General features: G+C 74.4%; 48 protein-coding genes and 1 pseudogene (1 of these 49 only partly in view). 31 read left to right on the top strand and 18 right to left on the bottom strand.

The features are described 5' to 3' along the window. On the bottom strand, positions 1-445 hold the 5' portion of the coding sequence (locus BUB17_RS16650) for a hypothetical protein (protein WP_072919807.1). 191 nt of this gene lie to the left of the window's left edge; the window shows 445 of its 636 coding nt (coding positions 1-445); the start codon lies at positions 443-445; the stop codon falls past the left edge of the window. Between the two features lie 99 nt (positions 446-544). On the opposite strand from BUB17_RS16650, the gene BUB17_RS16645 reads away from it, so the two are divergent. The 4 genes from BUB17_RS16645 to BUB17_RS16630 all read left to right on the top strand — a co-directional run bounded on the left by BUB17_RS16645 (position 545) and on the right by BUB17_RS16630 (position 4,155). Beyond that, positions 545-1,414 (top strand): bifunctional methylenetetrahydrofolate dehydrogenase/methenyltetrahydrofolate cyclohydrolase, encoded by an 870-nt coding sequence (locus BUB17_RS16645; protein WP_072919806.1) that lies wholly within the window; start codon positions 545-547, stop codon positions 1,412-1,414. Positions 1,415-1,416: 2 nt separating this feature from the next. Beyond that, a complete protein-coding gene (locus BUB17_RS16640) occupies positions 1,417-1,716 on the top strand; it encodes a DUF3017 domain-containing protein (protein WP_012950394.1) in 300 nt (99 codons plus the stop codon). Between the two features lie 156 nt (positions 1,717-1,872). After that, entirely contained in the window at positions 1,873-2,826 is a 954-nt protein-coding gene (gene mdh / locus BUB17_RS16635; protein ID WP_072919805.1) for a malate dehydrogenase, read from the top strand. A gap of 114 nt (positions 2,827-2,940) precedes the next feature. After that, positions 2,941-4,155, top strand: coding sequence for an NADP-dependent isocitrate dehydrogenase (locus BUB17_RS16630; RefSeq protein ID WP_072919804.1), 1,215 nt, complete (start codon positions 2,941-2,943; stop codon positions 4,153-4,155). Positions 4,156-4,665: 510 nt separating this feature from the next. On the opposite strand, the gene BUB17_RS27870 is transcribed toward BUB17_RS16630, so the two are convergent. Beyond that, positions 4,666-5,475: a CAP domain-containing protein gene (locus BUB17_RS27870; RefSeq protein ID WP_244277294.1), complete on the bottom strand. Its 810-nt coding sequence runs from the start codon at positions 5,473-5,475 to the stop codon at positions 4,666-4,668. A 287-nt stretch (positions 5,476-5,762) separates the two neighbouring features. Between BUB17_RS27870 and BUB17_RS16620 the strand changes: the two genes are divergently transcribed. Continuing rightward, entirely contained in the window at positions 5,763-7,097 is a 1,335-nt protein-coding gene (locus BUB17_RS16620; protein WP_072919803.1) for a hemolysin family protein, read from the top strand. A gap of 108 nt (positions 7,098-7,205) precedes the next feature. On the opposite strand, the gene galE is transcribed toward BUB17_RS16620, so the two are convergent. After that, positions 7,206-8,162, bottom strand: coding sequence for a UDP-glucose 4-epimerase GalE (gene galE, locus BUB17_RS16615; RefSeq protein WP_072919802.1), 957 nt, complete (start codon positions 8,160-8,162; stop codon positions 7,206-7,208). Between the two features lie 70 nt (positions 8,163-8,232). On the opposite strand from galE, the gene hisC reads away from it, so the two are divergent. From hisC to BUB17_RS16595, 4 genes are all read left to right on the top strand, one after another. Further along, complete coding sequence (hisC, locus tag BUB17_RS16610; protein ID WP_072919801.1) at positions 8,233-9,345, top strand: histidinol-phosphate transaminase; 1,113 nt, start codon at positions 8,233-8,235, stop codon at positions 9,343-9,345. Positions 9,346-9,408: 63 nt separating this feature from the next. Beyond that, the gene (gene trpS, locus BUB17_RS16605; protein ID WP_072919800.1) at positions 9,409-10,428 is read left to right on the top strand and encodes a tryptophan--tRNA ligase; all 1,020 of its coding nucleotides are present in this window, start codon (positions 9,409-9,411) and stop codon (positions 10,426-10,428) included. Beyond that, on the top strand, positions 10,425-10,991 hold the full coding sequence (locus BUB17_RS16600) for a 2'-5' RNA ligase family protein (protein WP_072919799.1): 567 nt from the start codon (positions 10,425-10,427) through the stop codon (positions 10,989-10,991). Before trpS ends, BUB17_RS16600 begins: the two co-directional genes overlap by 4 nt. 203 nt (positions 10,992-11,194) lie before the next feature. Then, a complete protein-coding gene (locus BUB17_RS16595) occupies positions 11,195-12,226 on the top strand; it encodes a YihY/virulence factor BrkB family protein (protein WP_083606383.1) in 1,032 nt (343 codons plus the stop codon). Here BUB17_RS16595 and BUB17_RS16590 read toward each other — a convergent pair. Continuing rightward, positions 12,108-13,427 carry a D-alanyl-D-alanine carboxypeptidase family protein gene (locus BUB17_RS16590; protein WP_244277292.1) on the bottom strand — a complete coding sequence of 440 codons (1,320 nt, stop codon included), beginning with the start codon at positions 13,425-13,427 and terminating at the stop codon, positions 12,108-12,110. The two genes, BUB17_RS16595 and BUB17_RS16590, sit on opposite strands and share 119 nt — an antisense overlap. 254 nt (positions 13,428-13,681) lie before the next feature. Here BUB17_RS16590 and BUB17_RS16585 point away from each other — a divergent pair, with 254 nt between their 5' ends. The 10 genes from BUB17_RS16585 (at position 13,682) to BUB17_RS16540 (ending at position 25,507) form a co-directional block, all read left to right on the top strand. Next, positions 13,682-14,746, top strand: coding sequence for a BMP family lipoprotein (locus tag BUB17_RS16585; protein WP_244277290.1), 1,065 nt, complete (start codon positions 13,682-13,684; stop codon positions 14,744-14,746). 236 nt (positions 14,747-14,982) lie between these two features. Next, positions 14,983-16,557 (top strand): ABC transporter ATP-binding protein, encoded by a 1,575-nt coding sequence (locus tag BUB17_RS16580; RefSeq protein WP_072919797.1) that lies wholly within the window; start codon positions 14,983-14,985, stop codon positions 16,555-16,557. After that, positions 16,554-17,765, top strand: a complete 1,212-nt coding sequence (locus BUB17_RS16575; RefSeq protein ID WP_072919796.1) for an ABC transporter permease — start codon at positions 16,554-16,556, stop codon at positions 17,763-17,765. Before BUB17_RS16580 ends, BUB17_RS16575 begins: the two co-directional genes overlap by 4 nt. Then, positions 17,762-19,039: an ABC transporter permease gene (locus BUB17_RS16570; protein ID WP_072919795.1), complete on the top strand. Its 1,278-nt coding sequence runs from the start codon at positions 17,762-17,764 to the stop codon at positions 19,037-19,039. Before BUB17_RS16575 ends, BUB17_RS16570 begins: the two co-directional genes overlap by 4 nt. Continuing rightward, positions 19,039-19,452 carry a cytidine deaminase gene (locus BUB17_RS16565; RefSeq protein ID WP_072919794.1) on the top strand — a complete coding sequence of 138 codons (414 nt, stop codon included), beginning with the start codon at positions 19,039-19,041 and terminating at the stop codon, positions 19,450-19,452. The genes BUB17_RS16570 and BUB17_RS16565 overlap by 1 nt, the downstream gene beginning before the upstream one ends. Beyond that, entirely contained in the window at positions 19,452-20,726 is a 1,275-nt protein-coding gene (locus BUB17_RS16560) for a thymidine phosphorylase (RefSeq protein ID WP_072919793.1), read from the top strand. Before BUB17_RS16565 ends, BUB17_RS16560 begins: the two co-directional genes overlap by 1 nt. Positions 20,727-20,838: 112 nt before the next feature. After that, on the top strand, positions 20,839-21,822 hold the full coding sequence (locus BUB17_RS16555; protein ID WP_072919792.1) for an ABC transporter ATP-binding protein: 984 nt from the start codon (positions 20,839-20,841) through the stop codon (positions 21,820-21,822). Further along, positions 21,819-22,637, top strand: coding sequence for an ABC transporter permease (locus BUB17_RS16550; protein ID WP_072919791.1), 819 nt, complete (start codon positions 21,819-21,821; stop codon positions 22,635-22,637). The genes BUB17_RS16555 and BUB17_RS16550 overlap by 4 nt, the downstream gene beginning before the upstream one ends. A 44-nt stretch (positions 22,638-22,681) precedes the next feature. Then, positions 22,682-23,758 (top strand): adenosine deaminase, encoded by a 1,077-nt coding sequence (locus BUB17_RS16545; protein ID WP_072919790.1) that lies wholly within the window; start codon positions 22,682-22,684, stop codon positions 23,756-23,758. 213 nt (positions 23,759-23,971) lie between these two features. Further along, positions 23,972-25,507, top strand: coding sequence for a DEAD/DEAH box helicase (locus BUB17_RS16540; RefSeq protein WP_072919789.1), 1,536 nt, complete (start codon positions 23,972-23,974; stop codon positions 25,505-25,507). 203 nt (positions 25,508-25,710) lie between these two features. Here BUB17_RS16540 and BUB17_RS16535 read toward each other — a convergent pair whose 3' ends face one another. The 6 genes from BUB17_RS16535 to BUB17_RS16510 are packed head-to-tail and all read right to left on the bottom strand — an operon-like array spanning position 25,711 to position 31,735. Next, positions 25,711-27,165 (bottom strand): hypothetical protein, encoded by a 1,455-nt coding sequence (locus BUB17_RS16535; RefSeq protein WP_244277288.1) that lies wholly within the window; start codon positions 27,163-27,165, stop codon positions 25,711-25,713. A gap of 35 nt (positions 27,166-27,200) precedes the next feature. Next, positions 27,201-28,067 (bottom strand): aldehyde dehydrogenase family protein, encoded by an 867-nt coding sequence (locus tag BUB17_RS16530; protein WP_072919787.1) that lies wholly within the window; start codon positions 28,065-28,067, stop codon positions 27,201-27,203. Beyond that, complete coding sequence (locus tag BUB17_RS16525; protein ID WP_072919786.1) at positions 28,064-29,533, bottom strand: aldehyde dehydrogenase family protein; 1,470 nt, start codon at positions 29,531-29,533, stop codon at positions 28,064-28,066. The genes BUB17_RS16530 and BUB17_RS16525 overlap by 4 nt, the downstream gene beginning before the upstream one ends. Further along, entirely contained in the window at positions 29,533-30,528 is a 996-nt protein-coding gene (gene deoC / locus BUB17_RS16520) for a deoxyribose-phosphate aldolase (protein WP_175561389.1), read from the bottom strand. The genes BUB17_RS16525 and deoC overlap by 1 nt, the downstream gene beginning before the upstream one ends. Continuing rightward, complete coding sequence (locus BUB17_RS16515; protein ID WP_141243049.1) at positions 30,525-31,280, bottom strand: class I SAM-dependent methyltransferase; 756 nt, start codon at positions 31,278-31,280, stop codon at positions 30,525-30,527. Before BUB17_RS16515 ends, deoC begins: the two co-directional genes overlap by 4 nt. Beyond that, a complete protein-coding gene (locus BUB17_RS16510; protein ID WP_141243048.1) occupies positions 31,277-31,735 on the bottom strand; it encodes a GNAT family N-acetyltransferase in 459 nt (152 codons plus the stop codon). The genes BUB17_RS16515 and BUB17_RS16510 overlap by 4 nt, the downstream gene beginning before the upstream one ends. 168 nt (positions 31,736-31,903) lie before the next feature. Here BUB17_RS16510 and upp point away from each other — a divergent pair, with 168 nt between their 5' ends. After that, positions 31,904-32,527, top strand: a complete 624-nt coding sequence (gene upp, locus BUB17_RS16505) for a uracil phosphoribosyltransferase (RefSeq protein ID WP_072919825.1) — start codon at positions 31,904-31,906, stop codon at positions 32,525-32,527. Between the two features lie 2 nt (positions 32,528-32,529). Next, positions 32,530-33,426, top strand: coding sequence for a Gfo/Idh/MocA family protein (locus BUB17_RS16500; RefSeq protein ID WP_072919785.1), 897 nt, complete (start codon positions 32,530-32,532; stop codon positions 33,424-33,426). A 147-nt stretch (positions 33,427-33,573) separates the two neighbouring features. Here BUB17_RS16500 and BUB17_RS26910 read toward each other — a convergent pair whose 3' ends face one another. From BUB17_RS26910 to BUB17_RS16465, 7 genes are all read right to left on the bottom strand, one after another. Beyond that, positions 33,574-34,062 carry a hypothetical protein gene (locus BUB17_RS26910; protein ID WP_175561388.1) on the bottom strand — a complete coding sequence of 163 codons (489 nt, stop codon included), beginning with the start codon at positions 34,060-34,062 and terminating at the stop codon, positions 33,574-33,576. Positions 34,063-34,496: 434 nt separating this feature from the next. Next, the gene (locus tag BUB17_RS16490) at positions 34,497-35,087 is read right to left on the bottom strand and encodes a DUF6318 family protein (RefSeq protein ID WP_141243047.1); all 591 of its coding nucleotides are present in this window, start codon (positions 35,085-35,087) and stop codon (positions 34,497-34,499) included. A gap of 163 nt (positions 35,088-35,250) precedes the next feature. Then, entirely contained in the window at positions 35,251-35,952 is a 702-nt protein-coding gene (locus tag BUB17_RS16485; RefSeq protein ID WP_083606382.1) for a haloacid dehalogenase type II, read from the bottom strand. After that, positions 35,949-38,012, bottom strand: coding sequence for an acyltransferase family protein (locus tag BUB17_RS16480; protein WP_072919782.1), 2,064 nt, complete (start codon positions 38,010-38,012; stop codon positions 35,949-35,951). The genes BUB17_RS16485 and BUB17_RS16480 overlap by 4 nt, the downstream gene beginning before the upstream one ends. Positions 38,013-38,020: 8 nt before the next feature. Continuing rightward, positions 38,021-39,646, bottom strand: coding sequence for a phospho-sugar mutase (locus BUB17_RS16475; protein ID WP_072919781.1), 1,626 nt, complete (start codon positions 39,644-39,646; stop codon positions 38,021-38,023). A 73-nt stretch (positions 39,647-39,719) separates the two neighbouring features. Further along, entirely contained in the window at positions 39,720-40,556 is an 837-nt protein-coding gene (locus BUB17_RS16470; RefSeq protein ID WP_244277286.1) for an NAD-dependent epimerase/dehydratase family protein, read from the bottom strand. 25 nt (positions 40,557-40,581) lie between these two features. Continuing rightward, positions 40,582-41,403, bottom strand: a complete 822-nt coding sequence (locus BUB17_RS16465) for a purine-nucleoside phosphorylase (protein WP_208983420.1) — start codon at positions 41,401-41,403, stop codon at positions 40,582-40,584. A 111-nt stretch (positions 41,404-41,514) separates the two neighbouring features. On the opposite strand from BUB17_RS16465, the gene BUB17_RS16460 reads away from it, so the two are divergent. From BUB17_RS16460 to BUB17_RS26175, 7 genes are all read left to right on the top strand, one after another. Beyond that, complete coding sequence (locus BUB17_RS16460) at positions 41,515-43,035, top strand: peptidase M16 family protein (RefSeq protein WP_072919780.1); 1,521 nt, start codon at positions 41,515-41,517, stop codon at positions 43,033-43,035. 105 nt (positions 43,036-43,140) lie between these two features. Beyond that, positions 43,141-44,346, top strand: a complete 1,206-nt coding sequence (locus BUB17_RS16455) for a glutamate--cysteine ligase (RefSeq protein ID WP_072919779.1) — start codon at positions 43,141-43,143, stop codon at positions 44,344-44,346. A gap of 115 nt (positions 44,347-44,461) precedes the next feature. Further along, complete coding sequence (locus tag BUB17_RS16450; RefSeq protein ID WP_072919778.1) at positions 44,462-45,709, top strand: amidohydrolase; 1,248 nt, start codon at positions 44,462-44,464, stop codon at positions 45,707-45,709. Between the two features lie 40 nt (positions 45,710-45,749). After that, on the top strand, positions 45,750-47,639 hold the full coding sequence (locus BUB17_RS16445; protein ID WP_072919777.1) for a methylmalonyl-CoA mutase family protein: 1,890 nt from the start codon (positions 45,750-45,752) through the stop codon (positions 47,637-47,639). After that, a complete protein-coding gene (gene scpA, locus BUB17_RS16440) occupies positions 47,636-49,843 on the top strand; it encodes a methylmalonyl-CoA mutase (RefSeq protein ID WP_072919776.1) in 2,208 nt (735 codons plus the stop codon). Before BUB17_RS16445 ends, scpA begins: the two co-directional genes overlap by 4 nt. Next, the gene (gene meaB, locus BUB17_RS16435) at positions 49,843-50,847 is read left to right on the top strand and encodes a methylmalonyl Co-A mutase-associated GTPase MeaB (RefSeq protein ID WP_072919775.1); all 1,005 of its coding nucleotides are present in this window, start codon (positions 49,843-49,845) and stop codon (positions 50,845-50,847) included. Before scpA ends, meaB begins: the two co-directional genes overlap by 1 nt. Positions 50,848-51,154: 307 nt before the next feature. Continuing rightward, positions 51,155-51,943, top strand: coding sequence for a hypothetical protein (locus tag BUB17_RS26175; protein ID WP_072919774.1), 789 nt, complete (start codon positions 51,155-51,157; stop codon positions 51,941-51,943). A 58-nt stretch (positions 51,944-52,001) separates the two neighbouring features. Here the strand turns inward: BUB17_RS26175 and BUB17_RS16425 are convergent, their stop codons facing one another. Continuing rightward, the gene (locus tag BUB17_RS16425; protein ID WP_072919773.1) at positions 52,002-52,475 is read right to left on the bottom strand and encodes a gamma-glutamylcyclotransferase; all 474 of its coding nucleotides are present in this window, start codon (positions 52,473-52,475) and stop codon (positions 52,002-52,004) included. Positions 52,476-52,592: 117 nt separating this feature from the next. Between BUB17_RS16425 and BUB17_RS16420 the strand changes: the two genes are divergently transcribed. The 3 genes and pseudogenes from BUB17_RS16420 to BUB17_RS16410 all read left to right on the top strand — a co-directional run. Further along, entirely contained in the window at positions 52,593-53,996 is a 1,404-nt protein-coding gene (locus BUB17_RS16420) for an NAD(P)H-quinone dehydrogenase (protein ID WP_072919772.1), read from the top strand. Between the two features lie 247 nt (positions 53,997-54,243). Further along, on the top strand, positions 54,244-55,974 hold the full coding sequence (locus BUB17_RS16415) for a zinc metalloprotease (RefSeq protein ID WP_072919771.1): 1,731 nt from the start codon (positions 54,244-54,246) through the stop codon (positions 55,972-55,974). Positions 55,975-56,043: 69 nt separating this feature from the next. Further along, positions 56,044-57,671: pseudogene (locus BUB17_RS16410) on the top strand (hypothetical protein); the annotation flags it as partial.

Here is a 57,671-nt window from a genome sequence, read left to right as displayed (position 1 = left end):
AGCGCGCCGGCAGGACGACGAGCAGGCCCAGCAGGAACAGCACCGCGCCGCCCAGCACGACCGCCATCGGCTGCCAGAACCCGTTGTCGAAGACCGCCGCCACACCACCGTCGGCGGCGTCGTCGAGGCCGCGGCGGACCAGGTCCCACCCGGTGAGGTCGCTGCCGGGCAGCCAGCGCAGCAGCAGGCTGACGCCCGCCGCGATGCCGGCCAGGAGGAGCAGGAGGCTGGCCAGGCTGTCCGGGCGCCGCACGCGCACCGGCCGGGTCGAGTACGCCGGGGCGGGAGGCCCGCCGAGGCCGGGGGGTGGAGGCGGACCGGGCGCGTGGCCGGGACCGCCGGCCGACACCGGGGCGGCCACCGGCTGGATGCCGGGGATGGTCTGTTCCCGCCAGTCGTCGGCGCCCCGCACTCCGCCGGCCGGGGTCTGCTCGCGCTCGCTCATGTGCACTCCTCGCGCAACCGCGGGCGGGGGAGACGCCCGCACCAGGGAGCCTAGGGCGGGGTGGCTCCTCCCGGACCCCCCTCCGGCAGACTGTCGGCCGTGCAGGCGACCACTCTCGACGGCAAGGCCACGGCAGCAGCCATCCGCGCGGAGCTGACCGAGCGGGTCGCCGCCCTCACCACTGCCGGCCACCGTCCCGGCCTGGGCACGCTGCTCGTCGGTGACGACCCGGGCAGCCGTTGGTACGTGAACGCCAAGCACAAGGACTGCGCGCAGGTCGGCATCGCGAGCATCCAGCGCGAACTGCCCGCGACCGCGACGCAGGACGACGTCCTCGCCGTCGTCGACGAGCTCAACGCCGACCCGGCCTGCACCGGCTACATCGTCCAGCTGCCGCTGCCCGCGGGCATCGAGGAGAGCGCCGTCCTCGAGCGGATGGACCCGGCCAAGGACGCCGACGGCCTGCACCCGGTCAACCTCGGCCGGCTCGTCCTCAACGTCCCGGGGCCGCTGCCGTGCACGCCGCTGGGCATCGTCGAGCTGCTGCGCCGCTACGACGTGCCGATCGCCGGCGCCGAGGTCGTCGTCGTCGGCCGCGGCATCACCGTGGGCCGGCCGCTGGGCCTGCTGCTCACCCGGCGCAGCGAGAACGCCACGGTGACCCTGTGCCACACCGGCACCCGCGACCTCGCCGCGCACCTGCGCGGCGCCGACATCGTGGTCGCCGCGGCCGGGGTGCCCGGTCTGGTCACCCGGGACGTCGTCAAGCCCGGCGCCGCCGTCCTCGACGTCGGCGTCAGCCGGGTCGACGGCAGGATCGCCGGGGACGTGGCCCCGGACGTCGTCGAGGTCGCCGGCCACGTCGCCCCGAACCCGGGCGGGGTGGGCCCGATGACCCGGGCGATGCTGCTGCAGAACGTCGTCCTGGCCGCCGAGCAGGCCGCCGCCACGGACGTCCTGTCCGCCTGACCATGACCCGCCCGCCGCTCTACACCCGCCGGCCGTTCCTGGCCGGGCTGCTGCGGCAGCTGCCGCTGCTGGTCGTGCTGCTCACGGTGGGCACCGGGCTGCTCATGGTCACCTTCGAGCACTGGCGGCGCGGACTGGTCGTCGTCGGGCTGGCCCTGGTCGGTGGGGGCCTGCTGCGGCTGCTGCTCCCGCTGCGCCGGGTCGGTTTCCTCGCCGTCCGCAGCCGGCCGGTGGACGTCGTCCTGCTGGTCGGCGTCGGCGTCCTCCTCACCGCCTTCGCGCTGGCGATCCCGGGCGCCTGACAGAGGACCACCCTTCCCCCACCCCTCGCGAGCTCGGGGTGGGCCCCTGAAGGGCGGCCGCCCTCGCCCCCGCCACTCGCAGGCTCGCGGCGGGACCCTGCACGGGGGCCGCACCCGACCGGGCGCGGAGCCCCGGCCAGCGATAGGTTGGCCGCCATGGCAGAGCAGCCCAGGAACGGCAAGGTGACCGTCGTCGGTGCCGGGTTCTACGGCTCGACCACCGCCCTCCGACTCGCGGAGTACGACGTCTTCGAGACGGTCGTGCTGACCGACATCGTGGAGGGCAAACCCGAGGGCCTGGCCCTCGACATGAACCAGTCCCGGCCCATCGAGGGCTTCGAGACCAGGGTCGTCGGCGTCGGCGGCGGGTCCTACGAGGGCACCGAGGGCTCCGACGTCGTCGTCATCACCGCGGGCCTGCCGCGGAAACCCGGCATGAGCCGGATGGACCTCATCGAGACCAACGCGAAGATCGTCCGGCAGGTCGCCGAGAACATCGCGCAGACCTCGCCGGACGCCGTGGTCATCGTGGTCTCCAACCCGCTGGACGAGATGACCGCGCTCGCCCAGCTGGCCACCGGTTTCCCCAAGAACCGGGTGATGGGCCAGGCCGGCATGCTCGACACCGCCCGGTTCACCAACAACGTCGCCGAGGAGCTCGGCGTCCCGGTGGGCTCGGTGCGCACCCTGACCCTCGGCTCGCACGGCGACACGATGGTGCCGGTGCCCTCGCGCTGCACCGTCGACGGCAAGCCGCTGGCCGACGTGCTGCCGGCCGACCGCATCGAGCACCTCGTCGACCGGACCCGCAACGGCGGCGCCGAGGTCGTGGCGCTGCTCAAGACCGGCTCGGCGTACTACGCCCCCTCCGCGGCCGCCGCCCGCATGGCGCGCGCGGTCATGCAGGACTCCGGTGCGGTCATGCCGGTGTGTGCCTGGGTCGACGGCGAGTACGGCATCTCGGGGGTCTACCTGGGGGTCGAGGCCGAGATCGGCCGCGACGGCGTGCGCCGGGTGGTCGAGGGCGACCTCACCGAGAGCGAGCTCACCGGGCTGCGCGAGGCGGCCGAGGCCGTGCGCGCCAAGCAGTCCGACGTGGCCGACCTCTGACCGCTCCGGTCAGCGGTGCAGGGAGGGAATCGCAGAGTGCGTGAGCCTGCGAGCGCACCAGTGGACAGAGCAGCGGCCGCGGACGCGGCCGACGAGCGCTAGCGAGGAGAACGCGTGAGCAAGATCAAGGTCGAGGGCACCGTCGTCGAGCTCGACGGCGACGAGATGACCCGGATCATCTGGCAGTTCATCAAGGACCAGCTGATCCTCCCGTACCTCGACGTGAACCTGGAGTACTACGACCTGGGCATCGAGTCGCGTGACGCGACCGACGACCAGATCACCGTCGATTCCGCCAACGCCATCAAGAAGCACGGCGTCGGGGTCAAGTGCGCGACGATCACCCCCGACGAGGCGCGGGTCGAGGAGTTCGGCCTCAAGAAGATGTGGCGGTCCCCGAACGGGACGATCCGCAACATCCTCGGCGGCGTCATCTTCCGCGAGCCGATCATCATGCAGAACGTGCCGCGGCTGGTCCCGGGCTGGACCAAGCCGATCGTCGTCGGCCGCCACGCGTTCGGTGACCAGTACCGCGCCACGGACTTCCGCTTCCCGGGCGAGGGCACGCTGACGATCACCTTCACGCCGAAGGACGGCTCCGCCCCCATCGAGCACGAGGTCTTCCAGTCGCCCGGCGGCGGCGTCGCGATGGCGATGTACAACCTCGACGAGTCGATCCGCGACTTCGCCCGCGCCTCGATGAACTACGGGCTCAACCGCCAGTACCCGGTGTACCTGTCGACCAAGAACACGATCCTCAAGGCCTATGACGGCCGGTTCAAGGACCTGTTCGCCGAGGTCTTCGAGGCCGAGTTCAAGTCGAAGTTCGACGAGGCCGGCATCACCTACGAGCACCGGCTCATCGACGACATGGTCGCCGCGTCCCTCAAGTGGGAGGGCGGCTACGTCTGGGCCTGCAAGAACTACGACGGCGACGTCCAGTCCGACACCGTGGCGCAGGGCTTCGGGTCGCTGGGCCTGATGACCTCGGTGCTGATGAGCCCCGACGGCCGCACCGTCGAGGCCGAGGCCGCCCACGGCACGGTGACCCGCCACTTCCGGCAGCACCAGCAGGGCAAGGAGACCTCGACCAACCCGATCGCGTCGATCTTCGCCTGGACCCGGGGCCTGGCCCACCGGGGCAAGCTGGACGACACCCCCGAGGTGACCCGCTTCGCGGAGACCCTGGAGAAGGTCTGCGTCGACACCGTCGAGGCCGGCCAGATGACCAAGGACCTCGCGCTGCTGATCTCCAAGGACCAGCCGTGGCTGACCACCCAGGACTTCCTGGCGGCCATCGACGGCAACCTGCAGAAGGCCATGGCCTGACGTAGACGCACGGAGGTCACCGAGCGGTGACCGCACGCCAGTGGCCCTCTCGGCACGCCCGAGGGGGCCACTGACGTGTTCTCGTCCTGTGGACGGCGCTGGTCGAGGTCTCGGGAGACGGCAGGGTCCCAGGGTGTCGATCACCCCTGCGCGCCCACACGAGCTGCCGGGCCGCGTCGTCCGTGGGAGTGCTGTCGTCCGGCAGGGGCTGCTGACGCGCGAGCAGTTTCGCAGTTCGGCGTGGATTCGCCTCCGGCATGACGACGTCGCGCAGGCGTCGCAGGTGGCAGGATCGCCGCCGGCTGAACCGGCTCAACGCCGCCGGATGGCTCGTCGTCCGCGTGACGGGGGAGGACCTCCGGCGGCCGGACCTGCTCATCGCTCGGGTGCGGGCTCTCCGAGCCCAGCGGCCGGCCGGGGCGACCTCACGCTGAGCGCCCTCTCCGAGCCCGGCCCTCCTGCAGGGTCCCGCCGCGAGCCTGCGAGTGGAGGGGGCAGGAGGGTCCTCTCTCAGGCGCCGAAGAGCTGGGTCCACCACGGGCCACCGGGGCCCTCGGCGACGCCCACGCCGAGCTTCGTGAGCTCGCAGTCGAGGATGTTCCGGCGGTGGCCCGGGCTCTCCAGCCAGGCCTCCATCACCGCGGCGGCGTCGGCCTGACCGAAGGCGATGTTCTCCGCCCGCGAGTGGTCGACGCCGGCCTGCTCGGCGCGGTCGAACGGGGACAGCCCCTCGGGGCTGGTGTGCGAGAAGTAGCCGCGGTCGCGCATGTCCGCGCTGTGCGCCCGCGCCACCGCGGCCAGCGCCGGATCGGCGGTGAGGGCGCCGCAGCCGGCGTCGGCGCGGGCTTCGTTGACCAGCGCCAGCACCGCCGCCTCCGCGGTGGGGGCGGCTGCCGCGGCGGTCGCCCGCGCCACGGGCGCCGGCTCGGTCCCCGCCTCGACGGCGGGCAGCTCGACCGCGGGCGCGGGCTCCTCGGCAACGGGGACCTCGGCGGACGCCGACGGTCGCTCCGGCGCCCCGGTCGCCGGGACGGACGGGACCGCGGGGGTCGACGTCCCGGCCGGCGGGGTCGCGGGTGCCGCCGCGGAGGTCTGCGGCGCCGGGTCCCCGTCGACGCCCATCCGCACGAGCGGGGCGTCCGCCGACGCACGGGAGGACGACGAGGACCCGCCGGTGCCGGCCGTGGCGGAGGGGGTGCCGGCCGAGGTCGCGGTCGACTCGAGCGCCACCGGGTCGGTGAAGCTGGTCACCGCCCCGGACACCATCGGCGCTCCGACCGTCACGACGGCGACCGCGCCGACCACGAGCAGCAGGGGCACCAGGCGCGGGAGGCGGAGGAGACGAGCCCACCGGGAGAACGAGGCGGCGATGCGGGAAGAGAGCGGCGGACCCGCCGGCATGTGGTGCACGAGGGCTGATCCTCACCAGGTGCTAGATCACGAATCGTTACTCTGGCAAGAGTAGCCGTACGCACAGCGTGATCGGCAGTGGGCTGTGGCCGAGGTCACTGCGGGGCGACCGACGTCGCCCGGATGGTGCCCCCGCGAGGCCGAGCGGGCAGCATGGACGTCGTCCCCCAGCCCCACTCGACAGGAGCGCGCCGCCGGTGAGCGACGTCTGGCTCAACATCCTGATGGTCGTCGTCTTCGTCCTGATCGGCGGCGCCTTCTCGGGGGCGGAGATCGCCCTGGTGTCCCTGCGCGAGTCGCAGGTGCGCGCGCTGGCCGAGTCGGGGGGACGCCGCGGCCAGGCGGTGCAGCGGCTGCTCAGCGACCCCAACCGCTTCCTCGCCGCCGTCCAGGTCGGCGTCACCCTGGCCGGCTTCTTCTCCGCCGCGTTCGGTGCCAGCACGCTGTCCCAGCCGCTCGGCGAGTGGTTCGTCACCCTCGGCATGCGCGCCGGGCTGGCCGACCCGCTGGCGTTCGTGCTGGTCACCATCGGGATCAGCTACCTGTCCCTGGTGGTCGGCGAGCTGACCCCCAAGCGCCTGGCGCTGCAGCGCTCCGAGGGCTTCTCCCTGCTCGTCGCCGCGCCGCTCAACGCGATCGCCAAGCTGTCGCGCCCGGTCATCTGGCTGCTGTCGAAGTCGACGAACCTGCTCGTCCGGCTGGTGGGCGGGGACCCGAGCGCCAGCGGCGAGTCGATCAGCCAGGAGGAGCTGCGCGACCTGGTCACGGCGCACGAGTCGCTGAGCTCCGACGAGCGCCGGCTCATCGGCGAGGTCTTCCGGGCCGGTGACCGCGAGGTGCGCGAGGTCATGACCCCGCGCACGGAGGTGGACTTCCTCGACGCGTCGATGACCGCCAGCCGGGCGGCCAAGCAGGTGTACGACTCCAGCCACTCCCGCTACCCGGTCGTCGGCCGCGACGAGGACGACGTCCTGGGCTTCGTGCACGTCCGCGACCTGTTCCTGCCCAACCACCCGGCCGGGCGCGCGGCGACCGTCGGCGACCTGGTCCGCGAGGTCAAGCGGCTGCCGGGCACCGCCGGCGTCCTCACCGCGCTGTCGGAGATGCGGCGGGAGAACCAGCACCTGGCGATCGTCGTCGACGAGTACGGCGGCACCGACGGCATCGTCACCCTCGAGGACCTCATCGAGGAGGTCATCGGCGAGATCTACGACGAGTACGACGAGGACGTCGCCGACGGCGGGGACGAGCGGCCGGACGGCCCGCAGGAGCTCGACGGGCTGCTCAACCTCGACGACTTCCGCGAGGCGACCGGCCTGCAGCTGCCCGAGGGGCCCTACGAGACCGTCGCCGGCTACGTGCTCGCCGAGCTCGGCCGGTTGCCCGTCGTCGGCGACAGCGTCGAGGTCGAGAGGCGCACGCTCACCGTCCTGGAGCTCGACGGACGGCGGATCGCGCGGATCTCGGTCGGCCGCGCCCCGCAGCCCGAGGTCGACCCGGCCCAGGTGCCGACCCCGACGATCGGCACCTGAAAGAGGACCACCCTTCCCCCCACGCCTCGCAGGCTCGGCGCGGGACCCTGAAGGGTGGCCGTTCCAGCACGTCACCAGGCTCGCGGCGGGCCCTGCGGGGGGCCGGCCTCACGCCCTTTTCTGGGCGGTCTCCCAGGCGTCGCGCACGATGCCGGCCAGGTCGGTGTGCCGCGGCGTCCAACCCAGGTCGGCACGGATCCGGTCGCTGGAGGCCACCAGCTGCGCGGGGTCCCCGGCCCGCCGCTGGCCGACCTCGACCGGCACCGGGTGCCCGGTGACCTCGCGGACGGCGTCGATCACCTGCTGCACCGAGAAGCCGGTGCCGTTGCCCAGGTTGTAGATGCGGTGCTCGCCCGGGGACGGCGCGGTCAGCGCGAGCAGGTGGGCGTCGCTGAGGTCCTCGACGTGGATGTAGTCGCGGATGCAGGTGCCGTCCTCGGTCGGGTAGTCCTCGCCGTAGATCGTCAGGTGCTCCCGCTGGCCGGCCACCACCTGCAGCGCGATCGGGATGAGGTGGGTCTCGGTGGTGTGCCGCTCGCCGAGGCCGTACGCAGCGCCGGCAACGTTGAAGTAGCGCAGGCTCACCGCGGCGAAGTCGTACGCGGCCGCGTACGAGGTCAGCATCGCGTCGACGGCGAGCTTGGTGGCGCCGTAGGTGTTGGTGGGCCGGGTCGGGGCGTCCTCGCGGATCGGCACCTGCTCGGGCTCGCCGTAGGTGGCCGCGGTGGACGAGAAGACGATCCGCCGGCAGTCGGCCGCGCGCATCGCCTCGAGCAGCGCGAGCGTCCCGGACACGTTGGTGTCCCAGTAGATCTCCGGCTCGACCTGCGACTCGCCGACCAGGCTCTTGGCCGCGAAGTGCAGGACCGCCTCGGGGCGGACGTCGGCGAGGACCGGCGCGGAGTCGTGCAGCGACGCCTGCACGAAGCGGGCACCCGAGGGGACGGCGTCGGCGTGCCCGGTCGAGAGGTCGTCCAGGACGGTCACCTCGTGACCTCCCTCGAGGAGAGCAGCCGTGACTACGCTGCCGATGTAGCCGGCTCCACCGGCGACGAGAACGCGCATGCGCCCACCCTAGGTCCGCGCCCGGTTGCCCACCGGCGCGACGCGGAGGCGCGGTCGAGGAGGTACGGACGTGGTCAGCGCACGACCGGCGGTGCAGCACCTGCCCGCCTACCGGCCGGGGCGCAACCCCGCCGACCTCGCCCGGGAGATCGGCGTCGAGCGGGCGGTGAAGCTGGCCAGCAACGAGGTGGCGTTCCCGCCGCTGCCGGCCGTCGTCGAGGCGCTGGCCGCCGCCGCGGGGGAGACCAACCGGTACCCGGACAACGGCGCCGTCGTCCTCACCGCCGCCCTCGCCGAGCGCTACGGCGTGGACCCCGGCCAGGTCGTGACCGGCTGCGGCGCGGTGATGCTCTGCCAGCAGTTGGCGCAGGCGTTCAACGACCCGGGCACGAGCATCGGCTTCGCCTGGCGCTCCTTCGAGATGTACCCGCTGCTGGCCCGGGTGGCCGGGGCGCGGGCCGTGCAGGTGCCGCTGGTGCCCGGCCGCCCCGGCGGCCCGGCCGACACCCACGACCTCGAGGCGATGGCGGCCGCCGTCGACGACAGCACCCGGGTGGTCTTCGTCTGCAACCCGAACAACCCCACCGGGACGGCGGTGCGCCGGCGGGAGCTGGAGCGGTTCCTCGGCGCCGTCCCCGCCGACACCCTCGTCGTCCTCGACGAGGCCTACCGCGAGTTCGTCACCGACCCCGAGGTCCCCGACGGGCTGGAGCTGATGCGGGGGCGGCCGAACGTCGCGGTGCTGCGCACGTTCTCCAAGGCCTGGGGGCTGGCGGGGCTGCGGGTCGGCTACCTGGTCGCCGAGGACCCGGCCGTCGCCGACGCCGTGCGCCGGACCCACGTGCCGTTCAGCGTCTCCACCCTCGCCCAGGCCGCCGCGGTCGCCGCGCTGGCCAGCGAGGAGGAGGTGCGCCGGCGGTGCGCCGCGGTCACCGCGGAGCGGGAGCGGATGACCGCCGCGCTGCGCGAGCGCGGCCTCGACGTGTCCGACAGCCAGGCCAACTTCGTGTGGCTCCCGGTGGGGGAGGAGGCCGCCGGGCTGGCGGCCGCGCTGGAGTCCCGGGCGGTCATCACCCGGCCGTTCGCCGGGGAGGGGATCCGGGTGACGGTCGGCACGCCCGAGGAGGACGACGTCTTCCTCGCCGCGCTCGACCAGGCCCGGTCGACGGCGACGGTCGGCTGAACCACCGCCGGTGACGAGGTGGTTCGGGATCCTGGGTCCCGGGGTGCAGGATCGGCTGGTTTGATGGCCGTCGTGCCTCTTCCCCGTGTGCTCTCCGGCATCCAGCCGACGGCGGGCTCCTTCCACCTCGGCAACCACCTGGGCGCGTTGCGGCAGTGGGTGGCCCTGCAGGACACCGCCGAGGCGTTCTACTGCGTCGTCGACCTGCACGCGATCACGATGGACTGGGACCCCGAGGAGCTCCGGCGGAACACCCTGACCGCGGCCGCCCAGCTGCTGGCGCTCGGCGTCGACCCCGGGCGCAGCACCCTGTTCGTGCAGAGCCACGTGCCCGAGCACGTGCAGCTGTCCTGGGTGCTGGAGTGCCTGGCGCGCTTCGGCGAGGCCAGCCGGATGACGCAGTTCAAGGACAAGAGCCAGCGGGAGGGCACCGCAGGCTCGTCGGTGGGGTTGTTCACCTACCCGGTGCTGATGGCCGCCGACATCCTGATCTACCGAGCCACCCAGGTGCCGGTCGGTGACGACCAGCGCCAGCACCTGGAGCTCACCCGCGACCTCGTGACCCGGTTCAACGGACGCTTCGGCGACACCTTCGCGCTGCCCGAGGGGATCATCCCGGAAGGGGCGGCCCGGGTCATGGACCTGCAGTCCCCGGACAAGAAGATGAGCAAGAGCCTCCCGCCGGCCGGCTGCGTCCTGCTCCTCGACGACCCCAAGGTGACCGCCAAGAAGATCCGCTCGGCGGTCACCGACACCGGCCGCGAGGTCGTCGCCGACCCGGTGGGGAAACCGGGGATCACCAACCTGCTGACCATCCACAGCGCGCTGTCGGGCACGTCGGTCCCCGAGCTGGAGGAGCGGTTCGCCGGCCGCGGCTACGGCGACCTGAAGAAGGAGCTGGCCGAGGTCGTCGTCGACTTCGTGACGCCGGTCCGTCAGCGCACCCAGGAGCTGCTCGACGACCCCGCCGAGCTGCAGCGGACCCTGGCGCAGGGCGCGTCCCGGGCCCGTGAGGTCGCCGGCCGCACCGTCGCCGACGTCTACGACAAGGTGGGGTTCCTGCCACCGGCGGGGTCCTCGTGAACGACGACACGTTCGTCCCGCGCAGCCGCAGCGCCGCGCGGACCGCGGTGCTGGGCGTGGTCGTCCCCATCCCCGAACCCTGGTCGCAGCTGTTCGTCGACTGGCGGGCCAAGGTCGGCGACCCGCAGGCCAACTCGGTGCCCCCGCACGTCACGCTGCTGCCGCCCACCGAGGTGCCGGTCGCCCATCGGCCGGCCATCACCGAGCACCTGGCCGAGGTCGCCCGCACGCACCCGCCGTTCGACATGCACCTGTCGGGCACCGGCACCTTCGCGCCGGTCTCGGCCGTGGTCTTCGTCGCGGTGGCCCGCGGCATCGGCAACTGCGAGCTGATCGCCAACGACGTCCGCCGCGGCCCGCTGGCCCGGTCGCTGTCCTACCCCTACCACCCGCACGTGACCGTGGCCCACGACGTCCCGGGGGACATGCTGGACCTGGCCTACTGCGGCCTGTCCGACCTCTCGGCGGAGTTCCGGGTGGAGCACTTCACCGAGTTCGAGCAGGCCCCCGACGGCGCCTGGGTGGTCGCCCACGAGTACCCCCTCACCGGCCCGCCGCACTGAAGAAGGACCCTTGCCCGCGCCGCTCGCAGGCGCGTGGTGGTCGGAGGGCCCCGTCCTCCCCACCCTTCGTCGAAGGAACCCCTGCCCCCCGCCACTCGCGAGCTCGCGACGGGACCCTGCAGGGGGCCAGCGGTGCCCGGGACGGGGCCGCCCGGGTGAGAGCCGGGGCGCGCCGGGCGGGGTCTGCCCGCAGACTAGGGCGGGTGAGTGCCACCCGGACCGAGCGGTCTGCTGCTCCGCCCGCCGAGGACCAGGCTCCCGGCGGCCGCTGGTCGCGGGTGACCCAGCTGCCCGGCCGCTGGCAGGCGCGGGTCACCCGGCTGCGCCACCGTCTCCCGTGGTTCGACCACCTGGCCCGCGCCGGCGGCCGCTACCAGCGCACCCAGGGCGACCTCATGGCCGCCGGCGTCACGTACTTCGTGTTCCTCGGCCTGGTCCCGGTGCTGCTGCTCGTCGCGTCGGTCATCGGGCTGGTCCTCGCCGGCAACGAGCTGCTGCAACAGGAGCTCTACGCCACCATCCGCGAGAGCTTCCCCGGCTCGACCGGCTCGGAGATCGTGGGCGAGCTGCGCGGCGCGGTCGGATCCGCCGGGGTCGTCGGGGTCATCGGGCTCGTCGGCTTCCTCTACGCCGGGCTGCGCGCGATGGACAAGCTCCGCCTGGGCATGGAGCGCATCTGGAAGGGCCGCGTCGACGAGCCGGAATTCCTCCGCGACAACCTGCAGGACCTCCTGGCGCTGGCCGCCCTCGGCCTCGCCGGGCTGCTCAGCCTCGGGCTCACCGGCGCGGTCACCCGGGCCACGTCGTGGACGCTGGAGGCGCTGGGCCTCGACCGCGCGCCCGGCCTGTTCCTGCTCACCGCCGTGCTGGGGCTGGGGCTGGCCGTCGTCACCGACGTCGTCGTCTTCCTGTGGCTGCTGCGGGTGGTGCCCTCCACCTCGTACCCGCTGCGCCGGCTGCTGCCCGGGGCGCTGTTCGGCGCGGCCGGCTTCGAGGCGCTCAAGCTGGTCGGCAGCCTCTACCTGTCGCTGATCTCGGGCAGCGTGACCGCGTCGGCCTTCGGCGGCGCCGTCGGCATCCTGATCTGGATCAACGTCGTCTGCCGGTTCGCCTTCTTCACGGCCGCGTGGACGGCGACCCTGCCCCGGGTGCAGGGGGACGCGCGCGTGGTGGCCGAGGGCCGCGAGCCGGTGGTCCCTGCCGCGGACGGCCGGGGCGCTCCGGCGCCCGGCTGACCGGCGCGGGGACCACCACGATCGCCCGGCGGACGCCGACCACCGTGGCGACGACGATGCCCGCGGCGGTCACGGCCAGCGCCACCGGCACCAGCACGGACCGCTCGTCGTCCGCGACCGCCGGTGCCGGGGGAGCGGCCACTCCGGCCGGTCCGGGGAGCGGGGTGGGGAGCAGCGGGGAGACGTCGGCAGCGGAGTCGACCAGGCGGCCCACGCCCTCGGTCGCGGCCGGGGCGGCGAAGCCCCAGTCCAGCAACGACGCGGCCTGGTCGGCAGCGCGCGATGGCGTGTTCTCGGTGCCCATCACGCTGACCACCAGCCGCCGGCCGTCGCGCTCGGCGGCCGTGACGAAGGTGTGCCGGGCGGCGTCGGTGAAGCCGGTCTTGCCACCGAGGTTGCCGGGTGTGCCGGCCAGCGGGTTCTGGTTGTGGATCTGGAAGCCGGGGTAGCGGTCCCCGACCGCGGGCATCTCCGCGAGCGGCGTCCGCAGCAGCGCCACCGCGGCCGGGTCCTCGACCAGCCGGCGGAAGACGAGGGCGAGGTCGTAGGGCGAGGAGGACTGACCGGCCACGTCCAGCCCGGACGGCGTCCCCGCGACCGTGTCGTACGCGCCGATCGACTCGGCCACCTCGTTCATGGCACGCACGGTGACGTCGGTGCCGCCCGCGGCGCGGGCCAGGGCGTTGGCCGCGTCGTTGCCCGACTGCATCACGAGCGCCTGGAAGAGCAGCGACACCGGATAGCGCCCCCCGGCGACCATGCCGACCCGGCTGCCCTCCACCGCCTCGTCCTCGACCGTGCCCTCGACGACCTCGGCGGGGTCCAGCAGCGGCAGGAGGGTCAGCAGGGTCAGGGTCTTGAGCGTGCTGGCGGGGTAGTAGCGGCCGTGCGGATCGCGGGCGGCCAGCACCGCCCCGCTCCCCGCGTCGGCCACCAGCCATCCGGGCGCGACCACCTCGTCCGGCAGCGGCGGAGCTCCGTCGACCACGACGGTGCCGCGCGTGTCGAGCTCCGCACCGCCGACGGTCACCCCGCCGGGCCCAGAGCCCTGAGGCGGTCCGCCGGGCGGAGGTGCGGTGGGCGTCGGCGCGGACGGGTCGGCGGTGGGCCGGGCCTCCTCGGCCAGGGCGGTTCCGGCGCTGCCCAACAGCAGCCCCGCAGCCAGCACCGCGGCGGCCAGTCGTGCCGCCGCTCGTCGCACGGCGCAGAGGCTAGCCCAGCGCCCCCCGGGTGCCACCCGGGGTGCGCGCGTGGCGCGGACCACTGTGGCCCCGGCGTTGGCAACGATCCCGTCTCGGTCTCCGACGCGGGGTTCGGCGCGGCCACCGGGCGGAGCTAGCGTGCGCTCGTCGCGTGCTGGAGGGACCGGCGTCCGCCGGCAGCCACGCACGACCCCGAGCCACCGGGGCGGACCGCCTCGTCCGTGCGGCCCGTCCCCCCAGAGAGGAGATCGTCTTGCGCCGAGCGCGGAGGATGAAGGCCGCGGCTGTGCTGCTGGCCGGCAGCATGGCCCTGGCAGCCTGTGCCAGCGACGAGCCCACCGGCACCGGCAGCGGCGAGGGCGGTGCCGGCGCCGCCCCCGAGGAGCTCCGGATCGGCCTGGCCTACGACGAGGGCGGCCGCGGGGACCAGTCGTTCAACGACTCGGCCTACGCCGGTGCCTCGGCGGCCGCCGACGCCCTTGGCGCCGAGCTGCAGGAGCTCAGCCCGAACGAGGACGCCTCCAACCGCGCCGAGCTGCTCACCCAGCTGGCCGAGCAGGGCTTCAACCCGGTCATCGCCGTCGGCTTCGCCTACGACGACGTCATCGCCGAGGTCGCCCCGCAGTTCCCGGAGACCACGTTCGCCCAGGTCGACGGCTCGAACGCCGACGGCGCCAAGGGCGACAACGTCACCGGCCTGGTCTTCGCCGAGGAGGAGGGTTCCTTCCTGGCCGGCGTCGCGGCCGCGCTGAAGAGCGAGAGCGCCCACATCGGCTTCGTCGGTGGCGTCGAGAGCCCGCTGATCGAGAAGTTCGAGGCCGGCTACGTCGCCGGTGCGCAGACGGTCAACCCGCAGATCCGCATCGACCGGCAGTACATCTCGCCGGCCGGTGACTTCTCCGGGTTCAGCGACCCCGCCCGCGGCCAGATCGTGGCGCAGGGCATGTACGACGCCGGCGCGGACATCATCTTCCACGCGGCGGGCGGCTCGGGCCTCGGCGTCTTCCAGGCGGCCGCTGCCTCGGGCAACCGGGCGATCGGCGTCGACTCCGACCAGTACCTGACCGTCGGTCCGGAGCTGCAGCCGGTGGTCATGACCTCGATGCTCAAGCGGGTCGACAACGCGGTGGAGCAGTTCATCAACGACTACGCCGAGGGCAACGTCCAGGGCGCCGAGGACGTGCTGAGCGACCTGTCCACCGAGGGCATCGGCCTGGCCACGTCGGGCGGCTTCATCGACGACATCCAGGACGACATCCAGCAGTACTCGCAGCAGATCACCGACGGCACCATCACGGTCCCGACGACGGTCGAGTGACACCCGTGCGGGTGGTCCCGCACGGCTGATCCACCTCGCGACGCGGGCCCGGGCGGGAAACGCCCGGGCCCGCGGTGTTCCGGGTCCGCCCCGGGCTCGGACGGAGCCCGGCGGGTGGGGCACCATACCCACGGCCCCCGGGCCCGAGGTCCCGGCGGAGCGGCTGATCCCGCGCGCCGGTGCCATCCGTAGTGACTGCCCGCCCACCGGCGGGTCCACAGCGAGGAGATGCCGGCATGGCCTCAGCAGACTCGCCCGCAGCCGGGCACGGAACGGCGCCGGACGACGCCCCCCTCGCCGTCGAGCTGCGCGGGATCACCAAGCGCTTCCCGGGTGTGGTGGCGAACAAGGACATCGAGCTGCGGGTCCGCCGCGGCGAGGTGCACGCCGTCGTGGGCGAGAACGGCGCCGGCAAGTCGACGCTCATGAAGACCCTCTACGGCGAGCACCGTCCCGACGAGGGCCAGATCCTGGTCGACGGCCGCGAGGTGTCCTTCCGCAGCCCGGCCGACGCCATCGCCGCCGGCATCGGCATGGTGCACCAGCACTTCATGCTGGCCGACAACTTCACCGTCCTGGAGAACATCGTCCTGGGCAGCGAGCCCACGAGGGCCGGCCGGCTGGACCTCGCCGAGGCGCGCCGCCGGATCACCGACATCTCCGACCGCTACTCCCTCGGCCTGCGGCCCGACGCCCTCGTGGAGGACCTCGGCGTCGGCGACCGGCAGCGGGTGGAGATCGCGAAGGTGCTCTACCGCGACGCCCGCACGCTGATCCTCGACGAGCCGACCGCGGTGCTGGTCCCGCAGGAGGTCGACGAGCTGTTCGCCAACCTCGCCGAGCTCAAGCGCGAGGGCCTGACGGTCATCTTCATCTCGCACAAGCTCGACGAGGTGCGCCGCGTCGCCGACTCGATCACCGTCATCCGGCGCGGCACCACGGTGGGCACGGCCGACCCGAGGACGACGACGGTCCGGCAGCTGGCGGAGTTGATGGTCGGCGCCGAGCTGCCCTCCCCGGAGGTCCGCACGTCGACCGTGCGCGAGACCCCGGTGCTGCAGATGGTCGGCGTCACCCTCACCGACGGCGGCCAGCGGCCCGTGGTGGACGAGGTCACGCTCACCGTGCGGGAGGGTGAGGTCGTCGGTATCGCCGGCGTCGAGGGCAACGGCCAGGCCGAGCTCGTCGACGCGATCATGGGGCTGCGCCCGCTGGCCGCGGGGTCGGTGCTCCTCGGCGGCGAGGACGTCACCGGCTGGAGCACCCGGGCCCGCCGGGAGGGCGGGGTCGGCTTCATCCCCGAGGACCGGCACCGCCAGGGCATGCTGCTGGACGCGCCGCTGTGGGAGAACCGCATCCTCGGCCACCAGACCCGCCCGCCGGCGGTGCGGGGCCCCTTCATCGACCGCCGCGCCGCCCGGGCCGACACCGCCCGCATCATGCGCGAGTACGACGTCCGCGCCCCCGGGCCGGACACCCTCGCCGTCGCCCTGTCCGGGGGCAACCAGCAGAAGCTGATCGTCGGGCGGGAGATGAGCGCGGCGCCGCGGCTGCTGGTCGCCGCCCACCCGACCCGCGGCGTCGACGTCGGCGCCCAGGCGGTGATCTGGGAGCTGCTCAAGGACGCCCGCGCCGAGGGGCTGGGGATCGTGCTCGTCTCGGCCGACCTCGACGAGCTGATCGGCCTGTCGGACACGCTGCACGTCATGCTGCGCGGCCGGCTGGTGGCCACGCTGGACCCGCGGCGGGTCACCCCCGAGGAGCTCGGCGGGTACATGACCGGCGCGCGGACGACGGCGGGTGCGGCGTGACCGGCCTCGTCCGCCGGCTGGGGCTCTCGCTGCTCGGCCCGGTGCTCGCCGTCCTCGTCGCGCTGGTGATCTCCGCGGTCGTCATCGCGCTCATCGGGGAGGACCCGGTCGAGGCGTTCCGGGTGATGGTCGACCTCGGCGACAGCCCCTCGCAGCAGGTGCAGTCGATCGTCGTGGTCCTCAACCGGGCGGTGCCGCTGTTCCTCGCCGGACTGGCCGTGGCCGTCGCCTTCCGGATGGGCCTGTTCAACATCGGCGTCGAGGGCCAGTACCGGATGGCCACCATCCTGGCCGCCGCGGTCGGGGCGGCCGTGGCGCTGCCCGGCCCGCTGCACGTGCTGCTGATCGTGGTCGTCGCGATGGTGGTCGGCGCCGTGTGGGCCGGCATCGTCGGCGTGCTCAAGGTGACCCGCGGCGTGAGCGAGGTCATCAGCTCGATCATGCTGAACTTCATCGCGCTGGGCCTGGCGTCGTTCCTGCTCACCGGCCCGCTGCGGGGCAGCGCACCGGGTGCCTCGATCGTCACGACGAGCGAGATCCCCGAGTCCGGCCGGGTGCCGAGCCTCAACGGGCTGCTCACCGCGCTGGGCCTGGCCGCACCGCGCAGCGGCCTCTACGGCTTCCTGGTGGTGGCGGTCGTGGTCGGCGTCGTCGTCGCCGTGCTGCTCCAGCGCACCCGCTTCGGGTTCGACCTGCGCGCCACCGGCCTGTCGCCCTCGGCGGCCACCGTGAGCGGCGTCGACGCCCGCGGCATGGTCGTCAAGACCATGCTCATCTCCGGTGGCATCGCGGGGCTGATCGGCCTGCCCGACCTGCTCGGCTCGCAGTACGACTACGGCACCGAGTTCACCGCCGGGCTGGGCTTCCTCGGCATCGCCGTCGCCCTGCTGGGCCGCAGCAGCCCGGTCGGCATCGCGCTGGCCGGGCTGCTGTTCGCCTTCCTCGACCGGGCCGCGCTGCCGCTGCAGTTCGCCGACATCCCGTCCTCGGTCGTGACGATCATCCAGGGCACGATCGTGCTCGCCGTCGTCATCGCCAACGAGGTCGCCCGCCGCCTGGCGCTGCGCTCGGCCGAGCGGGCCGGTGCGTCCGCCGGTCCCGACCCGGGCGCCGGCGGGGACGACGGCGCGCCACCGCCCACCGGCCCGGACGGCGGGCAGCGGGTCCGCACCGGTGTCCCCGGCACCCCTGAGGACGTGCAGGCATGAGCACCACCGCGACGACCCGCACCGGCCGGCCCAGCCGCGGCCCGCTGACCGACCTGCTCACCGGCGGCGGCCGGGCCCGGCGGGTGCTCTGGCTGCTCGCCGGCCTGTGGCTGCTGTTCTCACTGGTCCGGGTCCTCTCGGGGGAGCAGGAACTCACCTCGTCGTCGACCCTCGCGGCGGCGCTGCTGCTCGCCGTCCCCATCGGCCTGGCCGCGCTCGGCGGGCTGTGGTCCGAGCGCGCGGGCGTGGTCAACATCGGCCTCGAGGGGATGATGGTCCTCGGCACCTGGGGCGCCGGGTGGGCCGGCTACCAGTGGGGCTGGGTCGGCGCGGTCCTCGGCGGCGTGGTCTTCGGCGCGGCCGGCGGCCTGCTGCACGCGATCGCCACGGTCACCTTCGGCGTCGACCACGTCGTCTCCGGCGTGGCGATCAACATCCTCGCCGGGGGCGTCGTCCGCTTCCTCTCCGAGCTGCTGTTCACCGAGGACACCGGGGGCGGCCCGACGCAGTCGCCGTCCCTGGCCAGCGACCCGCCGTCCTTGTCGCTGCCGCTGCTGTCCTCCGGACCGGACCTGCTCGGCGACCTCGAGGGTCGGGGCTGGTTCCTGCTCAGCGACCTGGCCGGCCTGCTGCGCGGGGTGACCAGCGGCGTGGGCCTGCTGACCCTGTTCGCCGTCCTGCTGATCCCGGTGTCCTACCTGCTGCTGTGGCACACCGCGTTCGGCCTGCGGCTGCGCTCGTGCGGCGAGAACCCGGCCGCGGCGGACTCCCTGGGCGTGCCCGTCTACCGGCTGAAGTACCTCGCCGTCATCATCTCCGGCGCGCTGGCCGGCCTCGGCGGCGTCTTCCTGGTGTTCGTCGCCGGCATCTACCGCGAGGGGCAGACCGGCGGGCGCGGCTTCATCGGCCTGGCCGCGCTGATCTTCGGCAACTGGCGCCCCGGCGGCCTGGCGGCCGGGGCGGGCCTGTTCGGCTTCGCCGACGCCCTGCAGCTGCGCAGCCAGACCGCGGTGGTGGCCCTGCTGCTGCTCATCGCCGTCCTGCTGGCCGCCGTCGCGGTGCACCAGGCGGTCCGACGCAAGCCGACCCAGGCGGTGCTCGCCGGCGTCTTCGCCGGAGCCGCGCTGGTCGGCTTCCTGACCATCGACCGGCTGCCCGAGGGCATCGTCTTCTTCACCCCCCACCTGACCACGCTGCTGGTGCTGTCGCTGGCCTCCCAACGGCTGCGGATGCCGAAGGCCGACGGGTTGGTCTACCGACGAGGAGAGCACTAGTGCAGGTCGATTGGAACGCTCTGCGCTCGGCGGCCCGGGAGGCGATGACGCACGCCTACGCGCCGTACTCGCGGTTCCCCGTGGGCGTGGCCGGGCTGGTGGACGACGGCCGCGTGGTGACCGGCTGCAACGTGGAGAACGCCAGCTACGGGCTGGGCCTGTGCGCCGAGTGCGGGATGGTCAGCGACCTCGCCCGCACCGGCGGCGGCCGGCTGGTCGCGGTGGCCTGCGTCGGTGGCGACGGGCAGCCGCTCATGCCCTGCGGGCGGTGCCGGCAGCTGCTGTGGGAGCACGGCGGGCCGGAGATGCTCATCGCGACCGTGTCGCTGGGGATCGTGCCGATGCGCGAGGTGCTGCCCGACGCGTTCGGGCCCGACGACCTGGTCGCCGCCGTCGAGCGGGGACGGGGCTGATGGACGCGATCGACGTCATCCGCACGAAGCGGGACGGCGGGCAGCTCAGCGCCGGGCAGATCCGCTGGGTGATCGACGCCTACACCCGCGGGGTGGTGCCCGACGAGCAGGTCAGCGCGCTGCTCATGGCGGTGTTCTTCCGCGGGATGTCCCCGGACGAGCTCGCCGTCTGGACGCAGACGATGATCGACTCCGGCGAGCGCAAGGACCTGTCCTCGCTCGGCCGGCCGACCGCCGACAAGCACTCCACCGGCGGCGTCGGCGACAAGACCACGCTGCCGCTCGCGCCGCTGGTAGCCGCCTGCGGGGTGGCGGTGCCGCAGCTGTCCGGCCGGGGCCTGGGCCACACCGGCGGCACGCTGGACAAGCTCGAGTCGATCCCTGGCTGGCGGGCCGACGTCCACGAGGAGGCCTACCTGGCGCAGCTGCGCGAGGTGGGCGCGGTCATCTGCGCGGCCGGCGACGACCTGGCGCCGGCGGACAAGAAGCTGTACGCGCTGCGCGACGTCACCGGCACCGTCGAGTCGATCCCGCTGATCGCCAGCTCGATCATGAGCAAGAAGATCGCCGAGGGCGCCGACGCCCTGGTGCTCGACGTGAAGACCGGCTCGGGCGCCTTCATGAAGGACCCCGACGCCTCCCGCGAGCTGGCCCGCACCATGGTCGGCCTCGGTGAGGCGGCCGGCGTGCACACGGTCGCGCTGGTGACCGCGATGGACCGGCCGCTGGGCCGTGCCGCCGGCAACGCCGTCGAGGTGGCCGAGTCGGTCGAGGTGCTGGCCGGCGGTGGCCCGGCCGACGTCGTCGAGCTGACCCTGGCGCTGGCCCGGGAGATGCTGGCCGGCGTCGGGCGGAGCGACGTCGACCCGGCCGAGGCCCTCCGCGACGGGCGGGCCATGGACGTCTGGCGGCGGATGGTCACCGCGCAGGGCGGCGACCCCGACGCGCCGCTGCCGCAGCCGGCCGAGCGGCACGTGGTGACCGCGCCGGCCACCGGCACGCTGACCCGCCTCGACGCCTACGCCCTCGGGGTGGCCGCCTGGCGGCTGGGCGCGGGCCGGGCGCGCAAGGAGGACCCGGTGTCCGCGGCCGCCGGCGTCACCTGGACCGCGGGGATCGGGGAGCAGGTGGTGGCCGGGCAGCCGCTGCTGGAGCTGCACACCGACGACCCGGACCGCATCCCGCGGGCGCTGGAGGCGCTGGAGGGCGCGGTCGGCGTCGACACCGGTGAGCGGCCCCTGCCGCTGCTGCTGGACCGCATCACGGCCTCCTGACCCGCGATCATGGCGCCGTGACCACCGCGGACGCCTCTGGAGTGGTCTCCGCGCCATGATCGCGAGGGGGGAGCGCGCACCGTCCCCCATCCACCGGGGAGACTGTGTTCTCGTGACCAGTACGTCCGCGCCCGTGGTGGCCGACAACCGGCCCCAGCCGGGCGACCCGCTGGACCCGGACGCCGCCATCTCCACGCGCGGCCTGGTGAAGCGCTACGGCGACCGCGCCGCCGTCGACGGCCTGGACCTCGACATCCGGCGCGGCGAGATCTTCGCGCTGCTGGGCCCCAACGGCGCCGGCAAGACCACCACCGTCGAGGTGCTGGAGGGCTACCGCAAGCGGGACGGCGGCGAGGTGCGCGTCCTCGGCGTCGACCCGGCCCGGGGCGGACGGCGCTGGAAGGCGCAGCTGGGCATCGTGCTGCAGTCCGGCGCGGGGGACAGCCAGCTGTCGGTCCGCGAGCTGCTGACGGCGCGGGCGTCGTACTACGCCGAGCCGCGCGACCCCGACGAGGTGCTGGAGCTGGTCGGGCTCACCGAGAAGGCGGGAGCCCGCGGCCGCACCCTGTCCGGCGGCCAGCGCCGGCGGCTGGACGTGGCGCTGGGCATCGTCGGCCGGCCGCGGCTGCTCTTCCTCGACGAGCCGACCACCGGCTTCGACCCCGAGGCGCGGCGGCAGTTCTGGGCGCTGATCCGCTCGCTGCGCGACCTGGGCACCACGATGCTGCTCACCACGCACTACCTCGACGAGGCCGAGGCGCTGGCCGACCGGGTCGGCGTCCTCGCGCGCGGCCAGCTCGCCGAGGTCGCCGTCCCGACCGCGCTGGGCGGGCGCGGCACCGCACCCGCCGTCGTCAGCTGGACCGAGGACGGCGCCCGGCGCACTGCCGAGACCGCGACGCCGACCGCGTTCGTGCGGGAGCTGGCCGGCCGCTTCCCCGGCGAGGTGCCCGACCTGACCGTCGCCCGGCCCACGCTCGAGGACGTCTACCTGAAGATGATCGGGCAGAGCCCCCGGGGAGTGGGCATCGCAGCGAGCGCCGGCGAGCGAGGAGCGGAACGAGCGGCCGAGCGGAGCGAGGGAGTGCAGTCGTGACCACCGCCGCCCCCGAGCGCACCGCGCTGCCCCCGCTCGGCCGGGTCTACCTGACCCGCGCCGGCGTCGAGCTCAAGGAGTTCTTCCGGCAGCGGGAGTCGGTGGTCTTCACCCTCGTCTTCCCGGTGATCCTGCTGCTGGGCCTGGGCGCGGTGCTCGACTACGACCTCGGCGCCGGGGTCGACTTCCCGCAGTACTTCATGGCCGGGGTCATCACCGCCGGTATCGTCGGGGCCAGCCTGCAGAACATGGCGATCCACATCGCCGGGGAGCGCTCGGACGGCACGCTCAAGAGCCTCCGGGGCACGCCGATGCCGGCCAGCGCCTACTTCGTCGGCAAGGTCGTGCAGGTGCTCGCGGTGGCGGTCGCGACCATCGTGCTGCTGCTCCTGGTCGGTGTCCTCGTCCACGGCATCGGCCTGCCCTCGGGCACCGACTGGATGACCTTCGCCTGGGTGTCGGTGCTGGGCGCCGCCGCCTGCACCCTGCTGGGCATCGTCGTGTCCACGCTGGCCCGCAACGCCCGGTCGGCGTCGGCGACGGTCACCCCCATCGCGCTGGTGCTCCAGTTCGTCTCGGGTGTCTTCATCCCCTTCGACCAGGTGCCCGGCTGGCTGCAGGACGTCGCCGCGGTGTTCCCGGTGAAGTGGCTGGCCCAGGGGCTGCGCTCGGTGTTCCTCCCCGACGCGCTCGCGGCGCGCGAGCCGGCCGGGTCGTGGGAGCTCGGCACCGTCGCGCTGGTGCTCGGCGTCTGGTGCGTCGCCGGCCTGGTGCTGTGTGCCCTGACCTTCCGCTGGCAGGACCGCGAGGGCTGACTCCCCGGCTCAAGCGGGCGCGCCCCGGTGACGAGAATGGGGAGGTGCCCGCACCGCTGAACGCCGACTCGATCCGCCGCGCGCCGAAGGTGCTGCTGCACGACCACCTGGACGGCGGGCTGCGACCGCAGACGGTGCTCGAGCTGGCCGACGAGGCCGGCTACCGGGACCTCCCGGTGGACGACGCGGACGAGTTGGGCCGCTGGTTCCGGCAGGCCGCCGACTCCGGCTCGCTGGTGCGCTACCTGGAGACCTTCGCGCACACCGTCGCGGTGATGCAGCGGCCCGAGGCGGTCAGCCGGGTGGCCCGCGAGTGCGCCCTCGACCTGGCCGCCGACGGCGTCGTGTACGCCGAGGTCCGCATGGCGCCCGAGCTGCTCACCGAGGGCGGCACACCGATCGAGGAGGCCGTCGAGGCGATCCTCGACGGCTTCGCGAAGGGCGGCGCCGAGGCCGCCGCCGAGGGCACGCCGATCACCGTCGGCACGCTGCTGTGCGCCATGCGGCAGAACGACCGTTGGGACGAGGTCGCGCGCCTGGTGGTCCACCACCGCGACGCCGGGGTGGTCGGGTTCGACCTGGCCGGGCCGGAGGCCGGCTTCCCGCCCGACCGGCACGGGTCGGCCATCGCGCTGCTGGACCGTGCCGGAGCGCACCGGACCGTGCACGCCGGCGAGGCCGCCGGCATCGACAGCATCGTCGCCGCGCTGGACGGCGCCCGCGCCGAGCGGCTCGGTCACGGCGTGCGCATCGCCGACGAGGTGGCCGAGGACGGCACCCTCGGGCCGGTGGCGCGGCGGGTGCTCGACGCGCAGGTGCCGCTGGAGGTCGCGCCGTCGTCCAACGTGCAGACCGGCGCCTACCCGTCGCTGGCCGCCCACCCGGTCGACCGGCTGCACCGGCTGGGCTTCGCGGTCACCGTCAACACCGACAACCGGCTGATGAGCGGCGTGTCGGTCACCAGCGAGCTCACCGACGTGGCCACCACGTTCGGCTGGGGCTGGGACGACGTCCGGACGGTGACCGAGCGGGCGCTGGCCGCCGCGTTCCTGCCGGCCGACGAGCGGGCCCGGCTGCTGGCCGACGTCGTCCGCCCGGGGTACGCGGCACTGCGAGCCTGATCACTGCCGGAATGCCCCGGTGACCTGCGCTGCTACGGTAGGTGTACCGGCAGTCGCCGGTCATCCTCTCCGGACGGTCCGTCCGGGCAGAAGCGCATCCGTGCAGATCCGCAGCGTCTCCTGACGTCGTGATCGCCAGTGAGGACGCCGATCGACGGTGTCCGCGCACCACCACGGGACGCGCGCCGAGAAGCATCGGAGTCCCACACCCGTATGACCACGTTCGACACTGTCGACGTCCAGACCACCCCTGAGATCACCGAGGTCGAGGTCCCCGCCGAGGCCACCGCCTCGCCCCCGACCCACTCCGGGCCGACCTTCGCCCAGCTGGGCCTGCCCCAGCAGCTGGTGACCGCGCTCGAGCGGCGCGGCATCCGGCACCCCTTCGCCATCCAGGCCTCCGCCCTGCCCGACGCCCTCGCCGGCCGCGACGTGCTGGGCAAGGCCGCCACGGGTTCGGGCAAGACGCTGGCCTTCGGCCTGCCGCTGCTCGCCCGCCTGGGCGAGACCGCCCGGCGGGGCCCGCGTGCCCCGCGCGCGCTGGTGCTCGTGCCGACCCGCGAGCTGGCCCAGCAGGTCTTCGACAACCTCGCCCCCCTGGGCCAGTCGATCGGCGTCCAGCTGACCACCGTCTACGGCGGTGCCTCGATGTACCGGCAGATCCAGCAGCTGCGCCGCGGCGTGGACGCCGTCATCGCCACCCCCGGCCGGCTGCAGGACCTGATCAGCCAGGGCGAGGTCACCCTCGACGAGGTCTCCGTGACCGTCGTCGACGAGGCCGACTTCATGTCCGACCTCGGCTTCCTGCCGGTCGTGCAGGAGCTGCTCGACCAGACCCGCCCCGACGCCCAGCGGCTGCTGTTCTCGGCCACGCTGGACGGCGAGGTGGACACCCTGATCCGCCGCTACCTCAAGGACCCGGCCCGGCACGAGGTCAAGCGCGCCGGGGACGACGCCCCGCCGGCCGAGCACCTGGCCTACAGCCTCGCCTTCCGTGACAAGGTCCCGGTGACCGAGCAGCTGGCCGCCCGGCCGGGCCGCACGCTCATCTTCGTGCGCACGCAGCTCGGCGCCGACCGGCTCGCCGGCAACCTGCAGGCCGCCGGCATCAAGGCCGAGGCCATCCACGGCGGGCTGCCGCAGGGTGCCCGCCGCCGGGCGCTGGAGGAGTTCACCGACGCCCGCAGCCCGGTGCTGGTCGCCACCGACGTCGCCGCGCGCGGCATCCACGTCGACGACGTCTCGCTGGTGCTGCACTACGACCCGCCGGCGGACCACAAGACCTACCTGCACCGCTCGGGCCGCACCGCCCGCGCCGGCGCCGGCGGTGTCGTGGTCTCGCTGCTGCTGCCCGACCAGGTGGGTCAGGCCAAGCGCCGGTTCCGCTCGGCCAAGGTGGAGCCGGTGGTCTCCCGGGTCCGCCCGGGCGACGCCCCGATCGCCGAGCTCGTCGCCAGCGGCGTGCACGTCGAGCCGGTGGAGCGCCCGGTGCGCGAGTCCCGGCGTCCCTCCGGTGGTCCCGGTGGCCGGCGTCCCCGCCGGGACGGCGACCGCCCGCGCCGCGACGGTGACCGCCCGCGCCGTCCCCACGGGGACCGGCCGCGCCGGGACGGCGACCGCCCGGCGTACGGCGACCGTCCGGCCTTCGGCGAGCGTTCCCGCGGGAACGGCGACCGTCCCTACGGTGAGCGCGGCGAGCGTCGTCCCAGCCAGTACCGCGGTCAGGGCCGGCGGCCCGCCGCCGACTGAGCACCCGTCCACGCAGTGGCGGCCGGTCCCGGATCCCGGGGCCGGCCGCTGCCGTTCGCGGTGGGTGTGACGCGCCACCTGGCACCCCACCGCTGTCGATCATGGGGTTGTTGCTCCCGGACACGCTGCTGCCGGCGTGTCCAGCGGCCACAACCCCATGATCGACTCAGCGTCGAGGGGGGTGGGGAGGACGGGGTCCGCTCTCAGTCGCGGAAGACCAGCGCCCCGCTGACCTCGGTGACGACCTGGTCCCAGGCCGGGCGCAGCACGGCGGCGTCCTCGGCGCGCAGCGGGGCGTCGGGCTGCCGCTCGCCGCGCGCCACCGCCCGGCCGAGCGGCGCGTCCGGGCCCAGCAGCTCGTCGACGCGGGTGAGCCCGGCGTACTCGGCGACGTCGCGGACGCCCTCGACCTGCTGCGCGAGGACGCGGTGGTCGACCAACCCGGCCGCGCCACCGGCGACCTCCGCCAGCACCTCGGTGAGCTCGGTGAGGTCGTAGCGGTCCTGGTCGGCCGGCAGCGGCGGGGTGTCGGTGTCGGCGACCTCCGGCCAGGAGGCGATCTCGGTGAGGTCGTGGCGCTCGTCCCCGCGGCAGAAGCGGGTGAGGTCGGCGGGGGAGGCGAACAGGAACACCTCGCCGTTCCGGCCGAGGAAGCGGGCCCGGTCGTCGACGTAGCAGCGCAGCGTGACGCCGGAGCCCTCCGGCACGACCACCTCCACCGGCAGGATGCCGACGGCCTCCCAGAACCCGGCGGCCTCGGCGACCTCCGCCGGCGGGGCGGAGATCCGGCCGGGACGGGCGATGGTGCTCACGCCGGCCGCTGCCGCCGGGGCCGCGGTCGAGCCGCCGGCCGGGCGCGTCCCGGGAGCGGCGTCCTCGGTGTCGTCGTCCTCGTCGTCGCCGAACTCGTCGTCCTCGTCGTCGGCCTCGGCCGCCGAGGGGTAGTCCCCGAGGGCGACCGTGCCCCCGCCGGTCCAGTCCAGGTGTGCGCCCAGCTCCTCGAGGACGTCCTCCCACAGGTCGTCGAGGGCTCCGCCGACGCCCACCCAGGCGTCCTCGCCGGAGCGGCCGAGGAAGGCCTCGACGCCGAGCCCGAGCGAGCCGATCTCCGGCCGGGCGACCAGGTCGGCGAGCGCGCTGAACTCCCCGTCGCGGGAGGCAGCGCCGTCAGGCCGGCGCTCCAGCTCGATGTCGTCGTCGACGTCCGCGCCGTCGTCGGCGTCGGTCACCTCCTCGTCCTCGTCGTCGTCGTCGTCCTCGACGTCGAGGCACTCGGCCAGCCGGGTGACGATGTCGATGGTCGCGGCCAGCTCCTCGACCGCCCACCGGTCGGGGTTCTCGGCGGCGATGTCGTAGACGCCGTCGAGGTCGTAGCGGTGGTCGTCGTCGGGCGTCAGGTCGGCCGCGCCCAGCCCGACCACGACCGGCCAGACCGGGTGGTCGGCGAGGTCGTGGTCGGTGCGGGTGCGGCAGAAGACGGCCAGCGCAGCCGGCGTCGGGAACAGGTGCACGCGGGCCCGGTCGTCCTCGGAGGTGCCGAGGAAGGCCTGCCACTCCTCGCCGTCCTCCTCCCACGGTGGGGCCCACAGGGTGAAGCCGGTGCGGTCGTCGACGGTGAGGGCGATGGGGACGATGCTGGGCCGGGCCACGGGCCCCATCCTGCCCGGTCCCCCCGAGGACGCGCCCCGGGGTGCTACAGGCCCATCGGGTGCCAGACGGTCTTGGTCTCCAGGAACGGCGTCAGCCGCGACAGGCCCGGGTCGGCCGACCAGTCCGGCTCCTCGGCGGGCGGCCGCACGACCCGCTTGATGCTCCCGGCGGCGAGGCGCTCGAGCTCCATGGCGCGGTCGGCCGGGGCTCCGGTGAGGTCGATGGCGTCGACGTCGTCGTGCTCGGCCAGCCACGGGCCGATCTCCCCGGCGTCCCCGGTGAGCAGGTTGACGACCCCGCCCGGGACGTCGCTGGTGGCCAGCACCTCGCCGAGGGTGACGGCGGGCAGCGGCCGGTCCCGGGACGTGACGACGACGGCGGTGTTGCCGCCGGCCAGCACGGGGGCGAGCACGCTGACCAGGCCGAGGAGTGACGAGCGCTGCGGCGCCAGGACGGCGACGACGCCGGTCGGCTCGGGCAGCGAGAAGTCGAAGTACGGGCCGGCCACCGGGTTGGCCCCGCCGAGGACGGCGCCCAGCTTGTCGGTCCACCCGGCATACCAGACCCAGCGGTCGATGGCGGCGTCGACGGCGGCCCGGGCCCGGGAGCTGCTCAGCCCCTCGCCGGCAGCGACCTCCTCGCAGAACTGCGCGTGCCGGCCCTCCAGCACCTCGGCGACCCGGTAGAGCACCTGGCCGCGGTTGTATGCGGTGGCGCCCGACCACTTCTCGAAGGCGCCGCGGGCGGCGACGACGGCGTCCCGGGCGTCCTTGCGGGAGGCCCGCGCGGCGTTGGCGAGGAAGCCGCCCCTGGCGTCGGTGACCTCGTAGGTGCGGCCGGACTCCGAGCGCGGGAAGGCGCCGTTCAGGTAGAGCTTGTACGTCTTGCGGACGGCCAACCGGTCACTCACTGGGCACCCTCCAGGTACGCGGCGAGCCCGTGCCGGCCGCCCTCGCGGCCGTAGCCGGACTGCTTGTAGCCGCCGAACGGCGACGTCGGGTCGAACTTGTTGAACGTGTTGGCCCAGACCACGCCGGCGCGCAGCCGGTCGGCGATCGCGAGGATCCGCGAGCCCTTCTCGGTCCAGATGCCGGCCGAGAGCCCGTAGGTGGTGTTGTTGGCCTTGGCGACGGCCTCGTCGGGCGTGCGGAAGGTGAGCACGCTCAGCACCGGGCCGAACACCTCGTCGCGGGCGATGCGGTGCGCGGGGGAGACGTCGGTGAAGACGGTCGGCGGGAACCAGTAGCCGCGCTCGGGCAGCTCGCAGGCCGGCTGCCACCGGTTCGCGCCCTCGGCCTCGCCGACCTCGGACAGCTCCCGGATGCGCGCGAGCTGCTCGGCGGAGTTGATCGCGCCGATGTCGGTGTTCTTGTCCAGCGGGTCGCCCAGGCGCAGCGTGCCGATGCGCCGCTGCAGCGAGGCGATCACCTCGTCGTGGACGTTCTCCTGCACCAGCAGCCGGCTGCCGGCGCAGCAGACGTGGCCCTGGTTGAAGAAGATGCCCTGCACGATGCCCTCGACGGCCTGGTCGATCGGGGCGTCGTCGAAGACGATGTTGGCCGCCTTGCCGCCGAGCTCGAGGGTGAGCCGCTTGCGGGTGCCGGCGACGGCGCGGGCGATGGAGCGGCCCACCTCGGTCGACCCGGTGAACGCCACCTTGTCGACGTCCTCGTGCTCGACGACCGCGCGGCCGGTGTCGCCGGCGCCGGTCACGATGTTGACCACGCCGGGCGGCAGGTCGGCCTGGCGGCAGACCTCGGCGAACAGCAGCGCGGTCAGCGGGGTGGTCTCGGCCGGTTTGAGGACGACGGTGTTGCCGGTGGCCAGCGCCGGGGCGACCTTCCACGCCAGCATCAGCAGCGGGAAGTTCCACGGGATGACCTGGCCGGCCACGCCCAGCGGCAACGGGTGAGGGCCCAGGCCCGCCCAGTCCAGCTTGTCGGCCCATCCCGCGTGGTAGAAGAAGTGCGCCGCGGCCAGGGGGACGTCGACGTCGCGGGACTCCCGGATCGGCTTGCCGTTGTCCAGCGACTCCAGGACGGCGAACTCCCGCGCCCGTTCCTGCAGCAGCCGGGCGATGCGGAACAGGTACTTGCCGCGGTCGGCCGGGCGCATCGGCCCCCACACGCGGGTGAACGCGCGACGGGCGGCGCGGACGGCGCGGTCGACGTCGGCGTCGGTGGCGGTGGCGACCTCGGAGAGCACCTCCTCGGTGGCCGGGTTGACCGTCGTGAAGGGGGTCCCGGAGCCGTCGACGAACTCGCCGTCGACGAACAGGCCGTAGGACGGCGCGACGTCGACGATGGAGCGCGACTCGGGGGCGGGGGCGTACTCGAAGACTGCGGGGGCGGTGGGGCGGGGCTGGGTACTCGTCATCAGTCGACGCTCACGTGGTCGGGGCCGGAGTAGTGGCCGGTGCGCAGCTTCTGCCGCTGCAGGAGCAGGTCGTTGAGCAGGCTGGAGGCGCCGAAGCGGAACCAGTCGGGGGAGAGCCAGTCGGGGCCGGCGACCTCGTTCACCAGCACGAGGTGCTTGATGGCGTCCTTCGTCGTCCGGATGCCACCGGCGGGCTTGACGCCGACCTGGCGGCCGGTGGCGGCGCGGAAGTCGCGGACCGCCTCCAGCATCACCAGGCAGACCGGCAGGGTGGCCGCGGGGGAGATCTTGCCGGTGGAGGTCTTGATGAAGTCGCCGCCGGCGAGCATCGCCAGCCAGGAGGCGCGGCGGACGTTGTCCAGGGTGACCAGCTCGCCGGTCTCGAGGATGACCTTGAGGTGGGCGTCGCCGCACGCGTCCTTGACGGCCACGATCTCGTCGTAGACGTCGAGGTACCGCCCGGCGAGGAAGGCGCCGCGGTCGATGACCATGTCGATCTCGTCGGCGCCGTTGGCCACGGCGTCGCGGACGTCGGCCAGCTTGACCGCCCGGCTGGCCCTGCCGCTGGGGAACGCGGTGGCGACGGCCGCGACGGAGATGCCCGTTCCGGCCAGCGCCTCCTTCGCGATGCCGGCCAGGTCGCCGTACACGCAGACCGCCGCGACCGGCGGCGTCGTCGGGTCACCCGGGTCGGGGCGGCGGGCCTTGGCCGCCAGGCTGCGGACCTTGCCCGGGGTGTCGGCACCCTCGAGCGTGGTGAGGTCGACCATCGAGATGGCGGTGTCGATCGCCCAGGCCTTGGCGGTGGTCTTGATCGACCGGGTGCCCAGGACGGCGACCCGCGACTCCGCGCCGACCTGGTCCACCCCCGGCAGGCCGTGCAGGAAGGCCCGGAAGGCGGCGTCGGAGCGGGTCACGTCGCGGTACGGCGCCGGGGGCTCGCGCCGCGGCGGGTTCGCCGCCGCCGGCGCATCGGGGTCGAGCACGTGGGTCATGGGCGCATTCTCCCTCCCGCGCCCGGCGCCCCCGCGCCCCGCACACCCGTGCGGGTGGGGGCCGACCGGAGGCGCAGCATGCTGCGCGCGCCGCGCTGGAACTCGTAGGGGACGTCCTGGACCCGCGCCCGCACGCCGACCCCGTCGAGCTCGCTCACCACGGCGGCCAGCAGGGCGGGCAGTTCCCGGCCGGCCTGGTCGACCAGCGGGTAGACGCGCACCTCGGTGCCCACGCGGGCCATCTCGCGCAGGGCGGCGATGTGGAAACCGGCGTCCAGCCGGTCGGCGTAGGTGAACAGCAGGTGCGAGGAGAGGACCAGGTGGACGGCGCCGTCGGCGAACGGCAGGTGCGGCAGGGCGGCCGCCACGCGGTGTCCCGGGTGTCCGGCCAGGTCGTGCGCGAAGACCGCCGCCGACTCCGCCCGGAGCCGGGCGTGGGCGGCGGGGTCGCCGTAGTGGTCCCAGACGTAGCGCTCGGCGTTGGCGGTGGCCCAGGCGCTGCCGCGGGTCAGCTCGGTGTCGAGACGGGCGACGAGCTCGCGCGGTGGGCTCGCGTAGACGGGGTCCACCGCGAACGCCTCGGTGCCGCGGGCCCGGGCCGCCGCGGTGAAGGACGAGCCTCCGCCGGGGCAGTCGAGGACCCGGCCGCGCAGGTCGTCGTCGGTCAGGGCGAACATCGCGCGGTACTCGTCGAACGACCGGGCGCTGACCAGGAAGTCCCCGATGTCGGTCGCGCCGCGCAGCTCGCTCACCGCAGCTCCTTGAACATGTGCACGAGCTCCAGGCCGGGGCGCACGGTCTCGCGGTGGGCGTCCACGTAGCCGTGCCGGCGGTAGAGCCGCAGGTTGGCGGTGCTGCGTGCGCCGGTGAACAGGGTTGCCTGCGCGAGTGGCGTCCGCTCCGCGGCCAGCAGCAGCCGCGTGCCGATGCCCTGTCCCTGCAGGTCCGGGACGACGACGAGCCGGCCGACGTGCAGGACGCCGTCCCGCTCGCAGGTGCGCACCGCACCGACCAGCCGGCTGCCCGCGAGGGCTGCCAGGCAGTCGCTGCGCGTCAGCTCGTCGGCCAGTTCGTCCAGGGTCTGGACGAGCGCCGGCAGCCGGACGTCGTCGTACAGCTGGGCCTCGGGGACGTAGGCGGCGCGCTGCAGGGTGAGCAGCTCGCCGGCCGCGCCGGGCGGCAAGGGTCCGATCTCGATGGGGGGCACGAGCGGTCTCCTCGGACGGAGGTGGACCGGGTGCGCGGCCCACCGGGGACGGGTGGGCCGGACGACGAGGGCTGCCACCTACCGGCGGCGCCACCCCTGCGTCGTCGTCACGTCGGGATGGTGCCAGCGCCGGGAGCCGGGGTCCACCGGGCCGCTACCGTGTCGCGCGTGCAGCTCACCGTCGTCGACCACCCGCTGGCCCGTGCCCGTCTGACCCGCATGCGCGACGAGCGGACCGACAACGCGGCGTTCCGCGCGGCGCTGGCCGAGCTGACCCAGATGCTGGTCTACGAGGCCACCCGCGACCTGCCCGTCGCCGAGGAGCGGATCACCACGCCGGTCACCGCGACCACCGGCTACCGGCTGGCCGCGCCGCCGCTGATCGTGCCGGTGCTGCGGGCCGGGCTGGGGATGGCCGACACCGCGCACGGGATGCTGCCGGAGTCGCAGATGGGCTTCGTCGGACTGGCCCGCAACGAGCAGACGTTCCAGCCCGAGGCGTACATGGCCTCGCTGCCCGCGTCGCTGGTCGACCGCGAGGTGTTCGTGCTCGACCCGATGCTGGCCACCGGCGGGTCGCTGGTGCACTGCTGCGGGTTGCTGACCGGGCGCGGCGCCACCTCGATCACCGTGCTCTGCGCGCTCGCCGCCCCCGAGGGGATCCGCCGGCTGGAGGAGAGCGGTCTACCGCTGCGGGTGTTCACCGCCTCGGTCGACGAGGGGCTCAACGACAAGGCCTACATCGTCCCGGGCCTCGGGGACGCCGGCGACCGTCAGTTCGGGGCGGTCTGACCGTGCGCTTCGGGGTGCTCGGCACCGGCCACTGGTCACGGACGGTCCACGCGGCCGCCCTGGCCGGGCACCCGACCGCCGAGCTCGTCGGCGTATGGGGCCGCGACCTGGTCAAGGCCGAGGAGGTCGGCGCGGAGTTCGACGTCCCCGGCTTCTCGGACCTGGCCGCGCTGCTCGACCAGGTCGACGCCGTGGCGATCGCCGTCCCGCCGTCGGTGCAGGTGGGGCTCGCCGAGCAGGCCGCTGCCGCCGGGAAGCACCTGCTGCTGGAGAAGCCGATCGGGCTCTCCCTCGGCGAGGCCGACCGGGTGGTCGCCGCGGTGCGCTCTGCGGGCGTGGCCTCGGTCGTGTTCTTCACCTTCCGCTTCCAGGCCGGGACGTCGACCTGGCTCAGCCAGGCCGCCCGCACCCGCCTGGCCGGAGGCGCCGGCTCCTGGCTGAGCGCGCTGGCCGGCAGCCCCTTCGACTCGGCCTGGCGCCGTGAGCACGGCGCGCTGTGGGACATCGGTCCGCATGCGCTCTCGCTGCTGCTGCCCACGCTCGGCCCGGTGGTCTCCGTGCAGGCCGGGGCAGGCGCCGGCGACACCGTGCACCTGGTGCTGCAGCACGCCACCCCCGGCGTGGCCTCGACGCTGACGCTCTCGCACACCGTGGCGCCGATGTCGACGGGCGTCGAGTTCTTCGTGCACGGGGACGCCGGACGACTCGTGCTGCTGCCGGACACCGAGAGCCCGGTCGAGTCGCTGTCCGCCGCGGTGGACGAGCTCGAGGTGGCGGCGCTGACCGGCGGGACGCACCCGTGCGACGTCGCCTTCGCACGGGACGTCGTCGCGGTGCTGGCGACCGCGGCCCGCGCTCTGGAGTCCGGTTGCCGGGAGCCTGTCGTCTCTTCGGGATGAGCACTGCCGGCTTTCCTCGCGGGTTGCCGCCGCTGCAGCACCGGCACTGCACGAGGACCCCCGGCAATGGCTGCACTGTCGCGCTGTTCCTGGCGCCTCCACGCTGGTGCAACGGCGCGGAAGCGGGTGCAACAGCGCGGGAGTGGGTCAGTCGAAGGGGTTGGTGAGGACGGGGCTGGCCTGCAGGACGCTGAAGGTGGCCGGCTGGCCGTCGGTGGTCGTGGTGCCCGGGACGTCGGCGGTGGCGCCGCCGTCGACGCTGTAGGTGCCGCTCCAGGTGGTCAGCGCGGCAGTGTAGGTACCGCTGCGGTAGTCGTGGCTGATCGTGTGGTCCGGGTACGGCGCGCCCGGGTCGGTGGTGTGCAGCACGGTGCCGTCGCCGGTGTCCCAGGTGAAGCCGCTGGCGGTGGCGACGATGTCGACGGTGAAGCCGCGGATGTCGACGGTGAACGTCTGGGTGGTCGGGCCGTCGGTGTAGAAGACGACCGGGAGACCGGCCAGCGCGTTGCCCGGCGGCTGCTGTTGAGTGGGCAGGTCCGGCAGGGGCAGGGTCTGGAAGTAGCGGAACACCTCACCCGGGGACGGCGGCGGGTTGAGCGCCGTGATGTCGACGCAAGCCCCTCCGTCGACGATCACAGGCCCATATGCGTCGCCGACAGGGGTCTCAGATGACGGTGCTAGGTCCGCGACCGGTAAGCGTCCCTCCTGGGCTAGTCGCTGTCTCTGGACAATGAGGAACTGAATGACGCGGTCCTGGACCTGCGGGCATGCCCGAGTGCGGGAGTCGCATGAAACCCCAGCCGCTGCGTCTTCGGCCGTGCAGGGATCTCGCAGACTCCATGCGAACAGAACGGGACCGGCTGAGGCAGCATTGCTGGCCATCCGTAAACCGTTCGAATCTACGTCGGAGATTGTTTGTGCCGAGACTTGCATGGCCCCCGAGGTGGCCTTTGTCTCCGGGCACGGAAAGGTGCGACAACCAGAGCTGCCGGTTTCCGCTTGAGCAACTGACGCGTTGGTCGCCACGAGTGCGGCGGCGAAGGTCAGAGTTGCCAACCAGAGGCGCCCCCTCATGCGACATCCAGTCGTGAAACAAGCCAGGTTTGTCGCTCCGGCTGCCACGTCAGAACGGCCCCCGCCGACAGGTTATCCCGCTCCGGAGTGTTCAGGTCGGTGACAGGTGTGCCGTGCTTGTTAACGCGCTGGGCGCCCTGCTGAAGGGTGAAAGCAGCTTCCGCCTCGTCGCCATTGATCACAGGAGTCGAGATGGACGAAACGCGCACTTCGCCGCCCACGCGCGCGTAGCCCGATGCGCGATCCTCATCGAAGCCGACGGCGAGTTGGTCGCAGGTCTCACACCCGCTGCTGAGGTCGCGTATCCAATTGGAGTCCAATGTCCTCTGGGCGTTGCTTATGAGGTCGATGTAGTACCGGACGAAGGCCTCGGCGCCGGCGGCGTCCTGGGTGCGGGCTTCGGCGGGCATCGGGAGGTCCGGCGGGCCCAGGGGCGGCAGTTCCGGCTCGGACGCGCTGGGCGAGGCGTCCGCCCCGGGCAGGGTGTCGCTCGCCTCCTGTCGCTCCGAGCAGCCGCTCAGCACGACCGCGCCGGCCGCGAGGCCCGCCACGAGTCGCAGGGTCCAGCGCCGTGTCACGTCGTCCACCCCCGAGTTGATCACCGGTCGCCGGGAGACTACGGAGTGCCGCCGCGCCGGGCACGCACCCCTGTGGACAACCACCCGAACGCATTGCCGTCGTTCCTCGCGCTCGGCCGCCGCTGCAGCACCGGCAACCCGGGAGGAACGCCGGCAATGGCAGTCCTCACAGTCAGGCGCCCAGCGCCTCGGCGAGCTCCTCGAACGAGGCCACCGACAGGTCGGCGTCCGGGTCGGTGGACGGCGGCACGACCCGACCGCCGAACTCGTCCGGCCGGTGCACGTAGGCCGTCCGCAGCCTCCGCGCCCGCGCCGCGGCGAGGTCGTCGAGGTGCGCGGCGACCATGACCACGGACGACGGGGGCACCCCGAGCAGCTCCGCCGCGGAGTCGTAGACCTCCGGGTCGGGCTTGTAGTGCCGCACGACCTCGGCGCCCAGCACGGCGTCCCACGGCAGCCCGGACCGCCGCGCCAGGTCCACCTGCAGCGCCACGTTGCCGTTGGACAGCGGTGCCAGCACGTACGAGCGCGCCAGCCTGCGGAGGCCGGGCAGCACGTCCGGCCACGGGTCCAGCTGGTGCCAGGCGAGCACCAGCTCGTCGCGGACCTCGGCGGGGACGGAAGCCAGTCCGGCGTCCGCGAGCACCGAGGACAGCGACGCGCGGTGCAGCGCGTCCAGTGGCGTCCACGGCAGCGTTCCGGAGCGCACCTGCTCCATCGACGGCACGTACCGCTCGCGCCAGTCGTCGGCGAGGGTGGCCGCGTCCACCGAGGGGCCCAGCAGCCGGTGCACCTCGCGGGCGACGCCGCCGCGCCAGTCGACCACCGTCCCGAAGACGTCGAACACCAGCGCGCGGACGTCCACGGCGGTCACCAGCCCGCCCGCGACAGGAACTCGTCCTCCACCAGCGGCCCGACCGTGCGCATGTAGGTCCCGGTGACGTGCCCGTCGTCCCGGTACACCCAGGTGTTGCCGACCAGCGCCGGGCACAGGTCGTCGGTGCAGAACAGGGAGCTGGTGTCCATCAGGCTCACCCCCGCGGGCAGCACGGCGTCGGCCGCGTCCAGCAGGTCGTCCGAGTAGACCCACGAGCGTGGGGTCCCGCACCGGTCGGTGTCCCCGCCCCACTGGGCCACGCAGTCGGGGACGTCGTGCAGGTGCCGGGGGCTGTCCCGCATCGCGATCACCGGCAGCCCCGCGTCCGAGAGCTGCTGCCACGCGTCGAGGAACCCCGGGGGCAGGATCTCCGGGTCGGTCCCGTAGGCCGTCCGGGTCCCCACCGTGACCACGAGGTCGGGATCCAGTGAGACGATGCGCTCGACCAGCCGGGACTGCCAGGCCACGCACCCCTCGTGCCCCGGCGTGCCCTCCTCGAAGAACTCGGAATGCGTCGAGAGGCTGCAGCCGGCGCGGATGAGCGAGACCAGCTGCCACGGGTGCCGCTCCGCGAGGTCGGCCAGCGGGGACAGCCAGTGGGCGGCGTGCGAGTCGCCCACGATGACGATCCGGCGCTCGCGGTCGTCGGATCCGAGGAAGCAGGTCTCGGTCTGCGTCGGCACGGCGTCCGGTGGGTCGTCCTCCACGGTGCACTCGGCACCGGGCATGAAGGGGTGGTCGTCCCGGATCACCGACAGGGACGGCAACGGTTCGACCCCGGGGATCCCCCCGGTGGCCACGACGGGGGAGGAGAGGGCCACCGCGCCGGGGTACTGCGGGTCGTCGGTCGCCGCGGCGACGCGGGCGGTTTCGCGGTCGAGCCAGACGGTGGTGCCCGCGCCCAGGACGAGCAGAGGAGCCAGGCCGGCCGCGACCAGGCCCAGCACGCGGACGGGGGACCGCCCGCGCAGCCGCTCGGCGGCGGGCCGTTCGACCAGGCGGTACGTGGCCTCGGCCAGGGCGAGGGACAGCAGGACCACCGCAGCCGCGCCCTTGACCGAGGGCGACTCGCGCCCGGTGTGGACGAGGTACAGCACCAGGACCGGCCAGTGCCACAGGTAGAGGGCGTAGGACCGGGTCCCCAGCCAGCGCAGGGATCGCAGTGCCAGCAGCCGGTGCACGCCGAGGCGCCCACCGGAGTCGGCCACGAGCAGCAGGGCCAGCGCGCACGCCACCGGCCAGGCGGCCTGCCAGCCGGGGAACGCGTGCGCCCCGTCCAGCACCGCGCCGCAGGCGACGAGCGCCACGAGCGCGCCCCAGCCCAGCAGGACGCCGGTCCGCCGTCCCGGCCGGACCCCGCTGAGCGTCAGGGCCAGCAGGGCGCCGGCGCCGAGCTCCCACAGCCGGGGCAACGTGGAGAAGTACGCCGCCTGCTGATCGGCCCGCGTCGCCACCACCGACCACGCGAAGGACGCCCCGGTGACCGCCGCGACGGTCAGGACGGCGGCCGGGCGGGCGAACCGACGACGACGGCCGCGGAACAGCAGCGCCCCGGCGGCCACGACGACGGGCGCGGCCAGGAGCACCTGGACCTGGATCGACAGCGACCAGAACTGCTGCACCGGGCTGGCGATGGCGTTGCTGGCCGCGTAGTCGACCGTCTCGGCGACCAGCCGGCGGTTCTCGGTGAACGTCGCCGAGGCGATCAGGTGCCCGGCGAGCTCCCGCCACCGCGTCTCCGGCAGGAACAGCGCACTGGCGGCCACGGTGCCGGCCAGGACCAGCACGGCCGGGGGGACCAATCGGGACAGGGTGCGCGTGATCGACGTCAGAGGGCGGACGCGGCCGCTCCGCGCGACCTGGCCGATGAGGCCGTGCACGAGGAAGAAGCCGCTCAGGGCCAGGAACACGTCGACGCCGCCGGACACCTGGCCGGTGGTGACGTGATAGGCGACCACGAGGGCGACCGCCAGCGCCCGGAGCCCGTCGATCTCCGGGCGACGGGTCGGATGCGGGTGGGCCTGGACGGTGGGGGAGGGCTCGAGGAGGACAGACATGGCGCCTCTCAGAGTCCCAGGGCGACTGCCATCTCGGCCCGAAGCGCGTCGAGCTCGTCGGCACCCCGGCCGCGGGCGGCGATGATCCCGGCGTCCTCGTGCACGGGGACGACGGTCTCGAGGTACGCCTTGAGCTTGGGCTCGGTGCCGCTGGGCCGCACGATCACCCGGACGCCGTCGCCGAGCAGCCGGACGGCGTCCACCGCGGGGGTCTCCTCCAGCAGGTCGGAGGCGGCGACCGGGCGCCCCAGCAGCTGCGCGGGCGGCGCGGACCGCAGCCGCGCCATCATCGCGCCGATCCGGGAGAGGTCCGCCACCCGCACCGACAGCTGCCCGGTCGCGAACAGCCCGTGCTCCAGCGCCAGTTCGTCGAGCCGGTCGGTCAGCGTGCGGCCGGTCGCCCCGAGCTCCGCGGCCAGCAGCGCGACGGCGAGTGCCGCGGAGATCCCGTCCTTGTCCTTCACCACCCCGGGCGCCACGGCGTAGCCCAGCGCCTCCTCGTAGCCGAAGACCAGCGGCTCGTCGTCGGTCCCCGCGCGGACGATCCACTTGAAGCCGGTCGGCGTCTCGGCGAACCGGACGCGGTGCGCGGCGGCCAGCGCGTGCAGCAGCGAGCCGCTCACCAGCGACGCCGCGTACGTGCCGCGCACGCCGTGGCGCAGCAGCCAGTCGGCCAGCAGGCCGCCCACCTCGTCGCCGGTGAGCTGGCGCCCGCCGGAGACCACCGAGCAGCGGTCGGCGTCGGGGTCCTCGGCGATCGCCACGTCGGCGCCCACCCGCTCCGCCAGCGCGGTCAGCAGGTCGACCGCGCCGGGCTCCTCGGGGTTGGGGAAGGCGACCGTCGGGAACGCCGGGTCCGGCCGGTCCTGCTCCGACACGCTCTCCGGCGGCGGGAAGCCGGCGGCGGCGAAGACCGAGCGCGTCGTCCCGGCACCCACGCCGTGCATCGCGGTGTAGGCCACCCGCAGCGCGGCGCGGTCGGCGGCCGGGACCCGGTCGGGGTCCAGCGCGTGGACCACGGCGACCACGTAGTCGGCCTCGACGTCGTCCCCGAGGGTGACCCAGTCGTCGGACGCCGGCACCTCGCGCGCCGGCCCTACGGCGGCGATCGCCGCCTCGATCTCCCGGTCGGCCGGCGGCACCAGCTGCGCGCCGTCGCCGAGGTAGACCTTGTAGCCGTTGTCGTCGGGCGGGTTGTGGCTGGCGGTCACCATCACCCCGGCCACGCAGCCCAGGTGCCGGACGGCGAAGGAGAGCACCGGCGTCGGCAGCGGCCGCGGCAGCACCTGGACGGCGAACCCCGCGCCGGCCAGCACCTCGGCGGTGATCCGGGCGAACTCGTCGGAGCGCCGGCGCGCGTCTAAGCCGACGACCACGCCGCCGCCCGCGTGCCCGGCGTCGACCAGCCAGCGACCCAGGCCCGCCGCGGCGCGGGTCACCACGGCGGCGTTCATCCCGGCCGGCCCGGCACGCAGCGGGCCGCGCAGCCCGGCGGTGCCGAAGGTCAGCGGCCCGGCGAACCGGCGCTCCAGCTCGGTCCAGTTCTCGGCCTCGACCAGCGCCTCGACCTCGGCGCGGTCGCCGTCGTGCGGATCGGCGTCCGCCCAGGCGCGGGCGGTCTCGAGCAGGCTCACATGTCCTCCTCGCCGGCGCTCGTCGGAGCCGTGACCCAGGCCGCTGCACCCCTGCGTGACCTCGCACGCTCGGTCACGCACGCTCCTCGAAGTGCTCGGCGTCGAACTCGGCCGTCGTGAACTCGCCGCCCACCCGGGCGTGCACCGGATCGGCGAGGTCCGGCTCGCCGTGCACCTCGACCAGCGCCTCGGCGAAGACCTCCGCGTCGTCGGCGGGTTCGTAGCCCAGTGCGCGGGCGGCGGTGAGGTCCCACCAGGTGCGGGTGTTGGCCGAGACGCCCCACACCACGGCGAACCCGGGGGACGGCGCCCGCAGCGCGGCGTCGACCAGGCCCACCTGGTCGGTGGGGGAGAGCCACGTCGACAGGTGACGGGTCGTCATCGGCTCGGGAGCGGCGGTGCCGATCCGCAGGCAGACGACGTCCAGGCCGTACCGGTCGGCGTACAGCGAGCCGAGCGCCTCCACCGCCACCTTGGACACCCCGTAGAAGGTGTCCGGCCGCGGCAGGCCGTCGTCCTCGCGCAGCACGCCGGACGCCGGGCGCGGGGTGAAGCCGGTGGCGTGGTTGCTCGACGCCAGCACCACCCGGGGGACGCCGGCCTGCCGTGCCGCCTCCAGCACGCACTGGGTGCCGTCGATGTTCGCGTGCGCGACCGCCGCCCACGTCGACTCGCCGGAGACGCCGCCCAGGTGGACGACCGCGGCGGCGCCGGAGACGGCCTCGGCCATCGCGGCCCGGTCGGTGACGTCGGCGACGACGTGCTCCTCGCCGGGCCGGGGATCGGCGATCGGGACGACGTCCAGCGAGCGCAGCGCCCAGCCGCGCTCGGGCAGGCCGCCGCGCAGCACCGTGCCGATGCGTCCGGCCGCGCCGGTGAGCAGCACCGTCCCGCTCACCGGACCCACCACGCGGCCATCCCCGTGTAAGAGGCCGTCACGGCAGCCGCCCGATGAACTCGACGAGGAACTCGCCCAGCCGGCCGGCCGCCGCCTTGCCCGCCGCGAGGACCTCCTCGTGGTCGAGCTTCTCCCCGGTGATGCCGGCGGCGGCGTTGGTGACCATCGACAGCCCCAGCACCTCCAGCCCGGCGGCGCGCGCGGCGATCGCCTCCAGCGCCGTCGACATGCCCACCAGGTCCGCGCCGAGCGTGCGCAGCATCCGGATCTCGGCCGGCGTCTCGTAGTGCGGCCCGGGCAGCGCCGCGTAGACGCCCTCGGTCAGCGCCGGGTCCAGCTCGCGGGCCAGCGACCGCAGCCGCGCCGAGTACAGGTCGGTGAGGTCGACGAAGGTGGCGCCGACCAGCGGGGAGCGGGCGGTGAGGTTGAGGTGGTCGCTGATCAGGACCGCCTGGCCGACCCGGTGGTCGGGCGACAGCCCGCCGGCGGCGTTGGTGAGGACGACGGTGCGCACACCCGCCGCGGCCGCCGTCCGCACGCCGTGCACGACCGGTCCCACGCCGCGGCCCTCGTAGAGGTGCGTGCGGCCCAGAAAGAGCAGCGCCTTCCGGTCGTCCACCCGCACCGAGCGCACCTCTCCGCCGTGGCCCACCGCGGTCGGGGCGGCGAAGCCGGGCAGCTCGCCGATGGCGACGCTGCCCTCGACGGTGCCGAAGGCGTCCGCGGCCGGAGCCCAGCCCGATCCCATGACGACGGCGGCCTCGTGGCCGCCGCCGAGCGCGCTGGTCAGGTCGTCGGCCGCGCGGGCGGCCAGGGCGGCGGGGTCATCGGCGGGGTCGTCGGCGGGGGCTGCGCTCACGCCGGAACGCTAGCCCAGCGCCCGCGTGGGTGACGGGGCACACGTGTCCCAGCTGTCCCGTTGCGGGCGTGTCCGCTGGAGGCCGGAGCGCGGGCGGTCGACTGTGTCGAGGTGCAGCGCATCGACATCGACGGCGTCCCCGTCTTCACCGCCGACGGCCCGGCGCGGACCACCGCGGCCCTCGTCTTCGGCGTGGGCCTGCGGGACGAGACGTTCGCGACCATCGAGGTCACCCACCTCGTCGAGCACCTGGCGATGGGCGCGCTGCCCAAGTCGCACCTGCGCTGCAACGCCGTCACCGACGTCGACACCACGACCTTCTTCGCGACCGGCCGGCCGGAGGCCGTGGGCGCGTTCCTGGAGGGCATCTGCCGGGCGCTGGGCGACCTGCCCACCGAGCGGATGGAGCTCGAGGTCGGCGTCCTGCAGGCGGAGAACTGCTCTCCGGCGCACTCCACCCTCGGCGCGCTGTGGGCCGCCCGGTTCGGGCTGGTCGGCCCCGGCCTGGCCGTCGCCGACGGGCCGGGCCCGGAGTACCTCACCGAGGAGACCGTGCGGGCGCACGCCCGCCGCTGGTTCGTCCGCGGCAACGCCGCGCTGTGGTGCGCGGGGCCGCTGCCCGCCGGCCTGCGGCTGCCGCTGCCGGACGGCCCCCGTGCCGAGCGGCCCGTCCCGGCCCCGCGGCCGCAGACCGCGCCGGTGTGGACCACGGGGCACGGCGCCGGCGTCGGCCTGCTGCTGTCCGCGGGCGGCGCGGGCGACCCCGCCCTGACGGTGGGCGTGGAGGTGCTCAAGGAGCGGCTCCGGGACACCGCCCGCCTCGCCCGCGGGCTGAGCTACTCCGTCGACTCGATGGCCCTGGACGTCACGGCCGGCCACCGCGAGGTCGCCGTCGTCGTCGACGCCCGGGAGGGCCGGGAGGGCGCCGTGGCCGGCCTGCTCTGGCAGGCGTACACGGAGCTGTGCGCGTCCGGCCCGACGGGGGCGGAGCTCGCCCACGCGGTGGCCGGCTTCGAGGAGGAGCTGGACGCCGACGAGCGCGCCGTCGTGGAGTCCGAGCTGGCCGACGCCGCCTACTGCACGGTCAGCGGCTTGCCGTTCCGCCCGGTGCAGGACGTGCTGGAGGCGTGGCGGGCCATGACCCCCGAGCGGGTCGCGGCGGCGCTGCGCGGCACGGCACCCACGGCGATCCTGTACCTGCCCGAGGAGGTCGACTACGCCGGTCCCGGCGAGCCGGTCGAGCGCCGGTCCGTGTGCAACGTGCAGGACCGGCTGCCGGCGGGGGAGACGTTCCGCCCCTCGGCGCTGGCCCGGCTGTTCTCCCGGCAGAGCCGGGTCGCGCTCGTGGTGGGGGAGCGGGAGCTGGCCCACCGCGACAGCGACGGCGACGTCCACAGCATCCCGTGGGAGCTGGTCGAGGCCGCGCTGCCCACCCAGGACGGGCGGGCCGTCTTCGTCGTCGGGCGCAACCTGTGCAGCGCGGTCGTGGACCAGGAGCGCTTCGGACGGCGGGCCGTGGCGGCGGTGCAGGCGCGCGTGCCGGTCGCCCGCTGGCTGCCGCGTCCGAGGACCGCGGGGGACGACCTGGTCGGAGCGGCTTCTCCGGCTGCCGGGACGGTGGCCCCCCTGTAGGGGCCCGCCCGGCCCCGTCCCGAGGCTCACCCGAAGCGTGCGAGGGGTGAGGAGGACGGGGTCCTTCTCCGGTGGGGGCAGGGGGGTCCTCTTAGACTCCCCGGGGTGCAGATCCCGTTCCGGTCCTCCGAGCGAGCCAGCCTCGGCGTCGAGTGGGAGCTGCAGCTCGTCGACCTGCAGACCCGGCAGCTGACCGCCGGGGCGGTGGAGATCCTCGAGGAGATCCGCCCCGAGGGCGCCGAGGAGCACCCCAAGGCCAAGCACGAGCTGCTGCAGTCGACCGTCGAGGTCATCACCGGCATCTGCACCACCGTCGCCGAGGCCAAGGCCGACCTGGCCGGCACCGTCGCCGAGGTGCGGGCAGCCGCCGAGCGCCGCGGCCTGGGCCTGATGTGCGCCGGCACCCACCCGATCACCGACTGGCAGACGCAGCAGATCTCGCCCAAGGAGCGCTACCTGCAGCTGGTCGAGAAGATGCAGTGGCTGGCCCGCCGGCTGCAGATCTTCGGCGTCCACGTGCACGTCGGCGTCCGCGCGCCGGAGAAGGCGATCCCCATCGTCAACGCGCTGACCCAGTACGTGCCGCACTTCCTGGCCCTCTCGGCGTCCTCCCCGTTCTGGGTCGGCTGCGACACCGGCCTGGCCTCGGCCCGCTCCAAGGTCTTCGAGGGGATGCCGACCGCGGGGCTGCCCTACCAGCTCTCGGGCTGGGACCGCTTCGAGGAGTACATGGAGACGCTGATCGCCACGCACGCGATCGAGAGCGTCCGGGAGGTGTGGTGGGACATCCGGCCGCACCCGGACTTCGGCACCGTCGAGCTGCGCATCTGCGACGGGCTGCCCACCCTCGACGAGATCGGCGCGGTCGCGGCGCTCTCCCAGTGCCTGGTCGAGCAGTTCGACACCCAGCTCGACCGCGGCTACACCCTGCCGGTCCCGGCGTCGTGGGTGCTGCAGGAGAACAAGTGGCGGGCGGCCCGCTACGGCCTGGACGCCGACATCGTCGTCGACGACAAGGGCACGGTGCGGCCGGTGCGGCAGGCGATCACCGACCTGGTCGAGGAGCTGGAGCCCACCGCCCGCCGGCTGGGCTGCGAGGCCGAGCTGGCCGACGTCCACCGCATCCTGGCCGTTGGCGCCTCCTACCAGCGGCAGCGCGCGGTCGCCGCGGCCTCCGACGGCGACCTGACCGTCGTCGTCGACAGCCTGCTGGCCGAGCTGCGGGACGGCCTGCCCACCAGCGGACCGGCCGACCGGCCGCCGGGGCCGGTGCCCGGCCCGGCCGACTGCTCGGGGGGTCACGCGGCATGAGGGGCACTGCGGCATGAGGGGCACTGCGGCACGAGGGGCACTGCGGCACGAGGGGCACTGCGGCACGAGGGGCACTGCGGCAGGAGGGGCACTGCGGCATGAGTGGCACTGCCGGATGACCCAGTTCCCGGAGGAACTGGGGACGGCCGTCGACGAGTGGGCCGCCGAGCGGCACCCGCAGCTGGTCGCCGTGCGCCGGCACCTGCACGCCCACCCCGAGCTGTCCTACGCCGAGTTCGAGACGACGTCCTTCCTCGAGCAGCGGCTGCGCAACGCCGGCCTGGAACCCCGACGGCTGCCCTCCGGCACCGGGCTGGTCGTCGAGGTGGGTTCCGGGGACCCGATCGTGGTGCTGCGTGCCGACATCGACGCGCTGCCGCTGGCCGACCTCAAGGACGTCCCCTACGCCTCCACCCGCGAGAACGCCTGCCACGCCTGCGGGCACGACGTGCACACCACCGTCCTGCTCGGCGCCGCGCTGGCCCTGAACTCGATCGAGGACCTGCCCGGCACGGTGCGATGCGTCTTCCAGCCCGCCGAGGAGACCGTGCCGGGCGGGGCCACCGGGGTGGTGGCCGCCGGCGTGCTGGAGGGGGCCTCCCGCGCCTTCGCCCTGCACTGCGACCCCTCCCTCCCGGCCGGCAGCGTGGGTCTGCGCACCGGCGCCATCACCGCCGCCTGCGACCGGATGGACGTCACCCTCACCGGCCCCGGCGGGCACACCGCGCGCCCGCAGCTGACGGTCGACCTGGTCGACGCCCTCGGCCGGCTGATCACCGACCTGCCGGCGCTGCTGTCCCGGCAGGTCGACCCGCGCGCCGGGATGTCGCTGGTGTGGGGCGCGGTCAAGGCCGGGGTGGCGGCCAACGCCATCCCGCAGCGCGGTCACCTGAGCGGCACGGTGCGGGTGCTCGACCGCGACGCCTGGCGGGACGCCGAGACGCTGCTGCGCTCACTGGTGGAGCGGGTCGCCGCCACCACCGGCGCCGACGTGGAGGTCGACTACGTCCGCGGGGTGCCGCCGGTGGTCAACGACCCGCGGGCGGTCGCGCTGCTGCGCTCGGCCGCGCTGGAGACGGTCGGCAGCGAGGGGCTGCAGCTGTCCCCGCAGAGCATGGGCGGGGAGGACTTCGGCTGGTTCGCCGACGTCGTGCCCATCGCGCTGGCCCGGCTGGGCACCCACGGCGGGGGACCCCCGCTCGACCTGCACCGGGGCACCTTCGACGTCGACGAGCGGGCCATCGGGGTCGGCGTGCGGCTGCTGGCCCGCACCGCGCTGCACGCGCTCTCCGCCGACGCCGGCGCGCCGCCGCCCGGACCGAAACCGCACTCCAGCGGTTCCGGTCCGGTTGCGCGACGGTAGACACTGACGCTCATCGACCGACGATGCCGGGAGTTCGACGATGAGTTCCTCCGATCAGCAGACCACCGCACCGGCCGACGCCGAGGTGCCGGCCGAGCACGAGGTCCCCGACGAGCTGCCGCTCGCCGCCGGCTTCCCGGCCGCCACCCGGGAGGCGTGGCGGGAACTGGTCGCCACGGTGCTGCGCAAGGCCGGGCGCGAGGACCTGCCGGAGCCGGTCGAGGACGCACTGCGGGTGCCGGTGGCCACCGGCGTCAGCGTCGCCCCGCTCTACACCGCCGAGGACGCCGGTGACCTGCCCGCCGCGGTCGGCGTCCCGGGGCTCGCCCCCTTCGTCCGCGGCTCGCGGCCCGGCGCGGGGGGCGGCGACGTGCCCGGCGGCTGGGACGTCCGGCAGCGGCACGCCCACCCCGACGTCGCGCTGACCCGGGAGGCCATCGCCGCCGACCTGGAGAACGGCGTCACCTCGCTGTGGCTGGAGCTCGGCGAGGGCGCGATCCCGGTCGACGCGCTCGGCGACGTCCTCACCGACGTCTACCTGGACCTGGCGCCGGTGTCGGTCTCCGGTGGGCCGGCCGCGGCCGAGGCGCTGCTCGCCCACGTCGACGGCCGCACCGACCTCGCCCCCGGTGGCTCGCTGGGCCTCGACCCGCTGGGCGTGCACGCCGCCTCGGGACAGGCGCAGGACCTCACCGGCCTGGCCGACGTCGCCCGCCGGGCGCCCGCCGGCTGGCGCACCGTCGTCGTCGACGCCACGGTCTTCGCCGATGCCGGCGCCTCGGCCGTCGAGGAGCTCGGCTGCTCGCTGGCCGCCGGCGTGGCCTACCTGCGGGCGCTCACCGACTCCGCGGACGGACGACAGGGTCTGTCGGTCGACGAGGCGTTCGCCCAGCTCGAGTTCCGCTACGCCGCGAGTGCCGACCAGTTCACGACGATCGCCGGGCTGCGCGCCGCCCGCCGGCTGTGGGACCGGGTCGGCGAGGTCAGCGGCGCCTCGGTCGACGTCCGCGGGCAGCGGCAGCACGCCGTCACCTCCTCGGTGATGACGACCCGGCGTGACCCGTGGGTCAACATGCTGCGGACGACGGTCGCCTGCTTCGCGGCGGGCGTGGGCGGCGCCGACGTCGTCACCGTGCAGCCCTTCGACGCCGCGCTCGGCCTGCCCGACGCCTTCTCCCGGCGGATCGCCCGCAACACCCAGAGCCTGCTGGTCGAGGAGGGGCACCTCGCCCGCGTGCTCGACCCGGCCGGCGGCTCCTGGTACGTCGAGGCGCTGACCGACGCCCTGGCCGAGGCCGCCTGGAGCTGGTTCACCGAGATCGAGGGGGCCGGTGGGCTGGCCGCCGCGCTGGACTCGGGCCTCGTGCGCGACCGGATCGCCGCCGCGTGGGACGCCCGCGCCGAGCGGCTGGCGCACCGCACCGACGCGATCACCGGCGTCAGCGAGTTCCCCAACCTCGCCGAGAAGCTGCCCGAGCGGCAACCCGCCGCGGACCTGCACCCCACCGGCGGGCTGCCGCGGGTGCGCGCCGCGCAGGCGTTCGAGGAGCTGCGCGACCGCGCCGACGCGGCGGACCGGCGTCCGCAGGTCTACCTCGCCACCATCGGCCCGATCGCCCGGCACACGGCGCGGGCCACCTTCGCCGGCAACCTGTTCCAGGCCGGGGGAGTGGCGACGCCGTCCGGCGACGGGGCCTCCGGTCTCGCCGACGCCGGGACGACGGTCGCCTGCATCTGCGGGACCGACAAGGACTACGCCGGGTCCGCGGCCGGGCTGGCCGCCGAGCTCCGCGCGGCCGGTGCCACGCAGGTGTGGCTGGCCGGGAAGCCGTCGCTGGCGGTCGACGGCGTCGACGGGTACGTGTACGCCGGGTGCGACGCGCTCGACGTCCTGCATCGAGTCCACGAGCAGCTGGGAGTGCCGGCATGAGTGCGATCCCCGACTTCAGCGGTGTCGACCTGGGCCGCCCCGCGGCGGCCGCGTCGGCCGACGACTGGGCCAAGCGGTTCAAGGAGGCCACCGGCCGTGGCGTGGAGGAGGCCACCTGGGAGACGCCGGAGGGCATCGCCGTCCCGCCGCTGTCCACCCCCGCGGACCTGCGGGGTCTGGATTTCCTGCAGACCTACCCGGGGCTGCCGCCCTACCTGCGCGGGCCCTATCCCACGATGTACACGACGCAGCCGTGGACGGTCCGCCAGTACGCGGGCTTCTCCACCGCCTCGGCGTCCAACGCGTTCTACCGGCGCAACCTCGCCGCCGGGCAGAAGGGCCTGTCGATCGCCTTCGACCTGCCCACCCACCGGGGCTACGACTCCGACCACCCGCGCGTGGTCGGCGACGTCGGCATGGCCGGGGTCGCGGTCGACTCGATCCTGGACATGCGGCAGCTGTTCGACGGCATCCCGCTGGACCGGATGAGTGTCTCGATGACCATGAACGGCGCCGTCCTGCCGGTGCTGGCCCTCTACATCGTCGCCGCCGAGGAGCAGGGGGTGGAGCCCGGTCAGCTGACCGGGACCATCCAGAACGACATCCTCAAGGAGTTCATGGTCCGCAACACCTACATCTACCCGCCCAAGCCGTCGATGCAGATCATCAGCGACATCTTCGCGTTCACCTCGCAGCAGATGCCGCGGTTCAACTCGATCTCCATCTCCGGCTACCACATCCAGGAGGCCGGGGCGACGGCCGACCTGGAGCTGGCCTACACGCTGGCCGACGGCGTGGAGTACCTGAAGGCGGGCAAGGACGCCGGGATCGACGTGGACAAGTTCGCGCCACGGCTGTCGTTCTTCTGGGCGATCGGCATGAACTTCTTCATGGAGGTCGCGAAGTTGCGGGCCGGGCGGCTGCTGTGGGCGCGGCTGGTCAAGGACGCCGGGGGGCAGAACCCGAAGTCCCTGGCGCTGCGCACGCACTCGCAGACCTCGGGCTGGTCGCTGACCGCGCAGGACGTCTACAACAACGTCGTCCGCACCTGCCTGGAGGCCATGGCCGCCACCCAGGGCCACACCCAGTCGCTGCACACCAACGCCCTCGACGAGGCGCTGGCGCTGCCCACCGACTTCTCCGCGCGGATCGCGCGGAACCCCCAGCTGCTGCTGCAGCAGGAATCGGGGACGACGCGGGTCATCGACCCGTGGGGCGGCTCGGCGTACGTGGAGAAGCTGACCTACGACCTGGCCCGTCGGGCCTGGGCGCACATCGAGGAGGTCGCCGAGCACGGCGGCATGGCGCAGGCCATCGACGACGGCATCCCGAAGCTGCGCATCGAGGAGGCCGCCGCCCGCACCCAGGCGCGCATCGACTCCGGCCGGCAGCCGGTGATCGGGATCAACAAGTACCGGGTCGACGCCGACGAGGCGATCGAGGTGCTGCGGGTCGACAACGCCGACGTGCTCGCCCAGCAGAAGGCCAAGCTGGAGGAGCTGCGGGCCTCCCGGGACGGCTCCGCCGTGCAGGACGCCCTGCGCCGGCTGACCGACGCCGCTCGCGCGGCCGCCGAGGGACGGCGCGGTCGCGAACTGGACGCCAACCTGCTCAAGCTCGCCGTCGAGGCCGCCCGGGCCAAGGCCACCGTCGGGGAGATCTCCGACGCGCTCGAGGAGGTCTACGGGCGGCACGCGGGCCAGGTGCGCACCATCTCCGGCGTGTACCGCGAGGAGGCAGGAGATTCGGGGCCGATGGAGGAGACCCGCAGCATGGCCGAGGCGTTCGAGGAGGCCGAGGGGCGCCGTCCCCGCATCCTGGTCGCCAAGATGGGCCAGGACGGCCACGACCGCGGGCAGAAGGTCATCGCCACGGCCTTCGCCGACCTCGGCTTCGACGTCGACGTGGGCCCGCTGTTCCAGACGCCGGAGGAGGTCGCCCGGCAGGCGGTGGAGGCCGACGTGCACGTCGTCGGCGTCTCGTCGCTGGCCGCCGGCCACCTGACGCTGGTGCCGGCGCTCAAGCAGGCGCTCGCCGACCTCGGGGCCGACGACGTCATGATCGTGGTCGGCGGGGTCATCCCGCCCGACGACGTGCCGACGCTCAAGGAGATGGGCGCGGCCGAGGTGTTCCTGCCCGGCACGGTCGTCGCCGAGGCGGCGCAGGGGCTGCTGCGGACGCTGTCGTCGCGCCTCGGTCACTGATGGCGGCTCGGCAGGTCGACGTCCCGGCGCTGGTCGAGGGCGTGCTCGCCGGTGACCGGCGGGCGGTGGCCCGGGCGATCACGCTCGTCGAGTCCCACCGCGCCGACCACCGCGAGCGCGCGCAGGAGCTGCTGGTCGAGCTGCTGCCGCGCGCCGGGACAGCGCGGCGGGTGGGCATCAGCGGCGTCCCCGGGGTGGGCAAGTCGACCTTCATCGACGAGCTCGGCGTGACGCTGACCGCGGCCGGTTCGAAGGTCGCGGTGCTCGCCGTCGACCCGTCGTCGGCCCGCTCGGGTGGGTCGATCCTCGGGGACAAGACCCGGATGGCGCGGCTCTCGGTCGACCCGAACGCGTTCATCCGGCCCTCGCCGACCTCGGGCACGCTCGGCGGGGTCGCGCAGGCTACGCGGGAGTCGATGGTCGTCGTGGAGGCGGCCGGGTACGGCGTCGTCCTGGTGGAGACGGTCGGGGTCGGGCAGTCGGAGATCACCGTCGCCGAGATGGTCGACAGCTTCCTGTTCCTGACGCTGGCCCGCACCGGTGACCAGCTGCAGGGGATCAAGCGCGGCATCCTCGAGATCGCCGACGTCATCGCGGTGAACAAGGCCGACGGGCCCGGTGCCCCCGACGCCCGCAAGGCCGCCCGCGAGCTGGCCGGGGCGATCCGGATGCTGCGCGGGCACGGCGAGGACTGGCAGGTGCCCGTGCTCACCTGCGCCGGGCTGACCGGCGAGGGCCTCGACGAGGTGTGGGCCAAGCTGGTCGAGCACCAGGACCGGCGCAAGGCGTCCGGCGCGTTCGACGAGCAGCGGCGCAGCCAGCAGGTGCGCTGGACCCGGCAGCTGGTGCGCGACGGCCTGGAGCACCGGCTGCGCGCGCACCCCGGCGTCCGGGCCGCCGCACCGGAGCTGGAGAAGGCGGTGCTGGCCGGTGAGCTGACCCCGGCGCTGGCCGCGCAGCAGCTGCTGGAGACCTTCCTCGCGGCACCGGCTCCCCAGGCCTGAGCGAACGATCCGGCCCCCTGCTTCCCGCGATCATGGCGCCGAGACCGCTTCCGGAGCCGGTCGCGTGGTCACGGCGCCATGATCACGAGGAGTGTCCCCAGCGTCGGCCGTTCTCCACCGATGTCCGGAACCGACGCACGCGACCTCGTCGGACGTCGACGGTCGTCGCATGCACCCAGGACTCCTGCGCACCACTGATCGACAGGGCGGGGTCTTCACACGGGAGCAGGCGCTCGCAGTCTGCTCGCCGGCGGAGATCCGCTCGCACCTCCGCTGTCGGCGCTGGCGCCGCATGCCATGGCGCGGGGTGTTCGCGGACGGAGACCTGCCCGACCGACCGGAGCTGCTCGTCCGGGCGGCTTCGCTCTGGCTGGGCGGGGACCTCGTCGCCTGCCACTCCACCGCCGCAGTGCTCTGGGGGTTCGACCTCCGGGGCGGGGAGGCGGCCGGTACCGATGTCCTGCACTTCCTCGGCCCTGCAGACATCGACAACCGCCGTCTGTCGGGACTGCAGGTCCACCCGTCCTCGCTCGGGACGGACGACGCCGTCCTCCATCGCGGGATCTGGTGCACACCACCCGCGCGCACCGCCTGCGACGTCGTTCGGCTGAGTGCGTCGATCGACGGGCTCGCGACGCTCGATGCGGCGCTGCGCGGCGGCACGTGTGACCGGGAGGACCTGGCCGACGCCTGTGCTCGTCAGCGTGGACTGCGCGGCGTCGTCCGACTCGGGCGGCTCATCCCGTGTGCCGACGCGGGTGCGGAGTCACCGATGGAGTCCCGCATGCGGTGGCGCTTCCTCGCCGGCGGGCTCCCGGCCCCGCGGGTCCAGGTGGAGGTGACCGACGGGTGGCGCCGCCATCGCCTCGACATGGGCTGGGAGGACGTCCTCGTGGGCGCGGAGTTCGACGGCCTCGAGTCCCACATGACCCGCCAGCAGCTCACGGCCGACCGCGATCGCCACAACTGGTTCACGGACCGGAGCTGGCGTCTCCTGCACTTCACCGCGACCGACGTCTACCGGCAGCACGAGCGGATGGTGGCCGCGGTGGCGCGGCACCTCGGCAACCCACGCCGGACGATCATGGTCCTGTGACCACCAGATCGGGTCACGGAGTGGTTCCAGCGCCATGATCACGAGAGAAGGCGGCCGGTCAGACGCCGGTGGAGCGGCACTCCCGGGCGCGCAGCTCGGCGAGGTAGTCGTCGGGCGCACCGGCGGCCTCGGCGGCGTCGGCGAGCGCGCCCAGGTACCGCGCCGAGGGCAGCCCGCCCTCGAAGGCGTCGAGGACGTAGACCCAGGCCACCTGGTCGCCGGTCAGCGTGTGCACCCGCAGGTGCAGCTTCCGGTAGAGGCCCTGGTCGGCCCCCTCCCAGGCGTCGAGCGCCACCTCGTCGGCGCCGGTGAGGTCGTAGAGGGCGACGAAGACGCCGGGGGACAGCGACTCGCCCGGCGTGGTGTCGTCCGGGACGAGGGTGGCCAGCGCCCCCTCCCAGCCGTACTCCTCGGCCCCGAAGGTCAGCCGCCAGCCCTTGATCCAGCCGGTGCCGGTGTGCGGGGAGGAGGGACAGCGCCGGAGCATCTGTGCGGGGTCCATGTTCGACCCGTACGCGGCGTAGAGGCCCATCACCGGGCAGCCTACGGCGGTGTGGCACGCCCCTCGGTGGGAGATGGGCCACGTCGTTCCCCGCAACGGGGAGAATGGCCCGCGGCACGTGTCCGCACCGCACCGATAGGACCCCCCATGACCCGCATCGTCATCATCGGCGGTGGCCCCGCCGGCTACGAGGCCGCGCTGGTCGCCGCATCCCTCGGTGCGCAGGTCACCGTGGTCGAGCGCGACGGCGTCGGTGGAGCGAGCGTGCTCACCGACTGCGTCCCCTCCAAGACCTTCATCGCCTCGGCGGGGGTGATGAGCAACGTGCGCGACTCGGCCGCCCTCGGCGTGCGGGGCTCGGAGCTGGCCACCGTCGGCATCGAGCTCCCCGCGGTCAACCAGCGGGTCAAGGGCCTCGCCGTGGCGCAGTCCGCCGACATCAAGGCCCGCCTCGTCGGCGAGGGTGTGCGCGTCGTCGCCGGCCAGGGCCGGCTCTCCGACGAGGTCCGTGGCCTGGCGAAGCACCGGGTCGAGGTGCTGGACGGCGAGGGCGAGGTCGCCGAGACGCTGGAGTGCGACGTCGTCCTCATCGCCACCGGTGCCGACCCCCGCGTGCTGCCCGGCGCCGAGCCCGACCACGAGCGGATCCTCGACTGGCGCGACGTCTACGACATCCAGGAGCTGCCCGAGCACCTGGTCGTCGTCGGCTCCGGGGTGACCGGCGCGGAGTTCGCCTCCGGCTACCTGGAGGCCGGCGTCCCGGTGACGCTGGTGTCCTCGCGCGACCGGGTGCTGCCCGGCGAGGACTCCGACGCCGCCGAGGTGCTCGAGGACGTCTTCCAGTCCCGCGGCGGCCGGCTTCAGCGCGGCCGGGCCGCGGCGGTGCGGCGCACCGAGAAGGGCATCGTCGTCGAGCTCACCGACGGGCGCACCGTCGACGGTTCGCACGCGCTGATGACCGTCGGCACGGTGCCGAACACCGACGGGCTGAACCTGGAGCAGTGCGGGGTGGAGCTCGCGCCGTCCGGGCACGTCGTCGTCGACCGCGTCTCGCGCACGAGCGTCCCGGGCATCTACGCCGCCGGCGACGTCACCGGGGTCTTCCAGCTGGCGTCGGTCGCGGCGATGCAGGGCCGGATCGCCATGTGGCACGCGCTCGGCGAGGCGGTCACCCCCATCCGGCTCAAGACGGTCTCGGCGAACGTCTTCACCCACCCGGAGATCGCCACGGTCGGCGTGCAGGAGAAGACGCTGCCCGAGGGCGCCGACATCGAGGTCGTGCGGCTGCCGCTGGCGACCAACGCGCGGGCCAAGATGGCCGACCTGCGTGACGGCTTCGTGAAGCTGTTCGCCCGGCAGGCGACCGGCGTGGTCGTCGGCGGGGTCGTCGTCGCCCCCGGGGCGTCGGAGCTCATCCTGCCGATCGCGCTGGCGGTCACGAAGGGGCTGACGGTCACCGACCTGGCGCAGACCTTCGCGATCTACCCGTCGCTGTCCGGGTCGATCACCGAGGCCGGCCGGCGGCTGATGCGGGCCGACGCCCTCGCCTGAAGAAGGACCCCGCGTCCCCCCATCCCTCGCATGCTCGGGACGGGACCCTGACTCGAGGCCGTTCCAGCACGTCACCACGCTCGCGGCGGGACCCCTGCAGGGGGGCACGAGGCCCTCGTGGCGACCGGGATCCGTGTGACGGGACGGCGGGGGCGTCCGGGAGGCCTGGGTCGGGTGTGACGGCGGGTTCGGCTGGAGCCCGGTCGTCCGGTGCCGACGCGCGCGCGGGCTGCCGAGGACAGGGAGGATGCGCCCCCACCGGAACGCCCCCGCCCCCCGCCGCCGCCCGCTCCGGGCGCTGGCCGGTGCCGCGACCGCGCTGGCCCTCTGCCTGACGCTGCCGGCGACGGCGGCCCGGGCCGAGGAGGCCGGGGCGCCGGACACGGTCGTCGGCGAGATCGTGCAGGCCTGGCCAGAGGCCGGGCCGGCCGGCTCCGCCGCGGGTGCCGAGCACGCCGAGGCGCCGCTGACCTGGATCGAGAGCACCACCGGCGGGGCGGTCCGCGTGCCGACCGAGGCGGTGGCCGACCTGGCGGTCGGCTCCACCGTCGAGCTCACGGTGGGCCGGCACGTCGCCGACGACGCCGCCCAGCAGGGCTTCGCGCCCGCCCGCGACGTGCTCGCCGCCGAGTTGCTGCAGGAGGCCCCGGAGGCGCACGCCGCGCGGGTGGCCGGGCTGACCAACCAGGTCACCGTGGCCATGGTGGTCCCGGCCGGCGGGCGGCGGGACGGCGCGACGCTGAGCCAGCTCCAGGCCGCCGTCGACGGGCCGGTCGCGGAGTTCTGGGCGGGGGAGACCGACGGCGCCGTCCGGCTGGGCGTGACCGAGGCGCACGACTGGCTGCAGACCACTGCCGGGTGCGCGGACCCGACCGCCCTGTGGAACGAGGTCGCCGCCCGCACCGGCTTCGTGCCCGGCCCCGGCCGCCACCTGGTCGTCCACGTCAGCAGCCTGCCTCGGGACCTCCCCGGCTGCTCCTACGCGCTCGGTCAGGTCGGCACCGGTGTGGGCAGCGGCGGGCGGGTCTACGTCCGCGACGTGCTGCCCTCGGTCATCGCCCACGAGCTGGGCCACAACTTCGGCCTCGGGCACTCCTCGGGGCACCAGTGCGACGCCGCGGTCGAGACCGGTGCCTGCCGCACCGCGCCCTACCGCGACTACTACGACGTCATGGGCGCCTCCTGGAGCACGGTCGGGTCGCTCAACGCCCCGCAGGCCGCGCAGCTGGGCGTGCTGTCCTCCGCTGCCCAGGTGCCGGTCGCGGCGACCGGGCCGGCGACGACGGTCACCCTGGCCCCGCTCGCGTCCCGCGGCGGCACCCGGGCGGTGCGGCTGACCGACGCGACGGGCAGCACCTACTGGCTGGAGCTGCGCGCCGCCGTCGGCCGCGACGCCTGGCTCGGCGCGGCCGGCAACCGCTTCGGCCTCGACTCCGGCGTCCTGCTGCACCGCACCGGCCGGATGCCCGACACCGCGCTCCTCCTCGACGGCACGCCGTCCACCGCCGCGCGGTGGGACGACGACCTGCAGGCCGCGCTGCCCCTCGGCGTGCCGGTGCCGGTCGCCGGTGGCGCGTTCACCGTCACCGTCGGCGCCGTCACCGCGGCCGGGGCGACGCTGACCGTCGTCCCCGCCGCCGGCGCCGCCGTCCCGGTGACCCCGCTGCCCCACGGCGACCCGACGCCGGAGGTCCTGGCCGCCGCGCCGGACCTGCGGCCCGCCGCCCCGGCGACCACCGCGACCGCCGTCCCGGCCGAGGTCGCGGGCGCGCCGGAGGTCCCCGTAGCCGCTGCCCCGGAGGCGCCCGCGGCACCGCTCGCCGCCGACGTGCGGCTGACCGAGCCGGTGCCCGCCGCGGTCCGGGTCGCCTCCCGCGCCGGCTGGGCGCTGCCCGTCGCGGCGGCCGCGGGCGTGGGGGTCCTGGTGCTCGCCGGCTGGACGGTCACCCGGAAGCGGAGCGTGCGCGGCCGGGACTGAGCTCCCGCCTCCACTTCCCGGTCCGGCCTGCCGATGAGGGGACCGGCCCCTCGCGCTTGGAGACCCTCCGTGCCACCTGTGCGTTCCCCCCGGCTGCTGGTCCTCGCCGTCACAGCGGCCGCCGTCCTCCCGGTCCTGGTCGCACCGCCGGCCGCCGCCGAGGAGACCCCCACCAGCGGCGAGACGGTCATCGGTGAGCTCGTCCAGGGCTACGCGGACCCGGCTCCCGACGAGATCGTCGGTGGGGCCCACGAGGACGACGGCACGCTGCTCAGCTGGGTGCAGTCCGACGACGGCGAGGTCGTGCGGGTGCCCACCGAGGACGTCGAGGACGTCGAGACGGGGTCCACCGTCGAGGTGGTGCTGGGGAACCCGGTCGTCGACCAGGCCGCGCAGGGTGGCCTCGAGCCGGCACTCGACGTGCTGTCCACCGAGGTGCTGGCCGCCCCCGCGGCGATCACGGCCCCGGCCGCCGGTGCGGTGAACCACCAGGTCACCGTGGTCATGCTGCAGCCGGCCGGAGCGGCCCGGGACACCACCACCCTGACCGAGGTCATGGCAGCGGTGAACGGGCCGGTCGCCGCCTTCTGGGAGCAGCAGACCGACGGTGCCGTCCGCCTCGGCACGGTGGCGGGCCTCGACTGGACGACCCAGTCCGCGCTCACCTGCAGCGACCCGTTCGCGCTGTGGAAGGAGGCGGCCACCCGGGCGCGGTGGACCGAGGGCCCCGGCAGGCACCTGCTGGTCTACGTGCCCACCGACTCACCTGGTTGCGGCTACGGACTGGGCACGATCGGCAACGGTCCCGGCTCCGGCGGGCTGGCCTACGTGCAGGAGGCGGGCACCGCGGTCATCGCTCACGAGTTCGGGCACAACCTCGGCCTCGGGCACTCGTCCCTGCTCCAGTGCGACGGCGTGGTGGACAGCGGCCCCTGCCAGGTCACCAGCTACCACGACCTGTACGACGTCATGGGCGTCTCATGGGAGCAGGTCGGTTCGCTGAACGCCGTCCACGCCGCGAGCCTCGGGGTGCTGCCCTCGAGCGCCGCCCCCACGCTGGTGGCCGGCGCCGCCGCCACCGAGTACACCCTCGCGCCGGTCGGTGCCCGGACCGGCACCCGGGCGGTCCGGCTGGTCGACGACGACGGCTACGCGTTCTGGCTCGAGTACCGGACCCCGACCGGCCAGGACAGCTGGCTCGGGACGGCGGCCGGTGCAGCGGCGCGACTGCAGAGCGGCGTGCTGCTGCGGCAGGAGACCCACGTCCAGGGCGACACCTCGTGGCTGCTGGACGGCACCCCGTCCCCGGAGAGCGGCTGGGATTCCGACCTCGCCGTCGCGCTGCCCCCGACCAGCCCCGTGTCCTTCGGAGCCGTGCCCTTCACGGTGACGGTGTTGGCGGCCACCCCCTCCGGAGCCCGGGTGCGCGTCTCGGCGGGCACTCGGGCGCCCGTGCACCCCATCGATGCCGCCTACGCGCAGCTGGGCGGCAGTCGGGTGCTCGGTGAGCCGACCAGTGGCCTGGTCTGCGGGTACACCGGTGACGGCTGCCGGCGTTCGTACGTGGGTGGCGTCATCGCCTGGACGCCGTCCACCGGCGCGCACGATGTGCGCGGCGCGATCCTGGAGCGCTGGCGGTCGCTGGGCGCGCAGACCGGCATGCTCGGCTACCCGATCGGGGACGACGTCGCGGTGCC

This window comes from Geodermatophilus obscurus (assembly GCF_900143215.1).
In the GTDB taxonomy this organism is placed as follows: Bacteria; Actinomycetota; Actinomycetes; order Mycobacteriales; family Geodermatophilaceae; genus Geodermatophilus; species Geodermatophilus obscurus_A.
Note: the sequence above shows the minus strand (reverse complement) of the source record. Positions and strands in the feature narration are given on the sequence as shown.

Excerpts from the sequence above, each read along its gene's own strand:
- BUB17_RS16640 (WP_012950394.1), top strand. The coding sequence starts at position 1,417 with ATGACCCGCCCGCCGCTCTACACCCGCCGGCCGTTCCTGGCCGGGCTG.
- mdh (WP_072919805.1), top strand. The coding sequence starts at position 1,873 with ATGGCAGAGCAGCCCAGGAACGGCAAGGTGACCGTCGTCGGTGCCGGG.
- galE (WP_072919802.1), bottom strand. The coding sequence starts at position 8,162 with ATGCGCGTTCTCGTCGCCGGTGGAGCCGGCTACATCGGCAGCGTAGTC.
- trpS (WP_072919800.1), top strand. The coding sequence starts at position 9,409 with ATGGCCGTCGTGCCTCTTCCCCGTGTGCTCTCCGGCATCCAGCCGACG.
- BUB17_RS16580 (WP_072919797.1), top strand. The coding sequence starts at position 14,983 with ATGGCCTCAGCAGACTCGCCCGCAGCCGGGCACGGAACGGCGCCGGAC.
- BUB17_RS16570 (WP_072919795.1), top strand. The coding sequence starts at position 17,762 with ATGAGCACCACCGCGACGACCCGCACCGGCCGGCCCAGCCGCGGCCCG.
- BUB17_RS16560 (WP_072919793.1), top strand. The coding sequence starts at position 19,452 with ATGGACGCGATCGACGTCATCCGCACGAAGCGGGACGGCGGGCAGCTC.
- BUB17_RS16540 (WP_072919789.1), top strand. The coding sequence starts at position 23,972 with ATGACCACGTTCGACACTGTCGACGTCCAGACCACCCCTGAGATCACC.
- BUB17_RS16535 (WP_244277288.1), bottom strand. The coding sequence starts at position 27,165 with ATGGGGCCCGTGGCCCGGCCCAGCATCGTCCCCATCGCCCTCACCGTC.
- BUB17_RS16525 (WP_072919786.1), bottom strand. The coding sequence starts at position 29,533 with ATGACGAGTACCCAGCCCCGCCCCACCGCCCCCGCAGTCTTCGAGTAC.
- deoC (WP_175561389.1), bottom strand. The coding sequence starts at position 30,528 with ATGACCCACGTGCTCGACCCCGATGCGCCGGCGGCGGCGAACCCGCCG.
- BUB17_RS16480 (WP_072919782.1), bottom strand. The coding sequence starts at position 38,012 with ATGTCTGTCCTCCTCGAGCCCTCCCCCACCGTCCAGGCCCACCCGCAT.
- BUB17_RS16450 (WP_072919778.1), top strand. The coding sequence starts at position 44,462 with ATGACCCAGTTCCCGGAGGAACTGGGGACGGCCGTCGACGAGTGGGCC.
- BUB17_RS16445 (WP_072919777.1), top strand. The coding sequence starts at position 45,750 with ATGAGTTCCTCCGATCAGCAGACCACCGCACCGGCCGACGCCGAGGTG.
- scpA (WP_072919776.1), top strand. The coding sequence starts at position 47,636 with ATGAGTGCGATCCCCGACTTCAGCGGTGTCGACCTGGGCCGCCCCGCG.
- meaB (WP_072919775.1), top strand. The coding sequence starts at position 49,843 with ATGGCGGCTCGGCAGGTCGACGTCCCGGCGCTGGTCGAGGGCGTGCTC.
- BUB17_RS16425 (WP_072919773.1), bottom strand. The coding sequence starts at position 52,475 with ATGGGCCTCTACGCCGCGTACGGGTCGAACATGGACCCCGCACAGATG.
- BUB17_RS16420 (WP_072919772.1), top strand. The coding sequence starts at position 52,593 with ATGACCCGCATCGTCATCATCGGCGGTGGCCCCGCCGGCTACGAGGCC.
- BUB17_RS16415 (WP_072919771.1), top strand. The coding sequence starts at position 54,244 with ATGCGCCCCCACCGGAACGCCCCCGCCCCCCGCCGCCGCCCGCTCCGG.